Genomic DNA, 57,671 nt, shown 5'->3' on the forward strand with positions numbered 1-57,671 from the left:
CATCGACAAACTCTTTAAGTTCTTGCTCTGAATTAAAATTAAATTCATAGAAATCAAAACCACTATGATTTTTAAAATATGATCTAAAATGTGTTTTGAATGTATTTTTAAATAATTGTCTTGTTTCCAATATTTTATCAGGAGAATAATTAGTATAGCTATTTAATACAAATAAAAAATTGATTTCATAGTAATTGATGAATAAGGTATCTCTATCGAATAGTCGCTCCTTAAAATGAGCATTTTTCTCAGTACCTTTTTCAATATTTTGAACTAAACCATTTGTATCATAATCATTTATATCCTTTATAACACCTTGTATAAAGAAATTTGGAGATATACTATAACCTTCTGTAATATCATCTCTATAACGTATATTTTTATTAATTAGAGAAGGTATTTTAGCATTTTCCTGAAGCAAATCGATATTATATTGTATCACATTCTTCGCATAAGTGAATTGCTTATAAATAGAATTATCACTTACACTAGAATTATGCTTATAATATTTCGAATCCCCTATATAGAAAATACTTTCGTCTGTATCTAATATGCTATCAAATTCAAATAAATGATCTAATATCTTACCATCTTGATTATTTTTAAGATAGTTTAAAGAAATACCATTGGATGTTTTTCTATCTGAAAATTTGTCTGATAAAAGCTTATCAATCATATCTTCAAATACATTATGGTATTGTTTTACAATGATAAAATCATCACTTTTATTTTTAACACTTCCAACAAAAGACTTCTCAAAAAACAATACTAATAAGTTATAAATAGCTTTTAATTTATCTGAATAGTAGTTGTTTTTAATTTTCTTGATTTTATATAAACCTGTTTCTAAAAAGATTTTGAAACGCTCTCCTTTGATTAAGTTATATGGACAATCTATTATTATATCTACTTTATATTCGTCCTTTAAATGCTGTAAAACCGAATAGAAATAAGTCATTAATACTTCGTCATCATTTATTTTTTGAACCTTTGTATTTAGGTTATCATAAATTGGAGTATTACCAACAAATATAGGTTGTTGCTTTCTAATGGTTTTATTCCAGCTAACTTTTTTATGTTTTAATGATTGTTGTTCTTTGGTATGAAAAATAAAGAAGTCTTTATTCTTTTTGTAAAAGTTTAATATTGTTAATACTAAATCTAAAAATGTAAATTCGTTCGTACCTACATTCGTACTTAATTGTAGTGTATCTCCTAATTGAATGATTTTACTATCAACCCTATTTTTATATTCTGCTAATGATTTATAAAATAAGATTAAGAATTTACGAAACCAATTTAATAAAGTTATATCTTCTTTTAATAGCGATTCTATATTTTGGTTGAATAAACTTAAATAAGGAATTTTAGTGTCTAAAAACTCATCGTTATCTGTAATGAATAATTTTGGCAAAAAATAGTACAGTTGGTTATCATTGGAATGATAATAACCAACCACATCTATATATCCATGACTACCTATTTGATGATAAAATTTATCACCAAAACATTTTTCTAAATCATTGATATTGTATTTTGCACCTTCAAATAATATTCTCATTATTCTTCAGATTCAGATTTGTTTTCTTTATATTCTTCGTTACGCTCGGCAGCTTTACCCACCACTTGATTTTCTTGAATATATTCTACTATTTCTTTATCTTCTGACTTTAGTATTTGAACATTTAGAATGTCTGATAATAAGTGAATTAGCAACCTGTCTTGTTCGTCTTTATTATAAAAGTTATTGAATGAAATATCTCTATTCTTAGTACTATCAGTATTTCTTTCTATAAAAATATTATCTGGGTTAAACACCTCATCTTTAAATACATCATTCCATAAATAGAATAATACTTTGTTAATGAATAATTCTTTTGAGATAATATTTTCAGATTTAGAGGCATTGATAAACCAATTACCAATCTGCTTATCTTCGGATTTAGTTACGCTGTAAATTTTATCATTGACCTTAGCTAAGAATTCCAACCAAGAATATTGATGTGTATCATCAATTTTGATAGTAAAATTAGATTCAGTACATTTTAAATCAATAGGCACATAATGCCAATCCCATCTACGTTTGAAAGCAGAATCCATAGGGTATAATGATTGATCAGACGTATTCATAGAAGCTAATATGGATAAATTATTAGGCATTTGCAATTTACCATCAAATAATAATTTTACTTTAGCATCTCCCTCAGTTTTACCCTTATTTAATTCATTTTCCTGCTCTTTTAAATATGCCTTTAATTCGGATGATGGTTCAATGTTGTATTCAGGATTACGGTCTAGTAATTGGAAAATATCACCAAAAATCTCTGCACAATTCCCTCTGTTTATTTCTTCAATTACTAAGTAATAACTATCGCTTGTATTACTCCAAGCTTTTACGTACAAATCTGTAAATACTTGTGGTACAAATTTGTATTTAATTTTATCGTCATCTTCTGTATCTGTAAATGGTTTATATCCACCTACAAATGAATGGTAATCATAATCAGGATGAAATGTAACTCTTGAATAATTATCGCCTTTTGCTCCAAGTTTTTTTAATTCTTCTTTTATTGCATGTGATTTACCTGTACCTGGAGGACCGAAATATATTTTGTTGAAGCCACCATTTTGAGCAATCTCTATTAAATTAGAACTTGTATCTGTTGAATCATTTTTAATTGATACAGATTTAGGTGATAAATCTAAAAGATTTGAACTTAATTTCTTGTAATTTTCAAACTCTTCCAATGAACTATCACTATTTAAACTAACAATATCACCACTAATTTTTAGATATGGATGCAAGTTGTGTGATAATATTGCTTTTAAATTCCTTAATGTTCCTTTAATTTCTTTAGTCCCCTTTAAATTTACTTTGTCTGAATCATTATTAATTAATTCATAAATACCTTCTTGTTGAAAAATCACCTCATTTTGATTATCCAACCAAGTTTTGTATAAAGTATCCTCAGTGAAAATTAATAGAATCGATTTAAGTTTATTTTCTAGTAATTTTAAATTTTCAGGTATTACTAAATTAAATATCCAACTATAGAGTAATAATTTTGCAGATTCAGATACAATATTATAATCACTAGTTAAAATAGACCTTATTATTAATAGATTTGAAGTGAAATTTAATGATTTTGGAACTCTTACACCGCCTGTCCTTTCAAGACTTGATGAATTTGAATTAATAGCTTTAACTTTAGCAAGTTTCCATATTATTTGAAGAGAAACCTGCAATGGTTCTAATTGCATTGTTAATAATGCATTTTCAGATTTTAATGAATTTAATTGGTTTTCATCATAAACATCTAATTCTTTAAAAAAAGCTTTCATTAAAACTATTAATTCACCTTTTAACTCAATACTATTTCCTATATCATTTGAATAATCTAAATATTCTTTATTATCATTTAATAAATATAATAATATAGTTAAACCCAGTAATTCTTTGGGCTTAGGTAGAGATGATCCTACTGCTAACTTTGGATCAATTGTAATTCTATTTTTTATGGTATTAGGTAAATTCATACAGTATTATTTATTAATTAGAATCGAGCTTAATTACATTGGCAATCTCCCTAGCTAAAAGAGGGGGAACAGCATTGCCAACTTGTTTTAATTGAGATGATTTAGAACCATAAAATATAAAGGAATCAGGAAATGATTGTAATCTAGCTCCTTCTCTTACGGTTAAACATCTATCCAAATAAGGATGAGTAAACATACCTGATGATGGTGTATCAAATCTAGTAGTAATTGTTGGTGCAAATCCGTCTTCTAATAACCTAGACCAAGTGCCTGAATAAATTGATTTAGTTAATAATTCTTTTGGTAGCATTTCTTTACCTTTTCCCTTAGGTATTAAAGATAATCTTTTAAGAGCTAAATCACTATGTTTTGTTGCTTGATGGTTAAAAATACCCTTAGAATTTTGTCTCATTAATTCTTGATATTGATTTGTGGGTTCTTTATCATAAGGATAAAACTTCTCACCTTCACCTGATTTAATTATTGGCAAGTCATAAATAGCTTGACCCACGGTAGTTTTTTTATTATTTGTTTTAGGTAAATATATTTTTTCATTACCTAATTTTCCTAAAAAGAAAGCTCTTTTTCTATTTTGAGGTACACCAAAATCAGACGCTAATAAAATATCTACATCGACCGAATAACCTAATTGATTGAAAGCGATAATTATTTCATCTTTAAAAAAACCATTATGTGTAGTAGTTATATTAGGTACATTCTCCAACAAGAAATACTTTGGTTTAAAATATTTCACAAAATCTATAAAATATTTAAACATAAAGTTTCTTTCATCATTTATGCTTAACCTTTTACCTTTTTGAGAAAAGCCTTGACAAGGTGGTCCTCCAATTATTACATCGATATTTTTATAATTAGAAGACAATTCTTTAATATTTAATTTTTCTATATCGTCTGCGTAAATATCTGTATCTTGATGATTTAATTTATATGTATTTGCAATATCTTTATCGTGTTCCACAGCAAAAACAATCTCAAAATCTTCCATTTTAAAACCGTAAGACAATCCTCCTACACCTGCAAATAAATCTATTACTCTCATAATTTTGATATATCTTTTAATCTATTCTTAGAAATTTCGTAGTATTCCTCATTTAATTCTATTCCTAAAAATTTCCTATTATTTAACTCACAACTTACTCCAGTTGATCCACTACCCATAAACGGATCACATATAATTTCATTTTCGTTAGATAGAACATTGACAAAATGATTTAATATACTTAAAGGTTTCTGTGTTGGATGTTTCCCAAACTTTTTTTCATTTTTAGTCGTAAGAGATGATTCAATAAAATCGTGAAGTAATTTACCTTCATTATTAAACGTACCTGTTGTACCTTCATTAATAAAATAAACCCAAGCTTCAGTAGAATTTACAAATTGTAAATTCATATTTCTAGGCATAGGATTAGTTTTATGCCATATTCCTATAGTTTTATAATAAAAATTATTTTTTTCTGCTAACTCTATTACTGTTTCAATCTTCATTAGAGACATAAATAATAGTAGAGTTCCCTTTTTCTTTAAAACTCTGTTACTCTCTTTAAAAAAGGCATCCATTTTTTTTGACCAATCATCAAAATCAAGATTGTCCCAACCAGCATATGCAAATTGATTTTCTCGCATTTTAATTAAATTAGTACCTCTTTTATGCATAAAAGCGCCTAAGTTGAATGGAGGGTCAGTTAATATTAAACTTACTGAATTATCAGGAATTCGCTTCATTAAAATTTCACAATCACCATTTCCAATTCTAGATTTTTCTGTAACATTTTCAAAATATTCTAGTGACATTGAATCTTTAATATTAATACCTTTAATATCTTTTACATTAATTATTTCATTATCTTTTTCAATCATTTTTTATTAAAGGTTTTATTTATAGATGCTTACCAAATAATTTAAGAAATTCTTATTAAATTTCTTTGATTCACAATTTAGAATTTCATCAACTTTACATTTATAATAGACTAGTTTCATCTCGTCAATAGATAATTGTAATTTTTCAGCAATTATATTTAACTTATTTAATGTAATTTTCTTTTCATTTTTTTCAATCTTGCAAAGAAACGATACATCCACGCTAATTTGTGACGCTAGTTCTTTTTGAGAGATACCCATTTCTATTCTCTTCAAGCGTATTATATCTCCTATATTAGTCATAGTATAAAATTGACCTAAGCGGTCAAAAATACAATATTTGAAGGTAATGTACAAGCTTATTTTAAGATACTTTTTCATACCATCCTGTTTTAGGTTTAGACAATAATTCGGGTACAGAATTACTAAGGAAATCATCTACTTAACATTCTGATATATTGTATTTTGTGCTTCTAAGTGTCTTTTACTTCTGATACGTTCTGCTAACTCTAAGATTTTTTGTTTTCATCTTTTTGAGCTTTAGTCAAACTTCCTTTTTCTGGTTCAGGCGTTAGGTACAAACCTAAATATTCGTATTCACGTTTGCCTTTGTCGTAATAAAAGATTATCGATTTCGGTACGTTTTATTATTGTTCTTCTCCCAATTTTAGAAGCTTTTAATTCGTCGCGATTAATCATTCTTTGAATTGTCCAACGACTAGCACCTAAAAGTATAGCGGCTTCTTGTACGCTTAGGAATTCTTTATCACGAAGATTGATAAAGTTGGTGGTTTGGATTGGGAGTTTTTGTAGGGTTTGCAAACTTTGCAAGGTTTCGGAATTTGCAGAACTTACATTTTGAATTTGCTCACTTAATGTGGCTCTTATTTTTTCTTCTTTCTTCTTTCTTGATTTGCTTATAGTGTCTAGAATTGCACTTGTGGCTACAATAGCGAGTAGTGGTGGTTTGGGCAACAAAGGCTTGTCCACAGAATTGACAGAATTTTGGTATTTTGATATTCGTACTCATAATGTTGTTAATTGTAGCACAAAGTAGCTTGATGTAGCTAGTTGGTGCATCATTTCTCCGTACTATATTTTTGATGTGCTTTGGGCAACAACTGTACATCAAATTTAATCAAAATAAAGCAATTAGGCAACAAAAAAGAGCAATATAATTGCTCTTAAGTATAATATTTATAAGTAGTTAATAAATAAAAGAAAGATAACTACTTCCCGATACAGAAATTTGCAAAGATATTCCCTAGAATTTCATCATTGGTATAAGTGCCTGAGATTTCACCAAGGTATTCCAAAGCATTGCGAAGTTCATACGCCAAAAGCTCTGTAGGAAGATGGTGGGCAATGGCATCTTCTACCCGTATCACCGAATCCCAAGATTTTTGCAACGCCTCATAATGCCTTTGGTTGGTAATCACCACATTACTTTCTTCAGATTTCAAACTTTCTACATAATCTGAAAGTTCATATTTTAAAGTATCAATATTCTCATTATTTTTAGCGGAAATCCTTAAAATAAGTTCTAAAAAATTGGGGCATAAATTCATTAAAAGTTCCTTATCAAAATCTAAAGACCAGTCTTTATTTGCCTCTTCATCTACTTTATTATGTAGCAAAATAATCTTCAAATCCTCTCTCCAAACTTCCTTTACAAAATTAATCACTTCTTCAATGGTGGAATCAATGCTATCATAAAGATAAAGTAAGATTTTTGCGGATGCTATTTTCTCTTTTGCTTTTTTCACCCCTATTTCTTCTATCACATCGGTAGTTTCGCGGATGCCAGCGGTATCTATGAAGCGAAACGCCGTCCCATTAATGTGTAAAACTTCCTCTATTGTATCTCTGGTGGTTCCTGCAATATCACTTACGATGGCTCTTTCTTCTTTCAAAAGGGCGTTCAGAAGTGTAGATTTACCAGCATTGGGCTTTCCGATGATGGCTACATCTATCCCATTTTTGATGGCATTTCCATATTGGAAACTATCTTTAAGATTGGAAATTTTCGATTTAAGATTTTGAAGCAAAGCCTTCATCGCTGTTCTATCTGCAAACTCTACATCTTCTTCGGAAAAATCCAATTCCAACTCTATCAAGGAGGTAAAATTGAGCAATTGTTCTCTCAGTTCACCAATTTCTTTGGAAATACCACCTTTCAACTGGTTAAGGGCAACTTTTCGTGAGGCTTCATTTTCAGAGGCAATTAAATCTGCGATGGATTCCGCTTGGGCTAGGTCTATTCTTCCATTGATAAACGCTCGCATTGTAAACTCCCCCGCTTTTGCCATTCTTGCACCATTTGCGATGAGAACTTCCAGAATCTTTTTCCCAATATGAGGCGAGCCGTGGAAGGAAATCTCCACAGAATCTTCCGTTGTAAAGCTCTTCGGAGCTCGGAAAACCGCTACCATTACTTCGTCAATGGGTTCAGAATTTCCTTTCTCTTCATTGGAAGATAGAGAACTTACTATCCATCCATAATGCACGGTATGGGAAGGTACTTTTTCTAAATCTGCACCTTTAAAAACTTTATTCACAATGCTAAAAGCCTCAGCTCCAGAAACTCTAATTACGCCAATGGCTCCCACGCCACCCGCCGTTGCTAATGCACAAATGGTATCTTGATTCATAGGGACAAAGGTAATATTAAAACAAAAAAGAACCAAAGCTCTTCGCTTTGATTCTTCGTATCTTTATAAAATCCCGATTAGAAAATTTCTCTTCCAGAGAAGTGAAATCTCGCTTCGATAAGGGCATTTTCATCAGAATCTGAACCGTGTACAGCATTCTCTCCTACGCTTCTTGCAAAAAGTTTTCTGATGGTTCCTTCCGCTGCTTCTGCTGGATTGGTAGCTCCGATAAGGGTTCTAAAATCTTCTACGGCATTGTCTTTCTCCAAAACGGCTGCTACGATAGGACCAGAAGACATAAACTCTACCAACTCACCATAGAATGGTCTCTCTGCGTGTACTTCGTAGAATTTTTTAGCATCAGCTACAGTCAATTGCGTCAGCTTCATTGCTTTGATTTTAAATCCTGCTTCTGTGATTTTTCCTAAAATTGCTCCAATGTGTCCATCTGCTACCGCATCAGGTTTAATCATTGTAAATGTAATATTCGACATAATTAAATAAAATTTTTGTGCCGCAAATTTACAAAAAGTAAACGAATGTTTAGCGTTTCTTTTTATTGCCGTTATAATATCAATACTTCTCCCCTACGGAATCTGAGTACCATCTTTTATTACAGCTCCCTTCTTCACCACCACAATGCCATCTTTCACAGAGTGGGTTTCATAGTCACCATCGGGTAAGTGTTTTCCACCAATGATGCGTACATTATTTCCTATTTTCACATTCTTGTCTATGATGGCGTATTCTATATAGCAATATTTACCAATACCCATATTAGGCTTGCCTTTGTTTTCATTTTCTACAATTTCATCGGTTGCTTGGTAATAATCTGCTCCCATAATATAGGAATTCATCACTGTACTACCTCTATCTATACGGGTTCTGTTTCCTATGATAGAATTTTCTACCTTATCTGCCATAATGATACAACCATCTCCAAACACGGCTCGCTGCACATAGCTTCCCATAATCTTGGAAGGAGGCAACATCCTCGCTCTGGTATAGATAGGACTGGTACTGAATAAATTGAACTTCGGAAAGTCTTGGGCTAAATCTAAGTTGGCCTGATAAAAAGATTCAATGGTTCCTATATCTGTCCAGTAGCCATCATACTGAAAGCTAAGGGTGTTGTAGCCATTATTAATAGCATTAGGAATTAAGTCCTTACCAAAATCATCCCCTGGGTCTTCATTAAAGATTTTTTTCAGTACCTTTTTATTAAAGATATAAATTCCCATAGAAGCCAAATATTCTTTGCCTTCGTAGCGATTTTTTTCCGAAACTTCAGATTTCCAATCTTGCAGTACCTCTGCTGATGGTTTTTCTACAAATGCTTGAATTTTCCCCGAATCATCAGACTTCAAAATACCAAATCCTGTAGCATCTTTAGCATTCACTGGGATTGTTGCAATGGTAATATCGCCACCATTGTTCTTATGAAACTCCACCATTTCGCGGAAGTCCATTTGGTACAGTTGGTCTCCAGAAAGAATCAGCACATAGTCATAATCATACTTATCCATATGCCGCATACTCTGGCGTACGGCATCTGCCGTCCCTTGAAACCATTGGTCGTTCTCCACATTTTGCTCTGCAGCCAAGATATCTACAAAACCTTTGCTGAAAATATCAAAATGGTATGAGTTCTTGATATGTGAATTGAGTGATGCCGAATTAAACTGTGTAAGCACCAAGATTTTATTGTACCCAGAATTGAGACAATTGGATATTGGGATATCTACTAGCCTATATTTCCCTGCAATAGGTACGGCAGGCTTGGAACGAAAATAAGTAAGGGGAAACAATCTGGTGCCTCTTCCTCCTCCTAAAACGATTGAAAGAACATTGGTCTTCATATAATTAATTTAATGACTTATTGGTTATTAATTCACTATTATTTTCTGCATAAAATTAGGCAAATTCTATGAACTACTCAAGAAAAATAGTGCTGAAAAACTATGATATAAAACATTTAACATTTAGTTCATCTGATACAAATCTATGTACTTCTTTGCGGAAGTTTCCCAAGAGAAATCAAAGCTCATATTGGCTTGTATCAGGTGTTGCATCAGTTCTTTATCAGAATAAAGGTGTAAGGCTCTGTGCAAGGCGTTTACGGCAGCGTCTGCGGTGGCATAGGTAAAGTTGAGCCCCGCACCACCAGAGGAAATATCTTGCACGGTATCTTTTAGCCCGCCCGTATATCTTACTACGGGGATGGTGCCATACCGCATTGCATACATCTGATTGAGCCCACAAGGCTCTACCCGCGAAGGCATCAGCAGAAAATCTGCCGAGGCATATATCTTATGAGAAAGGTCTTCTTTATAGCCTAAATCTAATGCGAAATTGATGAAATGGTGATTCAAATCTTTCAATTGGTTTTCCGTAAATGGGTTGCCCGAGCCTAGTATAATAAGATTTATCCTACCTTGTGTCTCCTGAATGCTTCTCCAAATGATTTCTGGTAGCAAATCGGCTCCCTTCTCTCCCGCAAATCTTCCAATAAATCCTACCAGTGGTAACTCTGGATTGAGCCCATACGCTTCACAGATTTTTAATTTGTTTTGTCTCTTGCCTTCCTCTACATTGCTTGCATCGTAGTTGAAATACAGCATTTCATCGGTTTTGGGATTCCAAACTTCTGTATCAATACCATTGATGATGCCATAAGCCTTGGCGTGTTCTTGCTGCACCAAAGGCTCTAATCCTTGTAAACTGTGGTACAACTCTTCCAGATAGCCTTGTGAAACGGCATTGAAAGCGTGGCAACATTTCAGCATTGTGGCCAAAGGATTGATTTTCCCTGCCCAGTCTAATAGCTTTAGATAAGAAGAATCTTCCACCCACGGAAAATAAGGAAGCATATCCCAACTCATTGCGCCTTGATACTCTCCATTGTGAATGGTGCCAATGGTTTTAACGCCTTTCAGAAATTTGAAATCTGGACAGTATTCTATCATAAAAGGGACTAAACCTGTGTGATAATCGTGGCAATGTAAGACATCGGGGCGAATTTCCATAGCGGAAAGCCAATGTAAAACGCCGTGCTGAAAGGCTAAAAACTGCTGATGCTCGTCCCAATAGCCATAGGGATTTTCTCTATCTAATAAACCTGGTATTTTTACCAAATACAGTGGAAAGCCCAAAGCCTGATGCTTCTCTTGCCAAACCTGAACCTGAAACATCTGATGATTCTGATGTATAAACCCATCAAAGACGATGTCAAACTCGTGGTTATGAACAAAAGAGCGATTGTACCACGGCATTACCACGCTGGCTTGTATGCCTTGGATTTTGTTTTGATATTTGGGCAGGGCTCCCACTACATCGCCTAAGCCTCCTACCTTGGCTACAGGATAGCACTCTGTACTGAGATGGAATATTTTCATTGTTTTTAGGTTTAAAAGTTATCTAAATGGTATCGTAAAAGTTTTATTTAATCAATAAAAATTATTTTCTCAAATTATTTGATGGTCATTTTGTATCACTTCTTCCTTATTTTGCATTGCTGGATGCTCATTTTGTACTACTTGGTGGTCATTTTGCATTACTTCTTCCTTATTTTGCATCACTTCTTCCTCATTTTGCACTGCTGGATGCTTATTTTGCACTACTTGGTGGTCATTTTGCATTACTTCTTCCTCATTTTGCATTGCTGGATGCCCATTTTGCACTACTTGGTGGTCATTTTATCTTGTTTTCTCCTTTTCAGCACTATCCCTGCAAGTGGTGGAAGTCTTAGAATAATGGCATTGGGGCGAAACATCCAGCTTTCATCTTCTTCATCTATTATCTCTGCTTTCACACCGCTTCCTGCATATTGTTCATCATCAGAGTTGAGGATTACTTCCCAAGAGGTGCCTTCATCTACTCCTATTTTATAATCAAAAGTGCGAGGGGTAAGGTTGAGCACCGTCATTGTAACATCCTCTTTCGTTGTTCCTTTTCGGAGATAGACAAAGATGGAATTGTTGCCATCATTAGGCTCTACCCATTCAAAACCTTCGGGGCTGAATTGGTTTTCGTATAAGGAAGTTTCCGTTTTATAGAGATGATTGAGGTCTTTCACGAAGGTTTGTAGTCCCTTATGCACTGGATATTTCAGCAAATGCCAATCTAAGGACTGGGCAAAATTCCACTCGCTGGTCTGCCCAAACTCATTCCCCATAAAGAGAAGCTTAGCACCAGGGTGCGTGTACATTAGGGTATAGAGGGCTCTTAGATTAGCAAATTTTTGCCATTCATCTCCGGGCATTTTGTATATCATACTGGCTTTGCCGTGTACTACTTCATCGTGAGAAAGGGGCATCATATAATTTTCATTATACATATACATAGAAGTAAATGTAATCTTATTGTGCCAGTACTTTCTATTGATAGGGTCTTCGGCAAAGTATTTTAGGGTATCGTGCATCCAGCCCATCATCCATTTCATTCCGAAGCCTACGCCACCGCTATGTACGGGTTTGGTAAGCATTGGAAAGTCAGAACTCTCCTCGGCTATCGTCATTACATCTGGGAAGTATTGGTACACCGCCGTATTGAAATCTTGCAAGAAATCTTTAGCTTCCAGATTCACATTTCCTCCAAATTGGTTGGGTAGCCACTCGCCATCGTTTCTGGCATAGTCTAAATGCAACATAGAAGTAACAGCATCTACCCTTAGCCCATCTGCGTGGTAGCGTTCTAACCAAAACATAGCATTAGAAATAAGGAAAGATTTTACCTCTGGTCTTCCGTAGTTGAAAAGATGGGAATTCCACTGTGGATGATAACCTTTGCGAGGGTCTTCGTGTTCATAAAGGAAAGTACCATCAAAGTAATGCAATCCATTGGCATCTCCTGGGAAGTGAGATGGCACCCAATCTAGAATGACACCGATACCGTTTTTGTGCAATTCATCTATGAGATACATTAAATCCTGAGGAGCTCCAAAGCGGGAATTGGCAGCGTAATATCCCGTAACTTGGTACCCCCAGCTAGGTTCGTAGGGGTGCTCCATCACGGGCATTAGCTCTATATGCGTAAAGCCCATCTCCTTTACATAAGGAATAAGGCGTTCTGCAATTTCTCTATAACTGAAAAATCGGTTGGGATTGTCGGTTCCTCTCATCCAAGAGCCTAAGTGTAACTCGTACACAGAAAGAGGTGCTTGCAATCTATTATGCTGCCAACGGTTTTTCATCCAATCCTCATCTTCCCATTCATACCAAGTGGTGGAGATGATGGACGCCGCCTGCACATTTTGCTCCCAACTTAAAGCATAGGGATCGCTCTTTTCTAGCAAAATATTTTGTGAGGTTCTAATGGCATACTTGTAGATAGTGCCCCAAGAAAGCCCTTCTATGAAACCTTCCCAAATCCCAGAACTATCCCAACGCGGATGAAGATGGTGGGCTTCAGAATGCCAGCCATTAAAGTTTCCAATCACGGAAACGGCTTTGGCATTGGGAGCCCATACGGCAAAATAAACGCCAGACTTCCCTCCTACTTCCACAGAATGTGAACCAAATTTTTCATACAACCGATAATGCCGCCCTTCTCTGAATAAATACACATCTTCTTCCGTAAAAAGCGAATAATGCCCTACCTTTTCCATAACTGATATTGGTTTATAAAATTGACCGTACTAAGTTACGAATATAAGTTTTATCCACTCGCATTTTAAACAAAAGTTTATGAATTTTAAGTTAAATATTTAAAAAGGGCTGAAGTTGGTTTTTGAAACTAAATATTACCTTTTTATAAGGAAATTCTTGTTCTTTCGGCAAATATTAGTACTTTTAGGCATTCAAAATTTTAATCAATGAAAAAACTATTTTTTGCAAGCATTACTTTAGTCTTGGCTACCAGCTGTGCTACCAATCTCAGCTACACGGGGAACACCTTCAAGCAATCTTATGAATCTATCACCACTGCCGACCTGAAAAAACACCTCTACACCATTGCCTCAGAGGAAATGAAAGGTAGAAATACGGGGAGCGAGGGCATCAGAAAGTCTGCGGAATACATTACCAATGAATATAAAAAATATGGCATCTCCCACCCTAAAAGTATGAATGGATTTTACCAAACCATTCCATCATCATTTTTTGGAACGCGAAGGGGAAACACCTATCCTGATTCTGATAATATTTTAGGATACATAGAAGGAACAGAAAAACCAGATGAAATTGTTGTCATCTCTGCACACTATGACCACATCGGACAAAATAAAGACGGAAAAGCCTACAATGGAGCCGATGACAATGGTAGTGGTAGCGTGGCATTATTGGAAATTGCAGAAGCTTTTCAGAAAGCTAAAAAAAGAGGCAAAGCACCCAAGCGTTCGGTATTGTTTTTACATCTTACGGCTGAGGAAATTGGCTTATTAGGTTCTAAATATTATGTAGAAAATCCTATTTTCCCGCTTAGCAACACTGTTGTAAATATCAATATTGATATGATTGGTAGAAGTGATGCCGATAACCTTGGGAAAAACTATGTTTATGTTATTGGTTCGGATAAGCTGTCTTCAGATTTGAAAAAAATCAATGAAGCGGCTAATAAAAGTACGCATAATCTAGAACTCAATTATAAATATGATGACCCAAATGACCCTATGAGATTATACTATCGCTCAGACCATTACAACTTTGCTAAGCATAATATTCCTGCTACTTTTTTCTTTGATGGCGTTCACGAAGATTATCATAAAACAACCGATACTCCTGATAAAATAGACTATGACCTTCTGAAAAAGCGAACCCAATTGATATTTGCCACCGCTTGGGAATTGGCGAATAGAAAAGATAAAATTGTGGTAGATCAAAAGGGAGAAAACTAAATAACAAAAGCTGTTTCGGATGGAAACAGCTTCTTTTATTTAAACCTAAATTAATGAATTTTATTTCACTTCTTTACCTTCGATTTCGGTAGTATCTCCATTTCCGAACATAAAGCCTTCTTTACTTGTCCAGAAGAAGTTTTTATCTGCATCCTCAAATTTAGAACCACTAGCAGATACCGCAGATTTCATTTGATAAACTTTCCCTGTGGTTTCATTGGTAACTTCGGCAGTACCTTCAGCTGTATTAAAAACCGCTTTGAATTTGGTTTTGCCATCGTTGCTTACATAGTTAGCCGTTACAACATCAGATGCTACTGCTACAGAATCTGTGGTTACAGAATCTACCTTTACTGGCTCTTCTACTACTACAGTTTCAGTTTCTACTTGTTCTTTCTTGTTACACGCAGTAAGTACCAAAGCTGCTCCCATTGCAGCGAAAAAGATTTTTTTCATAATTTTTAACTTTTTTTAAATGATTTATACACCGTCTATGAGGCAAATATTATGCTAAAATGTTTTTTTTGAATAAAAAAGCTGTCCATTTTTATTGGAACAGCTCTTTTTCAGATGATTATTTTTTTATCCTAAGAATGGATATTTATAATCTTTTGGTGAAACGAAAGTTTCCTTCACAGAGCGTACAGAAACCCATCTCAATAAGTTCATTTTAGAACCTGCTTTATCATTGGTTCCAGAAGCTCTGGCACCACCAAATGGTTGCTGACCAACCACAGCACCCGTTGGTTTATCATTGATGTAGAAGTTACCCGCAGCATTTTCTAAAGCGTGGTACGCCTCGTCTATAGCATAGCGATCTCTCGCAAAGATAGACCCCGTAAGAGCATAAGGAGAAGTTTCATCTACCAATTTTAATGTTTCTGCCCATTTTTCATCTTCATAAACATAAACCGTAAGGATTGGCCCAAAGATTTCTTCTTCCATTGAAGCGTAATGAGGATTAGACACTTCTATTACTGTTGGCTGTACAAAATAACCTACAGAATCATCATAAGTTCCTCCAAAGATAACTTCAGCATCGGCATCGTTCTTAGCATTGTCTATATATTTTTTACACTTATCAAAAGACCCTCTGTGGATTACGGCATTTACAAAGTTGGAAGTATCCTCTGGCGTTCCTACTTTGATGGAAGCCAATTGCTCTCCCATTACCTTTTTCACATCTGCCCAAAGTGATTTTGGGACATAAGCTCTAGATGCTGCAGAACATTTTTGCCCTTGATACTCAAAAGCTCCTCTTACCAATGCTGTAGCCACCGCTGTAGCATCGGCACTTGGGTGTACCATTACAAAATCTTTACCTCCAGTCTCCCCTACGATTCTTGGATAAGTTTTATACTTGTGGATATTATCTCCTATCATTTTCCACATTCCTTGGAATACAGTAGTAGAGCCCGTGAAGTGAAGCCCTGCGAAGTCTGGGTGAGACAATATTTTTTCAGCGGTCTGTGCTCCATCAGTATAAATGACATTAATAACGCCATCTGGCAGGCCTGCTTCTTTGAAGAGTTCCATAATAACTTTAGCAGAATATACCTGAGAGTGAGATGGTTTCCAAACCACTACATTACCCATCATTGCCATACAAGATGGTAAGTTACCTGCAATAGCGGTGAAATTAAATGGTGTTACAGCAAAGCAAAATCCTTCTAATGGTCTATATTCTGAACGATTCCAAATACCTTCGCTGGATACAGGTTGCTCTGCATACATTTCTGTCATAAACTCTACATTGAAACGAAGGAAGTCTATCAATTCGCACGCAGAATCAATCTCTGCCTGATGTACATTTTTCCCTTGTCCAATCATAGTAGCAGCGTTCAGTTTATCTCTGTATGGCCCTGCCAAAAGGTCTGCTGCTTTTAGGAAGATAGAAGCTCTCTGCTCCCATCCTAAGGCGTTCCATTGTTTTTTAGCTGCTAGAGCCGCCTCTATTGCTGCATCTACGTGAGACATATCGCCTGCGTAATAAAAGCCTAAATCGTGCTGATGGTCTTGTGGAGATTCTATGCGTACTTTTTTATCGGTTTTCACTTCCTGATTACCGATGTACATAGGTACTTCTACCTTTTCATTCCACATTTTTTTGTAGGTATCCAACAAAGATTTCACCTCTGGAGAACCTGGTTCATAGTTTCTTACAGGTTCATTAACCGCAAACGGAACTTGCGAAATTGCTTTTGACATATTGTTGATTTTTAATTATTTTTTTATTCTTATGGTCGCTCACAAAGTTACGCCATTTTATTGGATATTCAAAAAAACTATGGCGTAGATTCTCTCTAAGACTTTACAAAAAAATCCGAATGCTCATTATAAACATTCGGATTACTATTATAATTTGACTTTTGATTATCCTTTCAGTGCTTTGATTTTCTCTGTTAAAGCAGGGATTATTTGGAATGCATCGCCTACCACTCCATAGTCTGCTGACTTAAAGAATGGAGCTTCTGCATCGTTATTGATGACAACAATGGTTTTAGAAGAATTGACTCCCGCCAAATGCTGAATGGCTCCAGAAATTCCTACAGCGATGTATAAATTGGGTGCGATGGCTTTACCCGTCTGCCCCACGTGTTCACTATGAGATCGCCAGCCAATGTCTGATACTGGTTTGGAACAAGCAGTAGCAGCTCCTAAAACATTAGCCAACTCCTCTATCATTCCCCAGTTTTCTGGTCCTTTCATTCCTCTTCCTGCTGAAACTACAATTTCAGCTTCTTTCAAATCCAACTTACCAGAAGATTGCTCTTGAGAAACTACTTTAATATCATCGTTGGTTACAGATAAGTTTTTCACTTCTTCCGTTCCTGATACAGCGTTGTCTTTTGCCCCGAAAGCATTTTGAGATACCGTAACTACAACACCTGCCGCCTCTGCTTTTGCTACCATAAATCCTTTTCCTGAAAACACTTTTCTTTTCACCTCAAAAGGGGCGATATTAGAAGGTGCTTCTAAGGCATTGGTAATAAGAGAAAAACCTTTCTCAACAGCCAGCATAGGAGCGATAGAAGAAGCGTCTGTAGTATGAGGAAAAACAATAATATCACCATCTACTACTTCATTTAGAGCCTGAGCGTATGCCTTTGCACTGAAGCTCTTTAAGCCTTCATCTTGAATGTGTAGCACTTTATCAGCTCCATATTGGTATAATAAATCTGAAGCATCAGCAGGGTTGATGGTAACCGCCGTTACGCTATCGCCCTTTTGTGTCGCAATTGCTTTTGCGTAAGATACTGCTTCAAAAGCAGCTTTTTTATATGTTCCGTTAATATTTTCTGCGTAAACAAATACTGACATAATTTTAGTTTTGAATTTTTAAAATAAGATTTTAAACAAGGATGGTGAATTAAATAACCTTTGCTTCTTCGTGTAGCAATCTTACTAATTCATCAAGGTTATCTGCAGATACCATTTTCACAGCAGCTCTTGGAGGTACTGCATCAAAGGAAACAGCTCCCACTTTCACTTCAGAAGATGTAGGCTCCACTACATTGAGGGGCTTGGTTCTTGCCGTCATAATTCCACGCATATTAGGAATAATCAATTCTTTCTCATCTACAAGACCTTTTTGCCCTGCAATGACTGCTGGAAGTTTTACTGATACGGTTTCTTTTCCTCCTTCAATCTCACGAACGGCTGTAGCCTCACTTCCACCAACTTCTAAACCTACGGCAGCATTTACGAAAGATTGCCCTAGCAACTGTGCTACCATAGCTGGTACAGAACCACCATTATAATCCAAAGATTCTTTACCACATAGCACCAAATCATATCCTCCACTTTGTGCTACAGCAGCAATTTCCTTGGCAGTAGAGAAGCTGTCCTTAGGCTCTACATTCACGCGGATAGCATCATTGGCTCCTATTGCTAATGCTTTTCTAATAACGGCTTCAGTTTCAGCACCACCTACATTCACTACCGTAACGGTAGCCCCTTGCGAGGTTTGTAGATGGATGGCCTTTGTAAGTGCAAATTCATCTAGGGGATTAATCACCCATTGGATTCCATTTTTGTCAAATGCAGACTTATCCGCAGTAAAATTGATTTTTGATGTAGTATCTGGTACACTACTGATGCAAACTAATATTTTCATATTGACTTAATAATTATTTTGACATTGTTTATGTTCGCTAATATACTAAAAAAACATTATGCAGGCATAGTATATTGTATTTATTTTTTCAGTGCTTTAAGATACACTTTTTTATTAACTTTTTACTCTGGTGATAAAAAATTCAATCGATTATTTTATTTAATTAAAAATCAAACCATTATAATCAGAATAGAAAATATCAAAACAAAATTTTAGTATCTAAAAAAAACTTATTTTTACACCTAACTTATGATTAAGCAATTGTGCTATGAGAATTTTATCCTTAGTTCCTTCCATCACCGAAACGCTTTTTGATTTTGGTTTAGAAGACAATCAGATTGTTGGACGCACCAAATTTTGCATTCATCCAAAGGAAAAAGTGGGTAAAGTCCCCATCATCGGAGGTACTAAAAATCTTCATATAGATAAAATTAAAGCCTTAAAGCCAGACCTTATCATTGCCAATAAAGAAGAAAAGGTAAAAGAGCAAGTAGAGCTGTTGATGGATTTTTCGGAAGTTTGGGTTACAGATATTTATGATTTGGATAGCAATTATTCATTCTTATTAGAATTAGGTGAAAGACTTCGCAGAAAGTCCACTGCACAAACCTTTGTAGAGCGTATCAAGAGGATAATAGAGCCTTGCCCTACACGCCATCTATCGTGTGCGTATCTTATTTGGAATCAACCTCTGATGAGCGTAGGCGGCGATACCTTCATCCATTCTGTATTGGAACATTTTGGTTTTCATTCTATTTTCAAGAACAGCAATCGCTATCCCATTATTTCTGAGCAAGAACTATCCTTAGCCGATTGTATCTTCCTTTCATCAGAACCATATCCTTTCAAAGAGCGGCATAGAATAGATTTTCAAGAAAAGTTTCCCAAAAAGAAAGTCATCTTGGTAGATGGTGAAGCCTTCTCTTGGTATGGTACTCATCTTGCCCATTGTGAAGGTTATTTTGAAAAACTACACTTTGATTAAAAAAAATCATATCCCTGATTCAAAACAAAGATGGCCACTACATAGAGTAACAGCCATCTTTTCGTAATTTTTCTCAAAACTATATCCCCATTTCGATTTGGAGCCTTACATACCAATTATCCCTTTTAGATTGGTCGTAATATTGGAAATAGTTTTTTGTAACTTCAAACTGTGCCTTGAAGGCGTGTTCCCAAATGTATTTTGTTACGCCAAAGGATACTTGCGTTTGCTTCGGTGTGTATTGGAACACTTCGCTATCTGGCAACATCCTTGAATACCTTCCAATCAGTTCCCATTTCTTTGGAAATACATAACTCAGCTGTGCGTCATAACCCTGCCCAGAGTAAACATAATTGTACTTGGTAACATCATCGGGATTAAAAGTTACCGATGTGTTGGATGGCGTATCTCTACGCATATAGGAAGTCATCGCTGCCCAGCCATTGTACTTCAGCATAGCATCTGCTAAAAAAGAGGAAATATTACGCTCCTCGTGGAGCAAACTGCCGAGCTGCCCACCTGTTCGTTTCGCTTTTTGGTTGTAGTGATAGGTAGATGCTACATACAACTTAGGCGAAGGTTCTCTCATTAAATCCCCTTCAAAATACTCTCCACCTTTCTTGAAAGAGCCTAATGGATAAAGCTCTACCCTACCCGTATAGGCAAGACCATTGTCTTTGGTTTTAGTCCAGTTTCGTCCTTCTCCTGTGGTAACCGCGGTTTTAATATTGAACCCGAAATTATTGGGTTTAAAATTGTTCAAATAATAAAACTGGAAACCAAAATCCCTATCAATATTGAAAGTAGCATTGTTGATGGAGCGGTCAGTCAGTTGCAATGCTCCTGATGAGTTGACCCTCTGGCGGTTTCCAGGGAGTTTGGTTTGTCCAAATCCAAAGTTCCAATGTTTACTAGGAACATAGAAAATCATCGCATCTCGGATGATGTTCAGGTCGCCCAAAGCTTCTAAAGGTCCTACATCTCGCGGTGCAAAGGAAAGCTGAATGGCATAAAGGAATTTTGGATTTCCTACATAACCATCAAATCTCAATCTTAATCTTCGGATTTGAGCATCGTAAGATGTTTCATTATCCTCGTTTAGGATTTCCAAACGGTTTTGCATTCGGAAACGGATATTCATCTGAAATAAGCTATCAGGCGAGGTCATTCCTACCCCTTTACCAAAGTTATAGTATGGCAGAGAGGTAATTTTCACGCCATCTTCTTTGTCCAAAATGATGGTGTCTTTTTTTCCTTTCTGAGCAAAAATAAAAACAGAAAGTAAAACAAACCAAAAGCTTAGATGTCTTTTCATTATACTTTTTATTTTGATAGATTTAGATAACGCCTAGTTCTTTTCCTACTTTTTCAAAAGCGGCAATCGCCTTGTCCAGATGTTCTTTGGTATGAGCCGCAGAAAGCTGTACGCGGATTCTGGCTTTTCCTTTTGGTACTACGGGATAGAAGAAACCAATAACATAGATGCCTTCTTCCATCATTTTCTCTGCCATCTGCTGAGCCAAAGGAGCATCGTAAAGCATCACAGGAACAATGGCTGCATCACCATCTGGAATATCAAAGCCTTTGGCTTTCATCTCGGTACGGAAGTATTCTGCATTTGCCATTACTTTATCCCTTAGTGAAGTATCTTCGGATATCATTTCCAAAACTTTGGTAGCTGCCCCTACAATACCTGGAGCTAAAGAATTGGAAAACAAATATGGGCGAGAACGCTGTCTGAGCATATCAATGATTTCTTTCTTACCAGAAGTAAAGCCTCCTAATGCCCCTCCTAATGCCTTTCCTAAAGTAGAAGTGATGATATCTACTCTACCCATCACATCATTAGCCTCGTGGGTTCCCCTTCCTGTTTTCCCGATGAATCCCGTAGCGTGAGAATCATCCACCATTACCAAAGCATCATATTTCTCTGCTAAATCACAAACGCCTTTCAAATCTGCTACAATACCATCCATAGAAAATACCCCATCGGTAACGATGATTTTGAAACGGTGATTTTGTTTGGAAGCTTCTATCAGCTGGGCTTCCAAATCTGCCATATCGTTGTTTTTGTATCGGTATCTTGCGGCTTTACAGAGCCTCACTCCATCAATAATAGAAGCGTGGTTAAGTTCATCTGAAATAATGGCATCCTCAGCGGTGAATAATGGCTCGAACACCCCACCATTGGCATCAAAACACGCTGCATAAAGAATGGTATCTTCCATTCCTAAAAACTCGGAAATCTTGGCTTCCAAATTTTTATGAATATCCTGCGTTCCGCAGATAAACCTTACCGAGGACATTCCGTATCCGTGAGACGCAATAGCGTCTTGTGAAGCTTTCATCACTTCGGGGTGGTTGGATAGTCCAAGGTAGTTGTTTGCACAGAAATTGAGAAGTGTTTTCCCATTGGCTACAATCTCCGCAGACTGCTGGGAGGTGATGATGCGTTCTCTTTTGTAGAGTCCATCGTTTTCAATATTGGCTAATTCAGATTGTAAAGTTTCAAGAAATGTTTTAGAAATCATATTTTTGACTTTTTATTATTGTTTTTAATCCCTACAAAAATAACAAAAAAACCACTTCCAAGGTTGAAAGTGGTGGATGAATTATTTTTTAATTTGAATTTATAGATTGATGGCTTGGTCTAGGAGGTATTCCATTTTCTTATTCACTTGATCTACACTCCCCGCGTAGTTATTCACCAAAAATGAAAATGCTAAGGTCTTACCACTCCTAGTTTTGACATAGCCAGCCAAGGTTTTCACTTTATTCAATGTACCTGTTTTAGCAAAAACTTGTCCATAAGCCTCTCCGAAAAATCGTTTCTTGAGGGTGCCTGTTTGCCCAGCGATAGGTAAAGAATCAAAAAAATCTTTATAATAAGATTCTTTCATCTGTGCGGATAAGAATTTCACCTGAGAAATAGGCGTTACCCTATGGCTTCTGGATAGACCGCTACCATCCATATACACCAAATCCGAAGTATCAAAGTTTTTATCCCTTAAATGTTCTACTACTACGCTTCTCCCTCTATTAATGGTTTGATCGCCATCTCTCTGGAAGCCTACCGTTTTCAGCAATGCTTCAGATAAAGCATTATCGCTCCTCTGATTGATATCATAAACAATATCCTTCAGCATCGGTGAATGATAAGCGGTAATTTTCGTTCTACTTTCGGGGTCTCTATCCACGAGTTTTTCGGTCACTTTCCCCGCTATAATGCCGCTCTTTGCTAAATTAGCTTTTAGAAGATTGGCTAAATACTGTGGTGTAGGTGCTATCTGTGTAGAAGTCCAAGCTCCTTCAAATTCATCAGCATAAACCAACTTATGAGTATATGGTGAGATATAAAAATATTGTTTTTTATTGCTAAAAGGGTCTTTCTTGGCAACCACAGATTTTTCCTTTCTCGGGTCTATATCTTGGGTAGAACCTACGGGAAGGAAATAGTTTTGATGCTCAAGCCAAACAATATTAGCGGGCAAAGTAGGTAATTTATTTTCTTTGAAAACTGCCGTCTGAAGAATGATGTCTCCCGTAATTTTCTTGATGCCTTTCTCTTTAATGGCATAGAGAAAATCTGAAGCAATAGCCCCATAGGTAGAAGCTCCTGCTTTATTAGTTCCCAATGATGGGTCACCACTTCCCACAATATAAAGATTACCATTGAGCGTTCCCTCTGCATCTATACTGCCAGAATACTCTAGCTGCGTTACCCAGCGAAACTTAGACCCCAAAAGCGACAATGCTGTATCGGTGGTCAATAGCTTAGTGGTAGAAGCAGGAATTAAAGGCGTAGCTTCATTATACGAGCTAAGAACTTTATTGGTTTTAGGGTCGTACAAGACAAATCCCCAACTGGCATTTCTTAACACAGGGTCAGACATCAACTGCGACAAGCTGTAATCAAACACCTCCTTTGGACTGGCGTTTGATAGTGTTTCTTTGGTATTAGAAATAGCACCAACCGACACTTGATTTTCGTACATAGAGGCGTAATGCGTAGACGGAGAATATTGCCCCGATGACCAACCAACCAAAACCAAAGACAAAAAGGAAATATATTTTTTAATATGATTCATTCTCAATTTATGTTTAGTGATTTCAAAAAACTCATTCTAAACCAATCGTTTTTTTATTCACAGATGTTCTAATAACGACCAAAAATAGAAATTATTATTGGATATCAATGAGATGAGAATGATAAATAACAATAATATTTGTTAAAAAATGTTAATAATCATTTTATCGCGTATCAAAGAAAAAACTGAGCTTCCATAGAGAAAACCCAGTTTTTTTGATTAACCTTTAAAATTTATTTTACAGTCTTCTTCGGACTCATCATCATAATCATACGCTTGCCTTCCAACTTCGGAAGCTGATCTACCTTGCCCACGTGCTCTAGGTCTTGAGCCAATCTCAAAAGTAGAATCTCTCCCTGATCTTTGAACACAATGGAACGCCCTTTAAAGAATACATAAGTCTTCAGTTTAGAGCCTTCTTCCAAGAATTTTTCAGCGTGTTTCTTCTTGAACTCATAGTCGTGATCATCGGTTTGAGGGCCAAAACGAATCTCCTTCACCACCACTTTGACTTGTTTGGCTTTCAATTCCTTTTGCTTTTTCTTTTGCTCATAAAGGAATTTTTTATAATCCAAAACTCTTGCAATGTATGGCTCTTGCTTGTCTGAAATCACTACCAAATCTAGCTCTTGCTCATTGGCAATTTCCTGTGCTTTTGCAAGTGGATACACACCTGGTTCCACATTATCACCCACTAAACGAACTTCCTTAGCTCGTATTTTTTCATTGATTTGATGTGCGTCTTCCTGCTGTGGACGCCTTTGTGGGCCTCTTCCTCTGGGATTAAATTTCTGTGCTATTGTTTTATGTTTTTAAGTTAATATTCTTTCTAAAATTTATCCTTAGATAAATGATTTTATTTCTAAATTAGTGAAAACTCACATTCAGTTTTGCGGTTTCTTTGAAGTAATTGGCAAAATCTTCTACGCTCATTGTGCCAAGGTCACCCTCTCCTCTTTTTCTTACAGAAACGGTGCCATTTCCTTCTTCATTCTCTCCTACGATAAGCATAAACGGATACTTATTAATCTCCGCATCACGAATTTTTTTACCTGTTTTCTCGTTTCTTTCATCTATGAGACCGCTAATATCGTGATTTTCCAGCAATTGAGAAACTTTTTTAGCATAATCTACATATTTTTCTGAAATTGGAAGGATAATGAACTGCTCTGGAGCCAGCCACAATGGGAAATCTCCCGCTGTATTCTCTAATAAAATAGCGATAAAACGCTCCATAGAACCGAATGGAGCACGGTGAATCATCACTGGACGGTGCTTCTCGCCATCGCTACCAATGTAGTGCAAATCAAATCGTTCTGGTAGGTTATAGTCCACCTGAATAGTTCCCAATTGCCATTTTCTTCCCAAAGCGTCCTTTACCATAAAGTCTAATTTTGGTCCATAGAATGCGGCTTCACCGTATTCTACCACTGTTTTCAGACCTTTATTGGCTGCTGCTTGAATAATGGCATTTTCGGCTTTTTCCCAATTTTCATCGGTACCGATATATTTATCGTGATCCTCCTGATCTCTTAAGGATACCTGAGCCACAAAATCTTCAAAACCAAGGTTTTTGAAAACATACATTACCAAATCTATCACGCCTTCAAATTCCTCTAACAGCTGATCTGCCGTACAGAACAAGTGGGCATCATCTTGCGTAAAACCTCTTACCCTTGTAAGCCCGTGAAGCTCTCCACTTTGCTCATAGCGGTACACGGTTCCAAACTCTGCAAATCTTTTTGGCAAATCTTTATATGACCATTGCCCTACTTTATAAATTTCGCAGTGGTGTGGGCAGTTCATTGGTTTTAGCATAAACTCTTCCCCTTCGTGTGGTGTTTTGATGGTTTGGAAAGAATCCGCACCATATTTTTGGAAATGTCCAGAGGTTTTATACAGCTCTACATTCCCGATGTGTGGCGTCATCACAAACTCATAACCTGCCTTTTTCTGTGCTTCTGAAAGGAAGTTTTCCAGTTTTTTTCTCAAAGCAGCCCCTTTTGGCAACCAAAGTGGTAAGCCTGCCCCTACTTTTTCGGAGAATGCAAAAATGCCTAATTCTTTCCCTAGTTTTCTATGGTCTCTGCGTTTGGCTTCTTCCAATCTTTCTAGGTATTCTGTAAGGTCTTTTTGTTTCGGGAAAGAGATACCATAGACTCTTGTAAGCTGTGGGTTATTCTCATTTCCACGCCAATAGGCTCCTGCTGCATTCAGGATTTTCACGGCTTTTACAATTCCTGTAGATGGGATATGCCCTCCTCTACAAAGGTCGGTAAAGTTATCGTGGGTACAGAATGTGATTTCTCCATCGTTGAGGTTTTCAATCAATTCTGTCTTATATGGATTGTCTGCATATTCTTTCAGAGCTTCCTCTTTAGAAACAGCATAGAGATTGAATGTGGAGTTTTTCTTTGCATTTTCCAACATTTTTTTCTCTATCTTTTCAAAATCCTTTTCGGAAAGAGATTCGTCTCCAAAATCTACATCATAATAGAAACCGCTTTCTATGGCAGGTCCTATGGTAAGTTTTGCATCTGGATAAAACTCTAAAATAGCCTGTGCCAATAGGTGGGCAGAAGAGTGCCAAAAAGCTTTCTTTCCCATATCATCATTCCACGTAAGGAGTTGCACCGTAGAATCTTCCGTAATAGGCGTGGTAACCTCGGTTTGCTTACCATTTACAATTGCGGAAATTGTGTTACGCGCCAAACCATCACTGATAGATTTAGCCACATCCATTGCAGTTACTGCATTTTCAAATTCTTTGATGCTTCCGTCTGGAAGAGTGATTTTTAACATAAGGCTTTATTCTATAATTTTTATAATGTGCAAAAATAAGGAAATTTCTGTTATCTCTATCTTATTTTATCAAAACATACATTCCATCTGGATGTATTCTCTTTTCGTTGCCATATTTCGTAATCCTTTCAAGGATTACTTTGACCTCATATTGTCCTAGTTTTCCTTCTACAAAAAGACTGTCCACCCAATTTTCCTCTTTGGATTCTGAAAAATAAGATTGATATTTTTCTAAAACTAAGGCATTGATGTCCATTGTTTCTTTATTATTTAAGACAATATAGATGGTATCATCAGTAGGATATCTAAAAACTCTAAAGGTATCTTCCTTTACATTAAAAGTAAAATCATTACCATACTGAAGTGGCAATACATATTGATATCCTTCCACTGAAAAGCCTGATTGCTCACTTTCTAAAATCTCCAATTCATCCTCCTGTTTCGCTCCATCATCCATAACAACGGTTTCAAACAATGGCAAAATGGAATGGTATTGCTTAAAGCCTTCCAACTTCTCTTTGGGTATATATGGATAAAACCACTCTTTTTCATCACGCTCTGATAAGAAAAATACTTTATCTGAAATTTCATAAGCCTTATCTTGAGAGATTTTCTTTTTGAAATCGATTACGCCGTTATTCAAAAGTTGATTATCCTCCAACAGTTTTATCAACTCCTGTTTCTGGCTTCTCTTCGCTACCGAAAAGGCATTGAAATATGGTAAAACCAATGCAGCTAATCCCAAAACAAATAAAGAAATAGGAATAAATTTAATATTCGCCCTGCGAAAAACTACAAAATATACCACCACAGAAGTGAGCCACAATGCCGTTAGCAATACAAAATACCGTGCTTCGGTATAGCCATATTCCAAAATTCTCGTAAAAATCGCTACATATAACAACCCCAAAAGTGGAATAAGAGCATAGTAAAACACATTACTGAATACCTTTACCCAAGATTTTGAATTTTCACTTTTTAAAGGATGTACCAGCAATAGTGCTAAAATACCAAAAACGGCATAAGCTAAAATCATATAAGATACCCACCCTCTTGGCAATTCCCATCTAATCCCTATCTTCAGCATATAACCATAGAGAATAAGGGCATAAATAATAAGCAATGGAATAAGAACAAATTGGGTGAAAAACTTTAAGACCAAAGGATAAGCATTGTCTTGTTCCAACTGGGCTAGTCCTCCATCATTGAACAACAGAAAGATAAGACAGCTTCCTAGAATAGAGAAAAATAAAAATACTTCAGCGTAAATTGATGATTGATAGTGCAGCTCAAAAAGGTTATCCGTTGCCGCAATTGCCAGTTCCAATCCTCCCACCAGTACACCTGTAAAAATCCCTGTCAAAATGAAATTGATAAAGAGATTTTTATTATACTGCCAGAATCTAATCTCATTATTTTTTCCTAAAAATGGAACGAAAGCTACCAACAAATGCGAGAGTATCCCACATACCAAAATGATGATTCTATGCACTGCTGTAAATAGTTTTTCATCATCGGGTAAGATGTAATACAGTAACGCCATTGGCAATAACGCCAGCCAATCCCACAAGAGATTTCGCCCTTGCCTTTGCTGGTACATACTGCTAGCAAACATTAGCGAAATTCCCCAGCACGCAATAAGGGTAAATTTTACCACTTTAAACTGAACCTCTGCACGGTGGTCTAGCTCCACCCCTACCACAGCCGATACTGCTGCTATCAAAGCCAGTACCAATACATTAGGATAATGATGTACTACCGCCATCACTTTCTGATAAAATACTTTTATTTTGGATAACATTGTTTAGTCTTTAGATTTCTTTTTAACTTTCTTTTTCTTCTTTTTCTTTTTATCCGAGGTCAGCTCATCTATAAAAGTTCTAATTTCACTATCATAAGAATGAGGTAAGGTTTCTGATGCCGCTCCTTCTGAATATGATTTTAAATCCGAAGACGATAACAACTGCTCTTCCATTAGGTAAGATAAAAGCGAACTTGCAGAACCATCAAAATAGCGTTCCAAAAACTGATGAAGTAGATTTTTTTTATAATCTTCCGAAGAAATAAGAGCATTGTATCGGAATATGCGTCCCACTTTTTCTGTAGATAGATAATCTTTCTCTACCAAGATTTTCAGAAAAGTAGATACGGTATTAGGATGGGGTTTAGGCTCTGGATACGCCTCTAATATTTCCTTTGTAAAAGGCGATTTTAGCGTCCATATCACCTGCATTAGTTGTTCCTCAGCTGGAGTTAATGGGTTTATTTTCATTGCTTGTTCACGATTTAATTAAAAAATAGACACACTACACTTGGCTTTGTATGTAAGTGTAAAGATACGCCAAAGATACAAAGATGGCGAGAAATGCCCCCATCAAAACTTCTTGCACCGTATGTCTTTTTAGAATCACCCTTGTAATGCCCACCACTACGGCAATCACACCCCATATCAGCCCCAATAAAACATCTTGCGAAAGGAATAATGCTGCAGCAAAAACATTTAGAGCCGTGTGCATAGAGCTTTTAATCATAAAGTTACTTATCTGCATCAGTACCAATAAGGTGAAAAGAAACAATATGCTGTAATCTACCACACCATTCAGATAATACTTTGCTCCAATGTAGAGCAACATCACCACCACTATGAAAATATAGAGCGTATTGCGCTGTCGCCTATTAGAAACATCCATATTAGAATAAGCCCCCCGTTTTACATTCCAATAAATCCAACCAGCGATGGGCAATATCAAAAATAATAATGTCAATAGCAAATCTTCCACAGCATCTGCTAGGTCATAATGATGAAAACTATAATATACCGTATAAAGGGTAAGCGAAGTAAGGGGATTGAAAAAATTGGAAATCAGTTTAGAAACTTCAATCCATTTGGATTTTGTCTGTGATGGCTGGGCTTGTTGCATTTTTCAAAATTAATGTCTCAAAAATAAGCCTTTTACCGCAACTTGACAATTAATTTTACATTAAGATTGAAGCCTATAACCTGTTGTGCATTTTGAAAATAAACAATATAAAAGATTGTTCATTCGACTTAGAAACCGTATATTCATTTGGTTACTAATCAATTAAACATATAAACAATCTCATTCAAAATTACAAAATTATTTTAAAACAAACCTAACGAAGTGGTTCGAAGTAGTCAATTGAAAAATACATGTAAACATATTGAAACTTCTCGAAAAATCAGAACGCCAAAACTTTTCCGATTTGGAACTTGTGGCACTCAATATTACAGCAGAATATATGTCAATAAACTCTGAACTATAATCCAGTACCTTAATTTCTTCGTTTTCAACAGAAGTTCGAACAAACTAAAAGTTAATTTAGCCTAAATGCACAACAGGTATACTTTTTATAATTTTAAAAACTTTAATTTTATTGAGATCGTGATAGTTTTCTTTTTACATATTTGTGTTCAATAGAACATTTTTTTGATAAAGGTTCCAAACAGATATATGTATCAACCAAACTTTTATAAGTTCTATTTATTTTATCATCTATGACATTTTTAGGAACTCCCCCATTCATGATAAATTTTGTACCATTTTCAGAAGTAATAACCCCCTCTCGCATGCTTTTTCCTGGATCTGCTAAATATTGGTCATAATATACCATAACTTTATTTTCTTCGGTCTCTATGTATCTATTAGATTCTGTAGGATTTTTGTATTGATTTTTTTCAATAGCAACTAATACAAATTCAAAATCTCCTTTTGTATCTTGGATTTTGGTAATTAATCCTGGTAAACCACTGAATTTATAAGGGCCGTATGACAATGGAAGTTGTGGAGTATAGTAAGCTATCCATTCTCTGCCATTTAGTTCTGTTTTTGCACCGAAAGACTTGTAATTCAAAACATCCTCTGTTCTCCCTGACTCTAGTGACCAAGAATAATTCAACGATTGATTATATTTGAATAAATTTCCATCTATAACATCATAGACTGTAATATTTTTGTCTTTTTTGTTTAATGAAATAACCTCTTTTATATACGATTTTTTCAAGTCATTGAAATTTATTGAAAAACCATCTACTGATGATTTTAATTTATTTAAAATAGAGTCATTCTTAATCATATTTCCACCATAGAAATATGAAGTTTGATTTTTAATATTTAAATCTAACACATATAATTCTGAACTGTACCTATTTAAAATAGTGTCAGATCTGTATTTTAATTCATAAAAAAACCTATAATTTAAATCTTTTTCTTGAGCTTTAAATAAAGTAATGCTCAGAAAAAGGCAAAGAAGTAATATAATATATTGTTTCATTTTTTTGTTTTTGCTAAGATATATATTTTTTTTAATAGTTTGAAAAAAAGCAAAAAAAATAATCTCATAATTGGAAATACTATTTAACATACTCTAAATTCATGGATTTTGCGAATTCTTCAATAGTCGTTTTTATTCCTACCTAATGAAAATTTTTATTTCAATCCCATTAAACCAAAACTGTCTGATTTAGAAATTATTGCGATCAATATTTCGGCGGAATATTTATCTATTGATTGAATATCATTATTTAAACATCTATCGAATTCAAAACTAAGTAGAATGATTGAGGTGTGTGTGTGTACAATCGTAGAAAGAGAAAGCTTTTTCTGTACATGGAGGAACAACTGCACATTAATCAACGACAAGGGATATCTGTCGGTAATAGCCTACTGCATAATTTGGATTTACACCAAAACACGAAGGCTCTTCGGCTGAACCTTCACCACGATGGGCGATGGAATTCTATTGTACTCCCCATCAATATGCCAATGGGGTTTATCAACCTCAAATTCTATACTAGAAACGGAAAGATAAGTAAGATAGCTGTCTGATTTCAGTTTTTTTGTAAACATTCTGAAAGCAAAAAACGGAGCGTAATAGATTGGAAATTTCTTCACCAAAACCAATTCTACCAAACCATCACTCTTGCTGGCGTTAGGAGCGATATAAGCATTGTTGCCAAACTGGCGGGTATTGGCGATGCTCATCATTAAGTATTTCCCATTATACCGCTGAAACTTATCATCTAAAAACCTGATTTTAATAGGCTTGTATTTAAAAAAAGTACGAATAGAAACCTTAATGTAATTAGCAAAGCCTCTGGAAGTTTTCTCAAATTCCTTCACCACTTTACCATCAAAGCCCGTCCCAGATACATTGATGGATAGCTTATCATTCACCGTAAAGGTATCTATTTCCCGATGTTGTTTCCTTTTGATTTTCTCTAAAAGCTCATCTAAATTTTTGCTAAATCGGGTTTCATTAGAAAAGCCATTGCCCGACCCTGCAGGAAAAATGGCTAAAATTTTATCGGTATTGATGATGTTTTTCGCTACCGTAGAGATGGTGCCATCGCCCCCTATCGCCACAAAAATATCTACCTTTTCCCAATGGGCTTGGATAAAATCATCGGTTCCACTAATGGATTCCGAGATGTACACCAGCGGTTGCTTTACCTTCTGTTTCAGTTGATTCAGAAAGGTGTGATAATTTTTCTTTGCCGAGAAAGGATTGATGATAAAAGCTACATTTGAAAACATTTTGCAAAAATAAAAAAGCCCCATAAATGGGGCAAATTTAATTACGATTAAGCGTCAATTCTTGCGTACTTAGCGTTTTGCTCAATAAACTCTCTTCGTGGTGGTACTTCATCGCCCATCAGCATAGAGAATACATTATCTGCTTCGGCAATACTTTCTATGGTGACTTGCTTCAAGATTCTGTTCTCTGGGTTCAGCGTTGTTTCCCAAAGTTGCTCGGCATTCATCTCTCCAAGACCTTTGTAACGCTGTACTTCCACTCCTCTTCCATCAGCGGACATCTCTAAAGTTTTCTCTTCGCGTTCCTTTTCATCCCAAGCGTAAACTTTTTTGTTTCCTTTCTTCAAAAGGTAGAGCGGTGGCGATGCAATGTAAACATAGCCTTGCTCTATCAATTCTTTCATATATCGGAAGAAGAAAGTTAAAATCAAGGTAGAAATGTGAGAGCCATCGATATCAGCATCGGTCATAATCACCACTTTATGATATCTCAATTTGGACATATTAAGTGCTTTGCTGTCTTCCTCTGTTCCCACAGAAACGCCAAGTGCAGTATAGATATTTCGGATTTCCTCATTATCATACACTTTGTGTAGCATAGATTTTTCCACATTCAAGATTTTACCTCTCAATGGAAGAATCGCTTGGAAATGACGGTCTCTGCCTTGCTTTGCCGTTCCCCCCGCGGAGTCCCCCTCCACGAGGAATATCTCGGAAATCGCTGGGTCTTTAGAGGAGCAATCTGCTAATTTCCCTGGCAAACCAGCCCCACCCAATGGTGTTTTTCTTTGGATGTTTTCTCTTGCTTTTTGTGCTGCTAGACGGGCTTTTGCCGCTGTTACCACTTTCTGTACGATAAGTTTGGCTTCTGAAGGGTTTTCTTCCAAGAAGTTTTTCAAAGCCTCACTCACCACTCTAGATACCGCCCCCGATACTTCGGAGTTTCCTAATTTGGTTTTGGTTTGCCCTTCAAACTGTGGTTCCATCACCTTTACGGATACAATTGCCGTAAGCCCTTCTAAGAAGTCTTCCCCTTCTATTTTAATTTCTTTATCCTTCCCTGTAAGTACCTCTTCTGAGTATTTTTTGAAGGTATTGGTTAAAGCTCTCCTAAACCCTGAAAGGTGTGTACCGCCATCTCGGGTATTGATGTTATTAACATAAGAGTAAATATTGCTATGGTAAGAGGTGTTATACCTCAATGCCACTTCTACTGGGATTTCATCCCCATCCTTACTTTCGATATGGATAGGCGTTTCCATAAGAGGTTCTTTGGCATTGTCGATGTATTTCACAAACTCATTAAGCCCTTCTTTGGAATAGAAAGTTTCGGTTTTAAAGCTTCCATCTTCTTGTTTTTCACGCTCATCGGTTAGGGTAATGGTAATACCTTTGTTAAGGAACGCCAATTCACGAAGACGGGTAGAAAGTTTATCATACTTATACACCAATTCATTAAAAATGGTATCATCTGGCTGAAAAAACTGTTCTGTTCCTCGTTTGTCGGTTTCGCCCACCACTTCTACTTCGGTAACGGCTTTACCTCTTTGATATTTTTGCTGATAGATTTTACCATCGCGGTAAACTCGGGTAATCATATCGGTAGAAAGGGCGTTCACACAAGATACCCCTACCCCGTGAAGACCACCAGAAACTTTATAGGAATCTTTATCAAACTTACCCCCTGCACCTATTTTGGTCATTACGACTTCAAGGGCAGATTTTTGTTCTTTTTCGTGAAAATCTACTGGAATACCACGCCCATTATCCACTACGGAGATAGAATTTCCCTCGTGAATGGTTACTTTAATGGTATCGCAATGCCCTGCCAACGCCTCATCTATTGAGTTGTCCACGACTTCCGAAACCAAATGGTGCAAACCTGTTTCACCTACATCACCAATGTACATAGAAGGACGCATTCTCACGTGCTCTATCCCCTCTAAGGCTTGGATACTACTTGCTGTATATTGATTGTTACTCATAATTTTGTTCAAAGTTTTAAATTCAAAATTCTTAAGTTAAGCCAAAAAAAAAACGCTCAACTTTTCATTGTTTTAAATATTAAAAATACCTCTTTCAAAAGACCTACAAAAATACGAAAAAAACTTGTAACAATTCACTTTTATCTCCTAATAAATTCTGAAATTTTTGTTAAAATTCACGCACTCAAAATCATTAAAAAAACAAAGCTGAATACCATCCATAAAATGGTATTCAGCTAAGAAATATGGTATTAAAGGGTTATTTCCCCAACTTAACCTTTAAATTAGTAATCATATCTTTGGTCATTTCTTCTATTCCAAATTGATATGATAAGCCCCAATCTTTTTTTGCTACAGAATCATCTATAGAAGCTGGCCAAGAATCTGCAATGGCTTGGCGGAAATCTGGCTCATAGGTGATTTCAAACTCTGGGATAACCTTTTTAATTTCAGTGGCCAATTCCGCAGGCGTAAAACTCATTCCACCTAAATTGTACGAACTTCTAACCGTGATAGCATCTTTCGGAGCTTGCATTAGCTGTAAAGTAGCATCTATGGCATCGTCCATATAGAGCATTGGCATTGCTGTATTTTCCGAGATAAAGCTGGTATATCTTCCGTCTTCTAACGCCTTGTAGTAAATTTCCACAGCATAATCTGTAGTACCACCACCTGCAGGGGTCTTCCAAGAAATCAAACCTGGATAGCGGATGCTTCTCACATCTACGCCATATTTATCGTGATAATATTCGCACCACTTTTCTCCTGCCAATTTTGAGATGCCATATATCGTGGTAGGATTGAGCACCACATCTTGCTCCACATTATTTTTAGGAATTCCTTTTCCAAAAACAGCTATAGAACTTGGCCAAAACAATTTGGAAATCAAACCTTCTTTTGCCATTTCTAGAAAGTGAATCAGCGGGTCAAGGTTTAATCTCCAAGCAAAGAACGGTTGTTTTTCTGATGTCCCCGATAACAAAGATGCCAGATGATATACCGTGGTGATTTCATATTTTTTTATCACCTCTTTTACCAAATCTGTATTGGTTACATCTAAGGTTTCGTAATACTTTGCAGAGGTTTTGATATCTTCTCTTTTTTCAAGTCCAGAAGCCACCACATTCTCCTCTCCATACATCTGTATCAGCTTGTTGGTAAGTTCCGTGCCTATCTGTCCCAAGGCCCCCGTTATCAAAATTTTTTCCTTATACTGTGACATAAATTGTTGTTTAAAATAGTTACAATAGATTTTAGCAAATTTAATAAAAATAGTGGCTATTAAAAAACTAATTTTTAACTTTGGTTAAAATTTTTAAAATGAAGAAGTCTTATTTATTACTAATACTCGCTAGTAATTTAGCGATTGCTCAATTTACCAACTATAATACCATAAAGGAAGTTCAAACGCAGAATAAAGGAATTGTAGTCTCTGCCCATCCTTTGGCAAGTGAAGCTGGTGCCCAGATGCTGAGAAAGGGAGGCAATGCCTACGATGCTGCTGTTGCCACGCAATACGCTTTAGCGGTGGTCTATCCTCAGGCGGGTAATATTGGCGGCGGTGGTTTTCTTGTGGGGGTAAAAAGTAGCGGGGAAAAATTCACCTTAGATTTTCGTGAAACCGCTCCTGCAAAGGCACATCGGAATATGTATCTGGATAAAAAAGGCAATGCCGATACCAATAAATCTCAAAATGGTGCGTTAGCCGTGGGAATACCTGGGTCTGTTGCTGGTTTTTTTGCTACTTTGGAACATTGTAATCTGCCTATGGAAACGCTTATCCAGCCTGCGATTGACTTGGCTGAGCAAGGTTTTGCAATTACCACTAAAGAAGCGGATTTACTCAATTCTTTACGGGCTGAATTTGAGAAATACAATGTCAATAAAACCGTTTTTGTAAAATCAGAGCCTTGGAAGGCGGGAGATATTTTGGTGCAAAAGGACTTAGCTGAAACATTGAAAAGAATCCAAACCCACGGAATGAAAGGCTTCTACGAAGGAAAAACAGCAGAGCTCATCGTAGCAGAAATGAAACGCAGCAATGGAATTATCTCCTTAGTCGATTTAAAAAACTATAAAGTAAAAAAAAGAGAACCGCTTACCTTCCATTACAAAGGGCTAGAAGTCATCACTATGCCACTGCCTTCCTCTGGAGGAATTCTTCTGGCTCAGATGCTCAAAATGGCAAGCTACGAAAACCTAGAACAATATCAGCAAAACTCTCCCGAAGCGGTACAGATAATGGTGGAAGCAGAGCGTAGAGCCTATGCCGACCGTGCTGAGTATATGGGCGACCCAGATTTTATCCAAGACCAAACCTCTATGCTCATCTCTGATGTGTATCTGAAAAACAGATGGAAGTCTTACCAACCTCACCAAGCTACCAAAAGTAGCGAGGTAGGAAAAATCATCTCACCTAATAATGAAAGTTCCCAGACCACACATATTTCCATCATAGATAAAGATGGCAATGCGGCCTCTATTACCACTACTCTCAATGGATACTATGGTAGTAAAGTGGTGGTATCGGGAGCAGGCTTTTTGCTGAATAATGAAATGGATGATTTTTCCATAAAACCTGGAGTACCCAATCTATTTGGTGCCGTAGGTGGAGAGGCTAATAAAATAGAAGCAGGCAAAAGAATGCTTTCTTCTATGACGCCCACCATATTATTAAAAGAGCAAAAACCTTACCTTGTAGTAGGAACACCAGGGGGAACTACTATCCCAACCTCAGTATATCAATCTATTGTCAATATTGTTGATTTTAAACTATCCCCTAATATGGCAGTCAATGCCCCGAAGTTTCACCATCAATGGCTTCCTGAAGTGGTTTCAGTGGAACAAGGATTTCCTAAGAGTACCATTTCTAGCTTGGAGAAAAAACAATATACCTTCAAAGAAAGAGCTGCTATTGGCAAAACAGAGCTTATCCTCATAGACCCTAAGGGCTTCATCACCGCAGTAGCAGATGGACGAGGCGATGATTCTGTAGCTGTGGAATAAAAATTTTTGACATTAGTTATTAATGGATTAGAAATCTCGTACGTTTAGCCTATACAAAATATTTTTCTGCATCAATACTAACTATTTTTTAATATCTTTGCCGTATGAAGGTGAATTTACCAGACAAATTGTATTATTCCATCGGTGAGGTGGCAAAGGCGTTTGATGTGAATACTTCCCTAATACGCTATTGGGAGCAAGAGTTCCCCATCCTAAGACCTAAAAAGAATAAAAAAGGCAACCGATATTTTACACCAGAAGATATCCAGCATCTTAAAACCATTTATCATTTGGTGAAAGAGAAAGGCTATACGCTAGATGGGGCTAAAATAGCTCTCACTACCAATGCTAGAATATCTGAAACCATCTCTATGATAGACCGACTAGAGTTTGTAAAAGCGGAACTGACCAAGCTAAAAGATTCTTTGGTGGACAAAGAAGAGGTTTAGCATTGTTTCTTTCATTTGCATTGATTAGAAATTTTAATCTATAATATTTCAAATTCATAATTTAAAAATATGAATCCTCAGACTACGAAACGCTGGATAATAGCCATTGCAGGGACTATTATCCATTTGTTTTTAGGAACGGTTTATGCGTGGAGTTTTTTTCAGAAACCCATTAGTGATTTCTATGGTTGGAGCCAGAGTGAAACCGCTTGGGCATTTAGTATTGCTATCTTTATGCTTGGTATTACCGCCGCGTGGTGTGGTAATAAAATTGATAAATTGGGAGCTAAAAAGCTAGCCATTATAGGAACTTGTCTTTATGCCCTAGGGTATCTTATTTCGTACTTTGCTTTACAATGGCAGTCATTGGGGCTACTCTATTTAGGGTTTGGTGTGGTAGGAGGCATAGGCTTGGGTATGGCGTATGTAACTCCTGTAGCTACTGTAGCGTCTTGGTTTCCAGAACGGCAAGGTCTCGTAACGGGAATGGTGGTGATGGGCTTCGGACTAGGTGCTTTTATAATGTCCAAGATTCTTGCCCCTCTATTTTTACAACTTTTTGATAATAATTTGCCTTTTACATTCTTGGCGATAGGAGTTTTGCTATTACTATTTCTACCGCCTGCAGCATTGATTCTCAAACCTCGGATAGCTCCCGAAGAACCCTCTCAACAGCTTGGTAACGTGATGATTTTTAAAGCCATCTCTACATCAGAATATGCTTTCATTTGGCTGATTTTCACATTTAACATTATCGCAGGAATGGTTTTCATCGCCTTTCAGTCGCCCCTTCTTCAGGATATTCTAAAATCTGAAGGCATTACAGATGTTCTTACTTTGGAGCAAAAAGGAGCTACCCTCATTGGTGTAAGTGCTTTATTCAATGGGGTTGGAAGATTTTTCTGGGGAAGTATTTCTGATAAGATAGGTAAAATTCAGTCCTTTAGATTGATGTTACTGATAGAAATTATCGTTTTTATACTGCTTATTTTCACTCATAATAGTCTGATATTTTTTGTAGGCGTTTGTATTGTATTACTTTGCTATGGTGGTGGTTTTGGGGTTTTACCTTCTTTAATCAAACAAAAATATGGCACGCCACTGATGGCTTCTATCTATGGTATTACGCTAATGGGCTGGGGCATTGGTGGTATTTTAGGGCCTCAAATTACTGCCTATATGAAAGATTTTTACCCCGAGCAAGCTGGAGTTTATTCCTTTGGAATTGGAGGGATTCTTCTCTTTATAGGATTGATATTATCTTTCAGGGTGAAAACGAAAAAATAGAAACATCATCACTTTATACAGAATCCCCTTTCAGTATTAATACCGAAAGGAGATTCTGAATCAAAATATAATCCGTCTTATAACATTTTAAGATTATTGACTTCCAATTCTGTAAGGATACGCCAATGACCTCGTTTGATGTTTTTCTTGGTAAGCCCTGCAAACATTACCCTGTCTAAGGCTTCTACTTCATAACCCAACTTTTGGAAAATTCTTCTGATAACGCGGTTCCAACCGATGTGAATCTCTATTCCAATTTCATTTTTAGGTTTACCTTCTATATAAGAAATGCTATCTACCTCTGCCACGCCTTCTTCTAGTCTTACGCCCTCTGCTATGGTATGCAAATCTTCCATAGAAAGTTTTCTATCTAATGTTACCTGATAGATTTTACGCACGTTGAAGGAAGGGTGCGTTAGCTTTTTGGTGAGGTGCCCATCATTGGTAAGCAGGATAACGCCCGTGGTGGTTCTGTCCAATCGCCCTACGGGAAATAGGCGGTACGGCGAAGCATTGGCAACCAAATCCATCACTGTTTTTCTTGCTTTCTCATCTTTCGTTGTAGAAATATAGCCTTTGGGCTTATTCAGTACTACATAGACAGGTTTTTCTGGGGTAATGCTTTGTCCATCAAACACCACCTTATCGGTCTTCTGAACCTGATATCCCATCTCGGTAATAACTTTGCCATTCACTTCCACAAGTCCTTGGGTAATCAGTTCATCGGCTTCTCTTCTACTGCATATTCCAGAATTGGCAATATACTTATTAAGACGAATGGTCTCTTTGTGAATATCTTTTTCTATTTTCTGAAGGCGACGGCGTTGAACGAATTTTTTATTCTTGTCTTCGTCCTTATCATCATATTTCTTGAATGTTTTTTTGCCGTGTTTTAGTTCGCCTTTTTCGTATTTATCCCTAACATCAAAGTTTCTTCCCCCTCGCTTAGCGGTATTTTTTTTACCGAAAGACTTGGCTTCACCTTTGGTGAAAAGCTTTGGTTCTCTGGTTTGCTTGGAAGATTTGGATTGTTTTGCTTTATCAGAATGATTATCTCGGCTCATCTCAATGTAAATTTCTGCAAAGATAAGGTTTTTAAACCCAAACTACGCATAAAAAAAGAGCCACCTTTAGGAGACTCTTTTTTATTGTTTGGGAAAACTTTATTGCTGTGATTGAGCATCTTTTATCATCTCTTCATTGGCAGTAATAGCAAATTCCACTCTTCTGTTTTGCGCTCTACCCGCTTCGGTATCATTAGAGGCAATAGGCTCTCTAAGTCCCATACCCATTGTAAACATTCTGCTTCCTGCAATACCTTTAGAAACCAAATAACTCTTCACCGCCGCAGCTCTTTTTTCAGAAAGGGTTTGGTTATATGCTGCTGCTCCTTTATTATCAGTATGTCCGTAGATATTAATATTGGTATCAGGATTATTTTTTAGAACTTCTGCCAGTTTATCAAGGTTTGCCTTCGCTACCGAAGTTAAGTTAGCAGAGTCAAAACCGAAGTTTACCATATTTTCAGAAAGGGTTACTTTAATGCCTTCTCCTACTCTTTCTACCTGTGCTCCTGGCAATGTTTCTTGGATTTCCTTGGCTTGTTTATCCATCTTGTTACCAATAACATTACCTGCCACACCACCTATGATACCGCCTAAAACTGCACCTGCTGGAGCGTTGCCTCCTTTTCCTATATTATTGCCCAAGATTCCTCCGATAACGGCTCCCGCTGCAGTACCAATGGCGGTACCTTTCTGCTGATTATTAGCGTTCTGTACAGCTTCACAACTCGTAAGCGTCAAGGCTGAAGAAATAAACAATGCTCCTATATAAGTTTTATTAAAATTTTTCATTTGTAATATTATTTAAGTTTTAAAAATTAGTTTGATATTTTCTGAAAGTTGTATCTCACTTTCACGGTTTGCCCTTCAAATGGGATATTTTGTTCTAATGTGAAATAATTAGCATCTTGATTTACCAAATATAAAGTATATCCTGAAAGGTTTTGCTTGGCTTTAGTACCTTCTGCAATTTTCTTAAATTGAAAAGTATTGCCTTGCAAAACTTCAAATTTGATAGGCTGAGTCAATGATGGACAACCTGCTCCTCCGTTCAAGGTATAACTTCCAGAGTAGTTGTTTGGAATGAGTTTCCACTGGCTACCCACAAAACATTGTGCATCTGCTCCCTCATCAAAAGGTTTTACTCTAAAGCTTTTATCATAATCTACGCTGGTAATTTGCCAATCGCCTTTTAGTTTTAGAAACTCTGCTCTATTCTGTTGTGCAGTCTGTGCCGTTTTTACAGAGGAACAAGATACAGAAAGTGCCGCTCCTACAATACCGACTAAGAATATATTTTTCATTGTCCTAAATTTTTATTAATATAAAGCATTACAAAACCGTGCCATAATCTCCTTAAAACTAAAAAAAGTCCGAATTTATCGGACTTTTCATTTATTATCAGACGGATAGAATTACTTCTTCGTTGCGGTATGTTTCTTAGTTTTAATGGTTTTCTTTACACCAGAAGCTTTTTTCAAAGGTGCTGATGCTGTAGCTGTTCCTTTATAAAAATTGTTATACGCATACTCTGCGGCTTTTCTTACATCTATCACGCCTCCTGCTCTTGAAATCAAATCAAAACGATTGTTTTCATTGCTGGAAATCATAGCATTTACCGTAGATTGATTGGCTGTTTTTACCAAAGATTCTATAATCTGCTCTGGTTTTAGGTTGGGCATATATGCTAAAAGCACTGCCGCTGCACCTGCTACTACTGGTGATGCCATAGAAGTTCCTTGCAAGTATTCATACTTTCCATCTGGTACAGTAGAGTATATTTTTTCTCCTGGTGCGAAGACATCTACCATTTTTCCATTATAGTTAGAGAAGCTTGCTCTCAAAAATTCGTTATCGTTGGTACTAGCTCCCACCACTATCATATTATTGATGAATGGTGCTGGGTCTGATACATTTTTAAAATTGGTAGGGTAATAAATGTGTTCTGCTATATTTTCATTTTCATTACCTGCAGCTTTTACAAGGAGTACACCTTTGTCTTGAGCATACTTAAATGCGTCCCAAACCTCTTTTTTCCCTGGAGAGACTGGTTTACCGAAACTCATATTGAGAATTTTAGCACCATTATCCACTGCATAGCGAATGGAGTTTACGATGTCTTTATCTCTTTCATCGCCATTAGGCACCGTTCTTACCGTCATTATTTTAGCCACTTTATGAGCTACACCATACTGTACTTCTTTTCCTTGTGGATGTCCTGCGATGATACCTGCCACGTGCGTTCCGTGCTGTGCATCTGGTCCTTCGTAGCGGTTGTTGCCATAGGATTTATCGTTATAATCATCATATTGGTCTCCTACCAATTCTGCTCTTGGGTCAAAATCCAAATTGTATTGTTGAGTAGCTTGTGGTCCAAAGTGGTCTAATGCGCCTTGCAATTCTTTAGACAATGAAGCTTCTACTTCCGATGCCGATTTGCCCACATATTCTCCGTCTCTCACAATGTTGGATAGCAATGTAAGGGTCATCGCTTGATCTTGTGTGGTGGGTTTGATGCTTGCTAACGCCTCAGTAGTGAGTTTATTGTTTCCCAACAACTGCCCAATGGTAGGAAGTAAAGATTTTAGTTTGCTGTAAGTCTGAAAATTTTGCTGAGCTTCAATGCTTTTTTTATTGAAAATCTCTTTACTCTTCATATACATTGCAAACTCTTCTGGCATCTTGGCTTGGTTAGCCTTATTGGTAGCAGAGTTTTCGCCTTCAAAGATGGGTTTATATTTTTTCACCATACGGGTTACTTCCATATTATCCACATCTATATCACTCTTGGCATTTCCCATAAAATTCCAACCGTGGATATCGTCTATATAACCATTCTTATCATCGTCTATTCCGTTGTTTGGGATTTCATTAGGATTGTGCCACATATTCTTTACCAACCCTGGGTGATCTACTTCTACACCACTATCCAAAACGCCCACTACTACCGTCTTTGGCTTTAATCCTTTGGACTCTAAAAATTGATATGCTTCTTGAGTATTAACGCCAAACACATCATCTTTCGCTGTGTGTTTTTTGTGATACCAAGTCATTAAATCTTTATCCTGCATAGGATCTACTGCCTTATCAGATTGGGCAAATGCTCCTCCAAAACCAGCTAAAAAAGTAGCTGCAATAAATATTTTTTTCATTCTAAATTTTAATATTTTTAATATAACTTAAACTTTCTGGGCCTTTATTACAGAGCAAATCTATAATGGATAAATCTTCTATAAAGCCTAATTTGTCTGAAAATGTTTGATAATAAGGTTCTACTTCAAACGCCGTAGGGTGCTTTGCTGAAAATTTTTCTCGGTAGTTGTTTCCCAAAGGCTCTGCCTGATATTCCGTATTCAAAGAGTATGCCTTTTCTACTTTTAATAGTTTTAAAATGATTTGCAACGCTCTTAGATTGAACTTTACCAATGATGCTTCCTCTGTATTGTAAATCTCTTCCAACTGACTTTCATAATACTCAAAATAAGGTGAGCTTTGATATGCCGTTTTGATGGATTTCCAATGCAGTTTTTGCCAATTTTCCGCGTAGGAAATTTCGATGTCCTTCAGTACTCTTTTGCCGGTATGATGTATAGGAAGTATCAGAGATAGTTTTCCATTAGCACCATAGATATTGGCTCTATTGCGATAGGTTTGTTTAGGAAAGTGCTCATATTGCTCCAAAACAACCTCTGTATTTTCTTCTAGAAATACCGAAAACCAAGAGATGGGTGAAAGGTAAAATATGGGTAATAAATTCATTAATTGTAAGTTTTGAGTGTTGAGTTTTGAGTTTCGAAGAAAGAAGAAAGACTTCTTAACCTTCTAGCCTCTTAGCTTTCTAACAATTGAAAACCATCAACCGACAACCAGCAACTATCAACTATTTTTGAGTTTTTGACTGATAATTAATACTAGTATTGATTTCTAATCTCTAATTTCTAAAATCTAATTTCTAAAATCTAAAATCTAATCTCTATCTTTCTTCTTAAAAAATTTGATGATATAGTCCCAACCGAAAAATACGATTAAAATTAATGCTGCCAGCCAAGCATAAGAAGTTTTGTGGGCTTCTCCTGTATTGGTCGCTTTAAACATTCTATCCCAACGGATTTTCTTACCATTGGCTTGGTAGCTTGAGTTGCTATCTGGGAACAAGCCTTCTACACTCATCCAAGTGAACATTGGCTTACCAACGATATGCGTTTCTGGAACATAACCAAAAAATCTTGAATCCAAAGAGGCATCTCTATTGTCCCCTATCATCATATAATAGTTGTATTGCACTGTATATTGGTTGGTCTCTTTTCCATTGATGAAAAATTTACCATTTTTATGTTCCAAAGTATTGCCTTCATACTTTACAATTAGTTTTTCATACTCTGGTAAATTCTCTGTGGTAAGGGTAATCACATCACCTTTCTTAGGAATCCTTAGCGGTCCATACCAATCGGTATTCCACTTTTTATTATGAGGGAAAATGGTGGATGAGTAATTGATTTTATTACTCGGCATCAATTGCCCTGCTTCAATAGACTTCTGAATATCTGGATAGTAATTAACTTCCGCATCATCCTGAGGTTGAATATCTTGCTGTATCTGCACCACCTGAGAAAGCTGTCCTATCTCTTTTGCAACCTGGTCTGTAAGCCCTTGAAATCTATAATAGAATCCATTATTGGTCTGTCTTTCTAGTACAGGTAGGAAACCATAAGTATCATACAAGGCAGGTATATCCAGCTGGGAGCTTGTGGTTACTTCGTAGGCGTGTTGCACCTCTGCATCTCCCATTCTCACCTCTGGTTTCCCATTGATGAAAAGCTTCCCTGCTCTAAACTCCATCACATCGCCAGGTTCTGCTACCAAGCGTTTTACATAAGGGTCTTTTCTATCTATTGCTGTGTGCACAGAATCGTCTGGATAGTTAAACACCACAATATCATTACGCTTCGGCGTTTCCCAACCTGGAAATCTGAAGTATGGTAGTTTCACTGCTTCTACATAAGATTTAGGATCATCTTTGGGATTACCTTGTTCCCCTGTGTCTATGATGGTTCCCTGTAAAAATGGAATCGCAACGGGACGCATTGGGGCTCTAAAACCGTAGTTTAGTTTATTCACAAAAAGGAAATCTCCCACCAATAGTGTACGCTCCATAGACCCCGTAGGAATCCCAAAAGGCTGCGTAATAAAGACGTGAATAAGCGTAGCAAATACCACGGCAAAAGTAATAGAGCCTAAGAAAGTATCTTTTTTCTTCTCCTCTACCTCCTCCCCAGGCAATAAGAATGGTGGCTCATCTATTTCGGTTTCTTTATCATAATTAACTACCGCCATATAGATAAAAGGCAATAATACCGTCAGAAATTTTTGTCCAATAGAGTTTTTGCCAAATTTATCCATCAAGAAAAGATGAAATACCGACATCATAATAGGACCTACAATAGGTAAATAAGCCAATAATGCCCACCAAGTGGAATGCTTGGTAACTTTTAAAACAATAAAGTAATTGTAAAACGGAATAAATGCAAAAAGTGGATTGTAGCCCAACTTCTTGAACAGTTTCCAAGTAGAAAGTCCCATCAATACTGATAAAATAAGGACATAAATAGTATAAGTGATAAAATATTCCATTAGCAAAGTTTTATTTTTTAGTCATTAGTCTAAAATTCTGAAAGAATGTTACAACCCCAATACATCATTCATAGAGAAAATACCTTCTTTTCCTACAATCCATTCTGCCGCAATGACAGCACCCAGGGCAAATCCTTTCCTACTGAATGCCGTATGCTTTATTTCTATCTCATCTACTTCTGAACTATAATAAACGCTGTGTGTACCAGGCACTTCATCTTCCCTGATGGCAAAAATCCCCAGCTGCTCCCCTTCGGTATCGTGAAGTTTCCAAGCGTTAAATTTCGGGTGATTTTTTATAATCCCCTCCGCAAGAGAAATGGCAGTGCCACTAGGAGCATCTTTTTTATGAGTATGATGAATCTCTTCCAGTTGCACTTGGTAATCGTTATCAAAATCCTTCATCAATGCCGCTAATTTTTCGTTCAGAGCAAAAAATAAATTGACTCCTAAACTAAAATTAGAACCATATAGAAACGCTGAATTATTTTGCTTAGCAATCGCTTCTATCTCTGGTTTTTGATGCAACCATCCCGTAGTACCACACACCACAGGGATACGCTGTTCCAAGCAAGATTTAATATTGGAAAACGCCACCTCTGGCTGGGAAAATTCTATCACCACATCGGGATTATTAAGATTTTCTATCGTAGGAGTTTCATTAAGTTTTGCCACTACCTCGTGTCCACGAGATGTTGCAATTTCATCAATGATTTTTCCCATTTTTCCGTATCCTACTAATGCTATTCTCATTTTTGCTGATTTAAATTGATAATATATTTCTACTGAGAGCTTATAATTTCTTCTCAGATTTAGTTCAAAATTTTAGGTTTAAAACCTCAATATTAAGCTAAGACCTGCCTTGGTGTTTTGCTTTGAAAATTCATCGTAAATCACCGCAGGTTTTAGAGCCAAATCTGGGTCATTTCTTTGCTCATAAAGATGGGCATCTACTACCGCATCTACAATTCCTAAAACATAGATAAGTCCTGTGATGGCAATGGCGTAATCTCGCTGTCGCTTGGCTCTATCCTGTGTGCGTCCCAAAACATCTGCCGTAACCCCAGAAATATCAGAAAACTCGTGAGGTAACCCGTTCAGCTCAGCTACGAAAGCATTTCGGTAACGGTTATATTGTTTTTCATTCCACAGCACAATCCCTACTCCTGTTCCTATGGCTCCCCATACAATGGGAATTTTCCAATATTTTTTATTGTAATATTGTCCCAATCCAGGGAGAACGGCAGAGTACAATCCTGCTTTGGTAGGACTATATTTAAGGGTTTTGCTGGGAGCATTGGTCTGTTCTATATCAGAAAGAATTTCCCCTTCGGATTTGAGAGGCTGTAGGGTATCTCTATCTGAAAGGGATGATGTTTTTTGCAAAGAATCGCTCTTTGTGGCTTGTGCTGCGACAATGTTTAATACCAAAAAAGCGATAATGGAAAGTATTTTTTTCATTAATTAAAATGAGAAAGAATTTGCTCTAACTCTTTTTCGTCTTTAAAATCCAGAACTATTTTTCCCTTCTTGCCATTAGCAGAAGTCTTAATTTCTACTTTCACATCCAAAATGTCTGCCAATTTTTTCTCGGCTCTTTTGTATTCATTAGACACAGTGGCTGTTTTGGGTTCTTTTGCTTGGGAAGGTTTTTTCAGGGCATTGGCAACTTGTTCTGCTTGTCTTACATTAAGCCCTTCTTTCACTATTTTATCAAATAACACCTGCTGCAATGCTTCAGTTTCCAAACTCAAGATGGCACGCCCGTGTCCTGCTGATATGGCACCACTTCTTACCGCATTTTGAATATCTGGACTCAGTTTTAGCAATCGGATAGAGTTGGTAATTGTGCTTCTCTCCTTTCCTACCCTCTGGCTCAAGTTTTCTTGGGTCATTCCAATTTCATCCAAAAGTCGTTGATAAGTAAGTGCTACTTCTATTGCATCAAGGTCTTCCCTTTGGATATTTTCCACCAGAGCCATTTCCAGAAGCTCTTGGTCGTTCACCAGACGGATATAAGCGGGAATGGTTTTTAAACCAGCCAATTTAGATGCTCGGAAACGTCTTTCACCAGAGATGATTTCAAACTTATCACCATCTTTTCTCAATGTAATAGGCTGGATAACACCTAAATTTTTGATGGATTGGGCCAAATCGTTCAAAGCTTTCTCATCAAAATGCGTTCTCGGCTGTGTAGCATTGGGATAGATATCCTCCAAAGCCACTTCCATAATGTTGCCAACTAAAACTTCTGCCCCCTCATCGGTAGCAGAATTGATAGAAACTTTGGATTCAGAGCTTAAAATAGCTCCTAATCCTCTACCCATTGCTCTTTTTTTATCTTTCAATTTTTTCTTTTTTTGGTGATTTGTTTAATGATTTATCATTTCGCAACAGCACTTCTTCTGCCAACTGAATGTATTGTACTGCACCTTTACTTTCGGCATCATACATCAGGATACTTTCTCCAAAACTTGGTGCTTCGCTCAATCTTACATTTCGGCTGATAATGGTATCAAACACCATCTCTGGGAAGTGCGAATTTACTTCCTCTACCACTTGGTTAGACAGTCTCAATCTGCCATCATACATTGTGAGTAGTAGTCCTTCTATGTCTAAATTATTATTATGAATCTTTTGTACATTTTTAATTGTATTCAGCAGTTTACCCAATCCTTCCAATGCAAAATATTCGCATTGTATTGGAATAATCACAGAGTCTGATGCTGTGAGGGCGTTTACCGTAATCAAGCCTAAGCTCGGGGCACAATCTATGATGATAAAATCATACCGTTCCTTCACTGGTTCTAATGCTTTTCTGAGCATTTGCTCACGGCTCTCTCTATCCACCAGTTCTATCTCTGCCGCTACCAAATCTATATGAGATGGCACGATATCCAGATTAGGTGAAGTTGTTTTTTGGATACATTGCTCCACATCCACACTATGTTCTAGAAGGTTATAGGTAGAATATTTTACCTCTTCCACTCCCAAACCAGAAGTAGCATTTGCCTGAGGGTCTGCATCAATGATTAACACCCTCTTCTCCAAAACGCCCAATGCTGCAGCGAGATTGACTGCTGTGGTTGTTTTTCCTACACCGCCTTTTTGATTGGCAACACCAATGATTTTAGCCATTATCTTCATTTTAATGTCCAAAAATACATTTTTTTTAATTTTCAAAAAAACACAAACCTCAATCTATAGTGTAATCAAATATAAATCAATGTATTATATATAGAAAAAATTATCCACATTTTGGGAAAGATGTGGATAATTAATGATGCAATATCAAGACGATTATTCAAATTTCATACTGATAGGGAATCTGAAATAACTTCTCACGGGTTTTCCATCTACTGTAGCAGGATTCCATCTGCCTTTGATATTTTTTATGGTCTTTTCTGCTTCTTTGTTGAAAATAGCATCTACGCCATTGGCTTTAATATTAGAGATGGTACCATCTTTCTCTACGATGAAAGTAACTGTGGTTTTTATAACCGTATCTGTTCCTTCAAAAGGTGATACATCAAAACTGCCCACTACTTTATTTCTAAACGCATCTATCCCTCCAGAAAAAGACGCTTCCACATCTACCTTTTCTACAATAGCATTAGGATTCTCCATTTTAGGAGGAGCTACCACGGGAACATCTATTTTAGAAACATTGGGAACATTTGGCTGATAGGTAATCGGTTCTACAGTTCCTTTATTTTCAAATCCAGCTACGGCATTTTGATAATCTTCCACTCTTGCAGCGGGTTTTTCCTTCTTGGGATTCCTCGTTGGCGTAGGCACCGTAGAATCAAAAGTTTTAACATCTTGCACTACTGGAGATGCTGGAGGAACGATTGGTGGGTTTACTATTGGGGAAACATTGGCATCCACATTTTTTAAGTCTATCACCACATCGGGTACTGTTTTCTTATTTTTAGATTCTGATAACCACTGATTAACTCCTAAAGAAACAACCGCCAAGGCTACCGCAGAAGCAATACCCAATACCAGCGCTTTGGTAAGTAGTATATCAGAATCTTGTCTTAAAGCATACGCACCATACGCTTTGTTTCGGTTTTCAAAAAGAATTTCATCTAAGGAATTTACTGTTTTGCTTAATAAATTTTTCATTATTGGATATTTTTAAGATTATTACTCAATTAACTTAATCATTTATATTGGCACCATATATTAGATTTTAAATAACAACAATCAAAAATATTGCCAAAATAAAATTATATTCCAATCAAAACTATTTAAAACATAGCAATACTATAAAATAAACAATATCGATCAAAATTAAATAAACAAAAAAACCACCCTTATTGGATGGCTTTCATAATTTCAATTTTCTATTTAAAACAATTCTTTTCTGATGATGTTCTGGCTTCTTTCTGGCCCTACGGATACCAAATACACATTGATACCTAAATAATTTTCTATAAATTCTATATACTTTTTAGCATTAACGGGCAATTCATCATAAGAGCGAACTTTGGTAATATCCTCGTCCCACCCTTCTAATTCTTCGTAGATAGGCTCATAGTTGTATAGCTTAGTGGTAGATGAAGTGAAGTAATCAATGATTTTCCCGTCCTCAGTCTTGTATTGGGTTACGATTTTCAGAGGTTTAATCCCTGTAAGAACATCCAGTTTGGTCACCACCAGATTATTAATTCCGTTAATCATACAAGCGTGTTTTAGAGACACCAAATCTAGCCAACCCGTACGGCGTGGACGCCCTGTAGTAGCACCGAACTCGTGCCCTACTTTACGGATATGCTCGCCCAGGTCATCATTAAGCTCCGATGGAAAAGGTCCATTTCCTACCCTAGTAGTGTAAGCTTTGGACACGCCTATCAGGTTTTGTAATGCCGTAGGTGGCACCCCTGCCCCAGCACAAACACCTCCCGTAGATGGCGATGATGATGTAACGAACGGATAAGTTCCAAAATCGATATCCAGCATCAAGGCTTGGGCTCCTTCAAAAAGAACATTTTTACCGTTTTTAATAGCGTCATTCAACTCTATTTCTGTATCTACAATGCGGTCTTTCAGTCTTTCGCCGATGGCTAAAAACTCTTGGTAAATTTCCTCCACATCCATTGCAGGTTTTTCAAAATACTTTTCAAACAAAGCATTTTTTACCCTTAGGTTTTTCTCAATTTTTTCTCTTAAAATTTCAGGATTGAGCAAATCTACCATTCGGATTCCCACTCTTGCAATTTTATCTTCGTAGCAAGGCCCTATTCCTTTCTTGGTAGTTCCTATTTCGGTACCTCCTTTTTCTTCCTCGCGGTAGGTATCCAACATAATGTGGTATGGCATAATCACATGAGCTCTTCGGGAGATAAACACATGATCGGTTTTCATACCTTTGCTTTCTATTTGCTCTATTTCTCGGATGAAAGATTTAGGATTTACCACCACTCCATTGGCAATAATGCATTTTCCTTTACACTGCAAAACGCCAGATGGCAATAGATGTAGTACAAATTTTTCATCTCCCACATACACCGTATGCCCTGCATTGTCTCCACCTTGAAACCGAACCACATAATCTGATTTTGCAGAGAGAACATCGGTAATTTTACCTTTTCCTTCGTCTCCATATTGAAGACCTACAACTACATAAGTTGACATAATTTTTACTTTTTTTAAAGATTTTTACAAAAATAGTCCTTATCCGAAAGATGTACAAATTTGATGAAAAGAAATTTTGCATCTCAAGTTTTTCACCATTATATTTCTGCTGATGCACTGCAAAATATTTTTCTTTCCTCAATTCATCTTTTCACTCAACTCTTTTTCTTGCAAAAGAATTTTATGCTTAGTTTTATTAATTTCCCTCTCAAAACTTCCGCTATTTCCTAAAAAATAACTAATTTTGTTTTTTGGAAATTATATGGATACAATTAAAATTCACGACAAAGAGTTTGTTCCTTATCTCAAAAACGAGGAAATTCAAGAAGTAGTAAAAGCATTGGCACTGAAAGTCTATGAAGATTATAAAGATGAGACACCTGTTTTCATCGGGGTGCTGAATGGTGTTTTTATGTTTTTTGCCGATTTTCTAAAATATTATCCTGGCAATTGTGAAGTGGCATTTTTGCAAGTAAGCTCCTACCACGGCGGGCTGCAATCTACGGGAGTAGTCTATACCAAAATGGATTTAACCAAAGATGTAGAAGGCAGACATATCATCTTGATGGAGGATATTGTGGATACTGGAAATACTTTGGAAAGTCTTTTCGAATATTTTAAAAATACCCAAAGACCTAAATCTCTGAAAGTTGCCTCTGCATTTTTGAAACCAGAGGTGTTCAATAAAAACTTTATCGTAGATTATGTTGCTAAAGAAATCCCTAATAAATTTGTACTAGGCTATGGCTTAGATTATGATGAATTGGGAAGAAATTTGCCAGATTTATACCAATTGGCAGAAGGAAGAATTAACCATTAATTCAGGCTTTTTGCCTATTGCATATCAGAATAAAAATGATGCTAAGGAAACATTAATAAACTAAGACAGTGAATAATCAGCGATTTGCCAAGAGCGAACCGCTATAAGCATAACAAATCAAAAAATGATAAACATCGTATTATTTGGTCCTCCGGGAAGTGGAAAGGGGACACAAGCACAGAATTTGATTGAAAAGTTTAATCTGAAACAAATTTCCACAGGGGATTTATTTCGTTTTAATATTAAAAATGAAACGGCACTCGGAACATTGGCTAAATCCTTTATAGATAAAGGACAGCTTGTTCCAGACCAAGTAACCATTGATATGCTTACAGACGAACTGAGAAAGCCTACCGATGCCAAAGGTTTTATCTTTGATGGGTTCCCAAGAACAGCTTTTCAAACCGAAGCTCTAGAAGGTATCGTAAAGGAGGTTTTGAATGATGAAATAGATGTATGCCTATCTCTAGTGGTAGAAGATGAGGTTTTGGTAGAGAGACTTCTGAAGCGTGGTGAAACCAGCGGTAGAACTGATGATGCTAATGAAAGCATCATCCGAAACAGAATTAAAGAATACTATGCCAAAACTGCTGAAGTAGCCGAACTTTATAAGCAACAAGGCAAGTATGTAGAGATTAACGGTGTAGGGGAAATCTCTGAAATTTCTGAAAAACTCTATGCTGAGATAGAGAAAGTGAAATAGTTTAATCACTTAATTTTAACTTACAACCTTGAGAATAGGTGGGAAGAATATTCTTCCCACTTTTGTTTGTATAGACAGATGTACAGAAAAATCAATAAAGAAGCCAATTTTCAATGAAAACTGGCTTCTTTATTTTTATTTCTTTTAACAATTGCAATACGATCTATCAACATAAACTTTTTCCCCTTTAGAGATATAATAACATCCACCTTTTTTCCCTCTATATAACTTTTTTCCTTTATACTTACAACCTGTTTCAGATTGTTCTATTTTCTCATTAAAATCCACATAAGTAGCTGCAGAGCTTCCTATTGACATTAACAACACAAGTAAAATAGCAATTTTTCCCATAACAAAAAATTTTATTCTTTACTGAGATTCAAAGTAAAAATTAAAAACTATTTTCAAACAATTAAAGAAAAAAGAGGAATCTCATGTCCATATTCTTACAATCTTAATAAAATACTAACAACTCTTTCTCTTTTTAAATTCAAAACACCTTGCAAAAATATTAATTTCTTTTTATTCTATCTATATTTTTCTATCTTTGCCCATCAATACAAGAGTTTTCAAGTTATTCTAAACTCTCAAATACTTTAATTAAAGATGTCAAATTTTGTAGATTATGTAAAAATCCATTGCAAGTCTGGGCACGGTGGTGCTGGCTCTGCCCATCTAAGAAGGGAAAAATATATCCCTAAAGGAGGTCCTGATGGTGGTGATGGTGGACGCGGCGGGCATATCATTATGAAAGGTAACGCCCACGAGTGGACACTGCTCCCCTTACGATATACCAGACATATAAAAGCCGAACGCGGTGAAAATGGAGGAAAAAGCCAATTGACAGGGGCTGATGGTGAAGATGTTTACATAGAAGTGCCCATTGGAACTATTGCTAAAAATGAAGATGGGGAAATCTTGGGAGAAATCTTAGAACACGGACAAGAGATTATCCTGATGAAAGGCGGTAAAGGTGGATTGGGCAATGAGCATTTTAAATCTGCTACCAACCAAACCCCTCGCTATGCCCAGCCTGGACTACCTGGTGAAGAGGGTTATATCATCTTTGAGCTTAAAGTCTTGGCAGATGTTGGTTTAGTAGGCTTTCCTAATGCTGGGAAATCTACCCTACTCTCTTCCATATCTGCTGCCAAACCTAAGATTGCAGATTATGCCTTTACAACACTTACGCCCAATCTGGGGATTGTGAATTATAGAAATTATAAATCTTTTGTAATGGCAGATATCCCAGGTATTATAGAAGGAGCTGCTGAAGGAAAAGGCTTAGGACATCGTTTCTTGAGACATATCGAGAGAAACTCCATCTTATTGTTCCTTATCCCTGCCGATTCTGACAATCATTTTCAAGAATTTAAAATACTAGAGAATGAATTGAAGGAATACAATCCAGAGCTTTTGGATAAAGATTTTATATTGTCTATTTCAAAATCTGATTTACTGGATGATGAGCTGAAACAAGAAATTTTAAAAGAATTTCCCGAAAACAGAAAGCCATTATTCTTTTCAGGAGTTACAGGCGAAGGGCTCATCGAACTGAAAGATGAAATTTGGAAAAAACTTCACGGACAGTAACTGAACAATAAGTTTATAAAAAAAATCCCTTTCAAAGTCTTAGACTCTAAAAGGGATTTTTATATTATCTAAAAAACGATATTCCAGCTCTGAATTGTTCTCTTCCTGTGGAACCTTCGGCAAAGATACCAACATTCTTAAGAATATTATACCTAATACCTAATGATGGACGAATAAGGTCATTCATCTTTTTAGGTATGCTTTCTGGTATTTCTCCACTAAGAGGGAAATCCACATATAACACTGCATTACCATAAACTTCAAATTTTTCACCAAAACTTTTGTGTAAACTAATACCTGCACTACCTCCTATATAGTTAGTTTTGATATCTTCTTTATCTCCTCCTATCCAAAAACTATCTATATTAGGAGTATAGACAGCTTGAGTATAATGTATCCCCCCTATATATCCCAAGACAAATCCCTTTCCTAAATTGAAAGCTCCTCTTTCTAGATTTATAGAGAAAAAAGGAAGAGCGGATTTCAAATTATAACTAGAATAATATGGAATTTGATTTGCTTGTGGAGCTTGCCCTACTCCCAGTTTTACTATTGTACTTCGTGAAGTAAATAAATACTCCGCATCACCTTCTTCATAATTATCATAATCCAACTGAGCTTTAGCAGATATTCCCATTGTAACAATGGATAACAAAATAAAAATTTTTCTCATAATTCTAAACTATTTTAAATGATTGTATCTAATTTTTAAAACACCTCTCTTTTTTTACTATTCTTATTGTTTTTACTCATCTCAGTTTCATACTCGTAGACAATATACTTCCAGTCTTTTGGAGCGAGTTGCCCGTTGTTAATTTCTTTTTGCAGCTTAGGAGCATCAGAAAAATATTGCGCAGTTCGTTCTAAGAATTTTATTCTTTGTTTTGCAGGTATTTCTCCATCTAAATTAATATCCTGAGACCACCATATAGTAGCACTAGTTTCACTAGGTCTTTTTACATAAAGATAATGCATTGGATATACACCAGAATTTTCATAATAATAAACTGAAGCCTCATCACGCTTGAGTCCCTTGGCATAAAATCCATAAAAAACAGAAATATTATTGCCTTGATGTAATTTTGTAAGCCATCTCTTTACATTTTTTTTCGCATTAATATGCACATTGATAGGCATTACATAGACACTATCACTTTTTCCTGCTGGTGGATAAATAGCAATATATTTTACATCTTCTAAAGAGATTTTTTTTCTTTTGCTTTTCAGTGTTTCTGTTGTTATTAAACTTTCATCCTCCTGAAGAATTTGTTGACGTAGAAAAAGGTGCTTTGTTTCCCCATTTTGGAAATGTATAGCAGCCTTCGTTTGAGATTGTACCAAAATATTCATCAAAATACAAATGATGACAATACTTCCTTTCACTATTTTTTTACACATAATAATATTGATTTATATAATATCGCAAATATATGATAATTAATAATTATATAAATGAAACATTAAAAAACTTTTTTCAATAAGATAAGTTAATCATTATGATAAGGCTTTCCTTGCAAGATTTGGTCGGCTCTATAGAGTTGTTCTATAATGAATAGACGCACCATCTGATGGGTAAAGGTCATTTTAGAGAGAGCCATTTTTTCATTTGCCCGCTGGTATATTTCTTCTGAAAATCCGTAGGCACCGCCAATAAGGAGGTTCACTTTTTTCACAGAAATATTCATCCAATGGTCTATTTTGGTAGAAAACTCTCTACTTGTAAACTGCTTACCTTTTTCATCAAGCAGCAAAACCCAATCATTGGCTTCAAAATGCTGTTGGAATAGCTTGGCTTCTTCTTTTTTGAGTTGTTCAGCGGTTAAATTTTTAGCATTTCTCACATCAGGAATTTCTATAATTTCAAAATTCCAATGTTTTGGCAAGCGAGCGATATAATATTCAATCAGATTTTTAATTTCTTTGCTATCTGTTTTTCCTATACAAAGTAAATTGATTCTCATTTCTTATCTTTGTTGTTGCAAATATACTCCAATGGCAGTAAAATTACCGAAATTTATCCTTAAAATTCAGAGAAGAATTTTTGAGTTTTTAGATGGGATTCACATCCCTTTCTTAGGGATTTCGCTTTACAAAATGTTTGAAATTTACATTGAAGGAATTTTCAAAGACAAGATTGGAAGGAAAGCAGCCGCCATTTCCTGGAACTTCGTGTTTTCATTATTTCCTTTCATTTTGTTTATCTTATCGGTATTGCCATTTTTGCCTCATTATGAAAAACTTCAATCTTATATTTTTGATGTACTGATACACAATGCTTTCCCTGGGAGAATAGAGAGTGATGTGATTTTCTATATCCAAGAACACATTATCCCCAATACTTCCAGCATTGGAAATATCACCATTATTTTAGCCTTAGTCTTCGCTACCAATGGTACTTTTGCCCTTATAGATGGCTTTAATGAGAATAGCGATGTAAAGCACAATGATGTGAAAGAATTCATCGTAGCATTTTTCATCACCATAGGATTCATTAGTGTTATTTTGCTTTCCATCTTTGGGATTTATTATTCGGAAGTGGTTTTAAAACTTTTTACTCCGAGCTATGATATTTCGTGGTTTGTAAAAAACCTTTCCAAGATTATTGGTTTTATTTCCTTTCCTTTATTTTATTTCATACTATTATCATTATTCTATTGGCTTGGCACTGTAAAACTCACCCGATTCCGACAGGCCATTCCAGGGGCTACATTTACCACAGTACTTTTTGTGATTACCACCTATTTCTTTGCCATCTATGCTAGAGATTTTGCGAGATATAATGTACTCTATGGCTCTATTGGAACAATGATTTTACTGATGGTCTGGGTGAATGTGAATGTTTATCTCTTATTATTCGGGAATGAGCTGAACCTCGCCATCCGAAGGGTACGCTTGGAAAAGCTATTGGCAGAGCAAAAAAGGAAAATGAATGAGGACAATGAATTATCTAATTAGTTTTTCTCTCACCTCTGCATTCTACACTCTTTGATAATTATTTTTCTAATGCAAAATTTGAGATTAACTTTGCAACTGTGAATTATAAATCTG

General features: G+C 36.3%; 54 protein-coding genes and 2 pseudogenes (2 of these 56 cut by a window edge). 12 read left to right on the forward strand and 44 right to left on the reverse strand.

Going from position 1 to position 57,671, the window contains the following annotated elements; translation table 11 throughout:
- The 12 genes from ACFFUE_RS00965 to glgB form a co-directional block, all read right to left on the reverse strand.
- Positions 1–1,561 carry the 5' portion of a hypothetical protein gene (locus ACFFUE_RS00965; RefSeq protein ID WP_376832004.1) on the reverse strand. It extends 215 nt beyond the left edge of the window, so 1,561 of the gene's 1,776 nt are visible here — the first part of the coding sequence; it begins with the start codon at positions 1,559–1,561; the stop codon falls past the left edge of the window.
- On the reverse strand, positions 1,561–3,537 hold the full coding sequence (locus ACFFUE_RS00970; protein WP_376832006.1) for an McrB family protein: 1,977 nt from the start codon (positions 3,535–3,537) through the stop codon (positions 1,561–1,563). The genes ACFFUE_RS00965 and ACFFUE_RS00970 overlap by 1 nt, the downstream gene beginning before the upstream one ends.
- Positions 3,538–3,550: 13 nt before the next feature.
- Positions 3,551–4,597, reverse strand: a complete 1,047-nt coding sequence (locus ACFFUE_RS00975; protein ID WP_376832008.1) for a DNA cytosine methyltransferase — start codon at positions 4,595–4,597, stop codon at positions 3,551–3,553.
- Positions 4,594–5,415 carry a DNA-methyltransferase gene (locus ACFFUE_RS00980; protein ID WP_376832010.1) on the reverse strand — a complete coding sequence of 274 codons (822 nt, stop codon included), beginning with the start codon at positions 5,413–5,415 and terminating at the stop codon, positions 4,594–4,596. The genes ACFFUE_RS00975 and ACFFUE_RS00980 overlap by 4 nt, the downstream gene beginning before the upstream one ends.
- Before the next feature lie 15 nt (positions 5,416–5,430).
- On the reverse strand, positions 5,431–5,796 hold the full coding sequence (locus ACFFUE_RS00985; protein WP_376832012.1) for a helix-turn-helix domain-containing protein: 366 nt from the start codon (positions 5,794–5,796) through the stop codon (positions 5,431–5,433).
- A 216-nt stretch (positions 5,797–6,012) separates the two neighbouring features.
- Positions 6,013–6,405: a helix-turn-helix domain-containing protein gene (locus tag ACFFUE_RS00995; RefSeq protein ID WP_376832014.1), complete on the reverse strand. Its 393-nt coding sequence runs from the start codon at positions 6,403–6,405 to the stop codon at positions 6,013–6,015.
- A 239-nt stretch (positions 6,406–6,644) separates the two neighbouring features.
- Positions 6,645–8,066: a tRNA uridine-5-carboxymethylaminomethyl(34) synthesis GTPase MnmE gene (gene mnmE, locus ACFFUE_RS01000; RefSeq protein WP_376832016.1), complete on the reverse strand. Its 1,422-nt coding sequence runs from the start codon at positions 8,064–8,066 to the stop codon at positions 6,645–6,647.
- 77 nt (positions 8,067–8,143) lie between these two features.
- Positions 8,144–8,563: a nucleoside-diphosphate kinase gene (locus tag ACFFUE_RS01005; RefSeq protein ID WP_327985273.1), complete on the reverse strand. Its 420-nt coding sequence runs from the start codon at positions 8,561–8,563 to the stop codon at positions 8,144–8,146.
- Between the two features lie 90 nt (positions 8,564–8,653).
- A complete protein-coding gene (locus ACFFUE_RS01010) occupies positions 8,654–9,925 on the reverse strand; it encodes a glucose-1-phosphate adenylyltransferase (RefSeq protein WP_376832018.1) in 1,272 nt (423 codons plus the stop codon).
- Positions 9,926–10,048: 123 nt separating this feature from the next.
- A complete protein-coding gene (locus ACFFUE_RS01015) occupies positions 10,049–11,461 on the reverse strand; it encodes a glycogen synthase (RefSeq protein ID WP_376832020.1) in 1,413 nt (470 codons plus the stop codon).
- Positions 11,462–11,530: 69 nt separating this feature from the next.
- Positions 11,531–11,746: a hypothetical protein gene (locus ACFFUE_RS01020; protein WP_376832022.1), complete on the reverse strand. Its 216-nt coding sequence runs from the start codon at positions 11,744–11,746 to the stop codon at positions 11,531–11,533.
- Entirely contained in the window at positions 11,746–13,671 is a 1,926-nt protein-coding gene (glgB, locus tag ACFFUE_RS01025) for a 1,4-alpha-glucan branching protein GlgB (RefSeq protein ID WP_376832024.1), read from the reverse strand. The genes ACFFUE_RS01020 and glgB overlap by 1 nt, the downstream gene beginning before the upstream one ends.
- Before the next feature lie 207 nt (positions 13,672–13,878).
- Between glgB and ACFFUE_RS01030 the strand changes: the two genes are divergently transcribed.
- Positions 13,879–14,898, forward strand: coding sequence for a M28 family metallopeptidase (locus ACFFUE_RS01030; RefSeq protein ID WP_376832026.1), 1,020 nt, complete (start codon positions 13,879–13,881; stop codon positions 14,896–14,898).
- Between the two features lie 60 nt (positions 14,899–14,958).
- Here the strand turns inward: ACFFUE_RS01030 and ACFFUE_RS01035 are convergent, their stop codons facing one another.
- The 4 genes from ACFFUE_RS01035 to ACFFUE_RS01050 all read right to left on the reverse strand — a co-directional run bounded on the left by ACFFUE_RS01035 (position 14,959) and on the right by ACFFUE_RS01050 (position 19,015).
- Positions 14,959–15,354: an MliC family protein gene (locus tag ACFFUE_RS01035; RefSeq protein ID WP_376832028.1), complete on the reverse strand. Its 396-nt coding sequence runs from the start codon at positions 15,352–15,354 to the stop codon at positions 14,959–14,961.
- A 126-nt stretch (positions 15,355–15,480) separates the two neighbouring features.
- Positions 15,481–17,106: an L-glutamate gamma-semialdehyde dehydrogenase gene (gene pruA, locus ACFFUE_RS01040; RefSeq protein ID WP_376832030.1), complete on the reverse strand. Its 1,626-nt coding sequence runs from the start codon at positions 17,104–17,106 to the stop codon at positions 15,481–15,483.
- 165 nt (positions 17,107–17,271) lie between these two features.
- Positions 17,272–18,219 (reverse strand): electron transfer flavoprotein subunit alpha/FixB family protein, encoded by a 948-nt coding sequence (locus ACFFUE_RS01045; RefSeq protein WP_376832032.1) that lies wholly within the window; start codon positions 18,217–18,219, stop codon positions 17,272–17,274.
- A gap of 49 nt (positions 18,220–18,268) precedes the next feature.
- Positions 18,269–19,015, reverse strand: a complete 747-nt coding sequence (locus tag ACFFUE_RS01050; protein WP_327984587.1) for an electron transfer flavoprotein subunit beta/FixA family protein — start codon at positions 19,013–19,015, stop codon at positions 18,269–18,271.
- A gap of 268 nt (positions 19,016–19,283) precedes the next feature.
- On the opposite strand from ACFFUE_RS01050, the gene ACFFUE_RS01055 reads away from it, so the two are divergent.
- A complete protein-coding gene (locus tag ACFFUE_RS01055) occupies positions 19,284–20,000 on the forward strand; it encodes an ABC transporter substrate-binding protein (RefSeq protein ID WP_376832034.1) in 717 nt (238 codons plus the stop codon).
- Positions 20,001–20,079: 79 nt separating this feature from the next.
- Here ACFFUE_RS01055 and ACFFUE_RS01060 read toward each other — a convergent pair whose 3' ends face one another.
- The 8 genes from ACFFUE_RS01060 to ACFFUE_RS01095 all read right to left on the reverse strand — a co-directional run bounded on the left by ACFFUE_RS01060 (position 20,080) and on the right by ACFFUE_RS01095 (position 29,811).
- Positions 20,080–21,315, reverse strand: coding sequence for a porin (locus ACFFUE_RS01060; protein WP_376832037.1), 1,236 nt, complete (start codon positions 21,313–21,315; stop codon positions 20,080–20,082).
- 22 nt (positions 21,316–21,337) lie between these two features.
- Positions 21,338–22,531 carry a glycine C-acetyltransferase gene (gene kbl / locus ACFFUE_RS01065; RefSeq protein ID WP_376832039.1) on the reverse strand — a complete coding sequence of 398 codons (1,194 nt, stop codon included), beginning with the start codon at positions 22,529–22,531 and terminating at the stop codon, positions 21,338–21,340.
- A 99-nt stretch (positions 22,532–22,630) separates the two neighbouring features.
- Positions 22,631–24,088: a D-alanyl-D-alanine carboxypeptidase/D-alanyl-D-alanine endopeptidase gene (dacB, locus tag ACFFUE_RS01070; protein ID WP_376832041.1), complete on the reverse strand. Its 1,458-nt coding sequence runs from the start codon at positions 24,086–24,088 to the stop codon at positions 22,631–22,633.
- Between the two features lie 233 nt (positions 24,089–24,321).
- A complete protein-coding gene (infC, locus tag ACFFUE_RS01075; protein ID WP_376832210.1) occupies positions 24,322–24,888 on the reverse strand; it encodes a translation initiation factor IF-3 in 567 nt (188 codons plus the stop codon).
- A 67-nt stretch (positions 24,889–24,955) separates the two neighbouring features.
- Complete coding sequence (gene thrS / locus ACFFUE_RS01080; RefSeq protein ID WP_376832043.1) at positions 24,956–26,890, reverse strand: threonine--tRNA ligase; 1,935 nt, start codon at positions 26,888–26,890, stop codon at positions 24,956–24,958.
- Positions 26,891–26,951: 61 nt separating this feature from the next.
- A complete protein-coding gene (locus ACFFUE_RS01085) occupies positions 26,952–28,691 on the reverse strand; it encodes a DUF4153 domain-containing protein (protein ID WP_376832045.1) in 1,740 nt (579 codons plus the stop codon).
- Between the two features lie 3 nt (positions 28,692–28,694).
- Positions 28,695–29,162 (reverse strand): BlaI/MecI/CopY family transcriptional regulator, encoded by a 468-nt coding sequence (locus ACFFUE_RS01090; RefSeq protein ID WP_376832047.1) that lies wholly within the window; start codon positions 29,160–29,162, stop codon positions 28,695–28,697.
- A gap of 34 nt (positions 29,163–29,196) precedes the next feature.
- Positions 29,197–29,811 (reverse strand): phosphatase PAP2 family protein, encoded by a 615-nt coding sequence (locus tag ACFFUE_RS01095; protein ID WP_376832049.1) that lies wholly within the window; start codon positions 29,809–29,811, stop codon positions 29,197–29,199.
- A 170-nt stretch (positions 29,812–29,981) separates the two neighbouring features.
- On the opposite strand from ACFFUE_RS01095, the pseudogene ACFFUE_RS10990 reads away from it, so the two are divergent.
- Positions 29,982–30,172: pseudogene (locus ACFFUE_RS10990) on the forward strand (hypothetical protein); the annotation flags it as partial.
- Positions 30,173–30,283: 111 nt separating this feature from the next.
- Here the strand turns inward: ACFFUE_RS10990 and ACFFUE_RS01100 are convergent.
- Positions 30,284–31,183 (reverse strand): GLPGLI family protein, encoded by a 900-nt coding sequence (locus tag ACFFUE_RS01100; RefSeq protein ID WP_376832051.1) that lies wholly within the window; start codon positions 31,181–31,183, stop codon positions 30,284–30,286.
- A gap of 147 nt (positions 31,184–31,330) precedes the next feature.
- Between ACFFUE_RS01100 and ACFFUE_RS10995 the strand changes: the two are divergent.
- Positions 31,331–31,524 (forward strand): annotated as a pseudogene (locus tag ACFFUE_RS10995) (IS982 family transposase); the annotation flags it as partial.
- A gap of 66 nt (positions 31,525–31,590) precedes the next feature.
- Here the strand turns inward: ACFFUE_RS10995 and ACFFUE_RS01105 are convergent.
- From ACFFUE_RS01105 to ACFFUE_RS01115, 3 genes are all read right to left on the reverse strand, one after another.
- Positions 31,591–32,445: a diacylglycerol/lipid kinase family protein gene (locus ACFFUE_RS01105; protein ID WP_376832052.1), complete on the reverse strand. Its 855-nt coding sequence runs from the start codon at positions 32,443–32,445 to the stop codon at positions 31,591–31,593.
- A gap of 47 nt (positions 32,446–32,492) precedes the next feature.
- Positions 32,493–34,430, reverse strand: a complete 1,938-nt coding sequence (gyrB, locus tag ACFFUE_RS01110; RefSeq protein WP_376832054.1) for a DNA topoisomerase (ATP-hydrolyzing) subunit B — start codon at positions 34,428–34,430, stop codon at positions 32,493–32,495.
- Between the two features lie 259 nt (positions 34,431–34,689).
- A complete protein-coding gene (locus ACFFUE_RS01115; protein WP_376832056.1) occupies positions 34,690–35,652 on the reverse strand; it encodes an NAD-dependent epimerase/dehydratase family protein in 963 nt (320 codons plus the stop codon).
- A gap of 98 nt (positions 35,653–35,750) precedes the next feature.
- Here ACFFUE_RS01115 and ggt point away from each other — a divergent pair, with 98 nt between their 5' ends.
- From ggt to ACFFUE_RS01130, 3 genes are all read left to right on the forward strand, one after another.
- On the forward strand, positions 35,751–37,436 hold the full coding sequence (gene ggt, locus ACFFUE_RS01120; protein WP_376832058.1) for a gamma-glutamyltransferase: 1,686 nt from the start codon (positions 35,751–35,753) through the stop codon (positions 37,434–37,436).
- Positions 37,437–37,540: 104 nt separating this feature from the next.
- Positions 37,541–37,885: a MerR family transcriptional regulator gene (locus ACFFUE_RS01125; RefSeq protein WP_327984654.1), complete on the forward strand. Its 345-nt coding sequence runs from the start codon at positions 37,541–37,543 to the stop codon at positions 37,883–37,885.
- 69 nt (positions 37,886–37,954) lie between these two features.
- Positions 37,955–39,172, forward strand: a complete 1,218-nt coding sequence (locus ACFFUE_RS01130; RefSeq protein ID WP_376832060.1) for an OFA family MFS transporter — start codon at positions 37,955–37,957, stop codon at positions 39,170–39,172.
- 77 nt (positions 39,173–39,249) lie between these two features.
- On the opposite strand, the gene ACFFUE_RS01135 is transcribed toward ACFFUE_RS01130, so the two are convergent.
- From ACFFUE_RS01135 to ACFFUE_RS01190, 12 genes are all read right to left on the reverse strand, one after another.
- Positions 39,250–40,236, reverse strand: coding sequence for a pseudouridine synthase (locus tag ACFFUE_RS01135; protein ID WP_376832062.1), 987 nt, complete (start codon positions 40,234–40,236; stop codon positions 39,250–39,252).
- Between the two features lie 99 nt (positions 40,237–40,335).
- Positions 40,336–41,028 carry a YiaD family glycine zipper/OmpA-like lipoprotein gene (locus ACFFUE_RS01140; protein ID WP_376832064.1) on the reverse strand — a complete coding sequence of 231 codons (693 nt, stop codon included), beginning with the start codon at positions 41,026–41,028 and terminating at the stop codon, positions 40,336–40,338.
- Between the two features lie 26 nt (positions 41,029–41,054).
- Positions 41,055–41,540 carry a hypothetical protein gene (locus ACFFUE_RS01145; RefSeq protein ID WP_376832066.1) on the reverse strand — a complete coding sequence of 162 codons (486 nt, stop codon included), beginning with the start codon at positions 41,538–41,540 and terminating at the stop codon, positions 41,055–41,057.
- Positions 41,541–41,651: 111 nt separating this feature from the next.
- Positions 41,652–43,388, reverse strand: coding sequence for a S8 family serine peptidase (locus tag ACFFUE_RS01150; RefSeq protein WP_376832067.1), 1,737 nt, complete (start codon positions 43,386–43,388; stop codon positions 41,652–41,654).
- A gap of 1 nt (position 43,389) precedes the next feature.
- Positions 43,390–43,995: a WbqC family protein gene (locus ACFFUE_RS01155; protein ID WP_376832069.1), complete on the reverse strand. Its 606-nt coding sequence runs from the start codon at positions 43,993–43,995 to the stop codon at positions 43,390–43,392.
- Between the two features lie 207 nt (positions 43,996–44,202).
- The gene (gene lepB, locus ACFFUE_RS01160; protein WP_376832071.1) at positions 44,203–45,867 is read right to left on the reverse strand and encodes a signal peptidase I; all 1,665 of its coding nucleotides are present in this window, start codon (positions 45,865–45,867) and stop codon (positions 44,203–44,205) included.
- Positions 45,868–45,915: 48 nt separating this feature from the next.
- Positions 45,916–46,620 carry a 4-hydroxy-tetrahydrodipicolinate reductase gene (gene dapB, locus ACFFUE_RS01165; RefSeq protein ID WP_376832073.1) on the reverse strand — a complete coding sequence of 235 codons (705 nt, stop codon included), beginning with the start codon at positions 46,618–46,620 and terminating at the stop codon, positions 45,916–45,918.
- A gap of 78 nt (positions 46,621–46,698) precedes the next feature.
- Positions 46,699–47,328: a DUF5683 domain-containing protein gene (locus tag ACFFUE_RS01170; RefSeq protein WP_376832075.1), complete on the reverse strand. Its 630-nt coding sequence runs from the start codon at positions 47,326–47,328 to the stop codon at positions 46,699–46,701.
- Positions 47,328–48,215: a ParB/RepB/Spo0J family partition protein gene (locus ACFFUE_RS01175; protein WP_327984664.1), complete on the reverse strand. Its 888-nt coding sequence runs from the start codon at positions 48,213–48,215 to the stop codon at positions 47,328–47,330. The genes ACFFUE_RS01170 and ACFFUE_RS01175 overlap by 1 nt, the downstream gene beginning before the upstream one ends.
- Positions 48,205–49,005, reverse strand: a complete 801-nt coding sequence (locus ACFFUE_RS01180) for a ParA family protein (protein ID WP_327984665.1) — start codon at positions 49,003–49,005, stop codon at positions 48,205–48,207. Before ACFFUE_RS01180 ends, ACFFUE_RS01175 begins: the two co-directional genes overlap by 11 nt.
- A 162-nt stretch (positions 49,006–49,167) precedes the next feature.
- Entirely contained in the window at positions 49,168–49,995 is an 828-nt protein-coding gene (locus ACFFUE_RS01185; RefSeq protein WP_376832077.1) for an energy transducer TonB, read from the reverse strand.
- A gap of 225 nt (positions 49,996–50,220) precedes the next feature.
- Positions 50,221–51,507 (reverse strand): adenylosuccinate synthase, encoded by a 1,287-nt coding sequence (locus tag ACFFUE_RS01190; protein WP_327984667.1) that lies wholly within the window; start codon positions 51,505–51,507, stop codon positions 50,221–50,223.
- Positions 51,508–51,769: 262 nt separating this feature from the next.
- On the opposite strand from ACFFUE_RS01190, the gene hpt reads away from it, so the two are divergent.
- Both hpt and ACFFUE_RS01200 read left to right on the forward strand, forming a co-directional pair.
- Positions 51,770–52,327, forward strand: a complete 558-nt coding sequence (hpt, locus tag ACFFUE_RS01195) for a hypoxanthine phosphoribosyltransferase (protein ID WP_376832079.1) — start codon at positions 51,770–51,772, stop codon at positions 52,325–52,327.
- A 124-nt stretch (positions 52,328–52,451) separates the two neighbouring features.
- The gene (locus ACFFUE_RS01200) at positions 52,452–53,030 is read left to right on the forward strand and encodes an adenylate kinase (RefSeq protein WP_376832081.1); all 579 of its coding nucleotides are present in this window, start codon (positions 52,452–52,454) and stop codon (positions 53,028–53,030) included.
- Between the two features lie 144 nt (positions 53,031–53,174).
- Here the strand turns inward: ACFFUE_RS01200 and ACFFUE_RS01205 are convergent, their stop codons facing one another.
- Positions 53,175–53,381: a hypothetical protein gene (locus ACFFUE_RS01205; RefSeq protein WP_376832083.1), complete on the reverse strand. Its 207-nt coding sequence runs from the start codon at positions 53,379–53,381 to the stop codon at positions 53,175–53,177.
- A 255-nt stretch (positions 53,382–53,636) separates the two neighbouring features.
- Here ACFFUE_RS01205 and obgE point away from each other — a divergent pair, with 255 nt between their 5' ends.
- Positions 53,637–54,623, forward strand: coding sequence for a GTPase ObgE (gene obgE, locus ACFFUE_RS01210; RefSeq protein WP_376832085.1), 987 nt, complete (start codon positions 53,637–53,639; stop codon positions 54,621–54,623).
- A gap of 64 nt (positions 54,624–54,687) precedes the next feature.
- On the opposite strand, the gene ACFFUE_RS01215 is transcribed toward obgE, so the two are convergent.
- The 3 genes from ACFFUE_RS01215 to ACFFUE_RS01225 all read right to left on the reverse strand — a co-directional run bounded on the left by ACFFUE_RS01215 (position 54,688) and on the right by ACFFUE_RS01225 (position 56,584).
- Positions 54,688–55,296 carry a hypothetical protein gene (locus tag ACFFUE_RS01215; RefSeq protein WP_376832087.1) on the reverse strand — a complete coding sequence of 203 codons (609 nt, stop codon included), beginning with the start codon at positions 55,294–55,296 and terminating at the stop codon, positions 54,688–54,690.
- 35 nt (positions 55,297–55,331) lie between these two features.
- Positions 55,332–56,006, reverse strand: coding sequence for a hypothetical protein (locus tag ACFFUE_RS01220; protein ID WP_376832089.1), 675 nt, complete (start codon positions 56,004–56,006; stop codon positions 55,332–55,334).
- Positions 56,007–56,110: 104 nt separating this feature from the next.
- Positions 56,111–56,584 (reverse strand): 23S rRNA (pseudouridine(1915)-N(3))-methyltransferase RlmH, encoded by a 474-nt coding sequence (locus ACFFUE_RS01225; protein ID WP_376832091.1) that lies wholly within the window; start codon positions 56,582–56,584, stop codon positions 56,111–56,113.
- 31 nt (positions 56,585–56,615) lie between these two features.
- Between ACFFUE_RS01225 and ACFFUE_RS01230 the strand changes: the two genes are divergently transcribed.
- Positions 56,616–57,578, forward strand: a complete 963-nt coding sequence (locus ACFFUE_RS01230; protein WP_376832093.1) for a YihY/virulence factor BrkB family protein — start codon at positions 56,616–56,618, stop codon at positions 57,576–57,578.
- A 77-nt stretch (positions 57,579–57,655) separates the two neighbouring features.
- On the forward strand, positions 57,656–57,671 hold the 5' end (the start) of the coding sequence (locus tag ACFFUE_RS01235; RefSeq protein WP_376832095.1) for an FUSC family protein. 2,225 nt of this gene lie beyond the right edge of the window; only the first 16 of its 2,241 coding nucleotides appear in the window; the start codon lies at positions 57,656–57,658; the stop codon falls past the right edge of the window.

This window comes from Bergeyella porcorum, assembly GCF_042427575.1.
Lineage (GTDB): Bacteria > Bacteroidota > Bacteroidia > Flavobacteriales > Weeksellaceae > Bergeyella > Bergeyella porcorum.

Coding starts and splice junctions, on each gene's coding strand:
- ACFFUE_RS01130 (WP_376832060.1), top strand. CDS start 37,955: ATGAATCCTCAGACTACGAAACGCTGGATAATAGCCATTGCAGGGACT.
- ACFFUE_RS01150 (WP_376832067.1), bottom strand. CDS start 43,388: ATGAAAAAAATATTTATTGCAGCTACTTTTTTAGCTGGTTTTGGAGGA.
- kbl (WP_376832039.1), bottom strand. CDS start 22,531: ATGATTTCTAAAACATTTCTTGAAACTTTACAATCTGAATTAGCCAAT.
- ACFFUE_RS01125 (WP_327984654.1), top strand. CDS start 37,541: ATGAAGGTGAATTTACCAGACAAATTGTATTATTCCATCGGTGAGGTG.
- hpt (WP_376832079.1), top strand. CDS start 51,770: ATGGATACAATTAAAATTCACGACAAAGAGTTTGTTCCTTATCTCAAA.
- ACFFUE_RS01035 (WP_376832028.1), bottom strand. CDS start 15,354: ATGAAAAAAATCTTTTTCGCTGCAATGGGAGCAGCTTTGGTACTTACT.
- lepB (WP_376832071.1), bottom strand. CDS start 45,867: ATGGAATATTTTATCACTTATACTATTTATGTCCTTATTTTATCAGTA.
- ACFFUE_RS01105 (WP_376832052.1), bottom strand. CDS start 32,445: ATGTTTTCAAATGTAGCTTTTATCATCAATCCTTTCTCGGCAAAGAAA.
- mnmE (WP_376832016.1), bottom strand. CDS start 8,066: ATGAATCAAGATACCATTTGTGCATTAGCAACGGCGGGTGGCGTGGGA.
- ACFFUE_RS01015 (WP_376832020.1), bottom strand. CDS start 11,461: ATGAAAATATTCCATCTCAGTACAGAGTGCTATCCTGTAGCCAAGGTA.
- obgE (WP_376832085.1), top strand. CDS start 53,637: ATGTCAAATTTTGTAGATTATGTAAAAATCCATTGCAAGTCTGGGCAC.
- ACFFUE_RS01155 (WP_376832069.1), bottom strand. CDS start 43,995: ATGAATTTATTACCCATATTTTACCTTTCACCCATCTCTTGGTTTTCG.
- thrS (WP_376832043.1), bottom strand. CDS start 26,890: ATGTTAAAAATCACTCTTCCAGACGGAAGCATCAAAGAATTTGAAAAT.
- ggt (WP_376832058.1), top strand. CDS start 35,751: ATGAAGAAGTCTTATTTATTACTAATACTCGCTAGTAATTTAGCGATT.
- ACFFUE_RS01180 (WP_327984665.1), bottom strand. CDS start 49,005: ATGGCTAAAATCATTGGTGTTGCCAATCAAAAAGGCGGTGTAGGAAAA.
- ACFFUE_RS01205 (WP_376832083.1), bottom strand. CDS start 53,381: ATGGGAAAAATTGCTATTTTACTTGTGTTGTTAATGTCAATAGGAAGC.
- ACFFUE_RS01200 (WP_376832081.1), top strand. CDS start 52,452: ATGATAAACATCGTATTATTTGGTCCTCCGGGAAGTGGAAAGGGGACA.
- ACFFUE_RS01185 (WP_376832077.1), bottom strand. CDS start 49,995: ATGAAAAATTTATTAAGCAAAACAGTAAATTCCTTAGATGAAATTCTT.
- dacB (WP_376832041.1), bottom strand. CDS start 24,088: ATGAATCATATTAAAAAATATATTTCCTTTTTGTCTTTGGTTTTGGTT.
- ACFFUE_RS01225 (WP_376832091.1), bottom strand. CDS start 56,584: ATGAGAATCAATTTACTTTGTATAGGAAAAACAGATAGCAAAGAAATT.
- ACFFUE_RS00970 (WP_376832006.1), bottom strand. CDS start 3,537: ATGAATTTACCTAATACCATAAAAAATAGAATTACAATTGATCCAAAG.
- ACFFUE_RS01085 (WP_376832045.1), bottom strand. CDS start 28,691: ATGTTATCCAAAATAAAAGTATTTTATCAGAAAGTGATGGCGGTAGTA.
- pruA (WP_376832030.1), bottom strand. CDS start 17,106: ATGTCAAAAGCAATTTCGCAAGTTCCGTTTGCGGTTAATGAACCTGTA.
- ACFFUE_RS01170 (WP_376832075.1), bottom strand. CDS start 47,328: ATGAAAAAAATACTTTCCATTATCGCTTTTTTGGTATTAAACATTGTC.
- gyrB (WP_376832054.1), bottom strand. CDS start 34,430: ATGAGTAACAATCAATATACAGCAAGTAGTATCCAAGCCTTAGAGGGG.
- ACFFUE_RS01090 (WP_376832047.1), bottom strand. CDS start 29,162: ATGAAAATAAACCCATTAACTCCAGCTGAGGAACAACTAATGCAGGTG.
- ACFFUE_RS00985 (WP_376832012.1), bottom strand. CDS start 5,796: ATGAAAAAGTATCTTAAAATAAGCTTGTACATTACCTTCAAATATTGT.
- ACFFUE_RS01230 (WP_376832093.1), top strand. CDS start 56,616: ATGGCAGTAAAATTACCGAAATTTATCCTTAAAATTCAGAGAAGAATT.
- ACFFUE_RS01145 (WP_376832066.1), bottom strand. CDS start 41,540: ATGAAAAATATATTCTTAGTCGGTATTGTAGGAGCGGCACTTTCTGTA.
- dapB (WP_376832073.1), bottom strand. CDS start 46,620: ATGAGAATAGCATTAGTAGGATACGGAAAAATGGGAAAAATCATTGAT.
- ACFFUE_RS01095 (WP_376832049.1), bottom strand. CDS start 29,811: ATGCAACAAGCCCAGCCATCACAGACAAAATCCAAATGGATTGAAGTT.
- ACFFUE_RS00980 (WP_376832010.1), bottom strand. CDS start 5,415: ATGATTGAAAAAGATAATGAAATAATTAATGTAAAAGATATTAAAGGT.
- ACFFUE_RS01030 (WP_376832026.1), top strand. CDS start 13,879: ATGAAAAAACTATTTTTTGCAAGCATTACTTTAGTCTTGGCTACCAGC.
- ACFFUE_RS00975 (WP_376832008.1), bottom strand. CDS start 4,597: ATGAGAGTAATAGATTTATTTGCAGGTGTAGGAGGATTGTCTTACGGT.
- ACFFUE_RS01190 (WP_327984667.1), bottom strand. CDS start 51,507: ATGTCAACTTATGTAGTTGTAGGTCTTCAATATGGAGACGAAGGAAAA.
- ACFFUE_RS01140 (WP_376832064.1), bottom strand. CDS start 41,028: ATGAAAAATTTTAATAAAACTTATATAGGAGCATTGTTTATTTCTTCA.
- ACFFUE_RS01055 (WP_376832034.1), top strand. CDS start 19,284: ATGAGAATTTTATCCTTAGTTCCTTCCATCACCGAAACGCTTTTTGAT.
- ACFFUE_RS01045 (WP_376832032.1), bottom strand. CDS start 18,219: ATGTCAGTATTTGTTTACGCAGAAAATATTAACGGAACATATAAAAAA.
- glgB (WP_376832024.1), bottom strand. CDS start 13,671: ATGGAAAAGGTAGGGCATTATTCGCTTTTTACGGAAGAAGATGTGTAT.
- ACFFUE_RS01135 (WP_376832062.1), bottom strand. CDS start 40,236: ATGAGCCGAGATAATCATTCTGATAAAGCAAAACAATCCAAATCTTCC.
- ACFFUE_RS01100 (WP_376832051.1), bottom strand. CDS start 31,183: ATGAAACAATATATTATATTACTTCTTTGCCTTTTTCTGAGCATTACT.
- ACFFUE_RS01060 (WP_376832037.1), bottom strand. CDS start 21,315: ATGAAAAGACATCTAAGCTTTTGGTTTGTTTTACTTTCTGTTTTTATT.
- ACFFUE_RS01010 (WP_376832018.1), bottom strand. CDS start 9,925: ATGAAGACCAATGTTCTTTCAATCGTTTTAGGAGGAGGAAGAGGCACC.
- ACFFUE_RS01115 (WP_376832056.1), bottom strand. CDS start 35,652: ATGTCACAGTATAAGGAAAAAATTTTGATAACGGGGGCCTTGGGACAG.
- ACFFUE_RS01215 (WP_376832087.1), bottom strand. CDS start 55,296: ATGAGAAAAATTTTTATTTTGTTATCCATTGTTACAATGGGAATATCT.
- ACFFUE_RS01050 (WP_327984587.1), bottom strand. CDS start 19,015: ATGAAAATATTAGTTTGCATCAGTAGTGTACCAGATACTACATCAAAA.